The organism is uncultured Bradyrhizobium sp., from assembly GCF_936928535.1.
Classification (GTDB): Bacteria; Pseudomonadota; Alphaproteobacteria; order Rhizobiales; family Xanthobacteraceae; genus Bradyrhizobium.
Genome location: NZ_CAKZHY010000055.1, coordinates 55,874 through 97,538, shown reverse-complemented (window position 1 = coordinate 97,538; position 41,665 = coordinate 55,874). Strand labels below are relative to the sequence as shown.

General features: G+C 64.5%; 39 protein-coding genes (1 of these 39 only partly in view). 22 read left to right on the top strand and 17 right to left on the bottom strand.

Annotated elements, in window-relative coordinates; translation table 11 throughout:
- The first annotated feature begins 259 nt into the window (after positions 1-259).
- The gene (locus tag Q0687_RS07800) at positions 260-1,159 is read left to right on the top strand and encodes an EamA family transporter (protein WP_298874127.1); all 900 of its coding nucleotides are present in this window, start codon (positions 260-262) and stop codon (positions 1,157-1,159) included.
- Between the two features lie 99 nt (positions 1,160-1,258).
- Here the strand turns inward: Q0687_RS07800 and Q0687_RS07795 are convergent, their stop codons facing one another.
- The 4 genes from Q0687_RS07795 to Q0687_RS07780 are packed head-to-tail and all read right to left on the bottom strand — an operon-like array spanning position 1,259 to position 3,733.
- On the bottom strand, positions 1,259-1,741 hold the full coding sequence (locus tag Q0687_RS07795; RefSeq protein ID WP_298874125.1) for a DUF1178 family protein: 483 nt from the start codon (positions 1,739-1,741) through the stop codon (positions 1,259-1,261).
- A complete protein-coding gene (locus Q0687_RS07790; RefSeq protein ID WP_298874123.1) occupies positions 1,738-2,616 on the bottom strand; it encodes a carbon-nitrogen hydrolase family protein in 879 nt (292 codons plus the stop codon). The genes Q0687_RS07795 and Q0687_RS07790 overlap by 4 nt, the downstream gene beginning before the upstream one ends.
- Positions 2,613-2,888 (bottom strand): glutaredoxin 3, encoded by a 276-nt coding sequence (gene grxC / locus Q0687_RS07785; protein ID WP_298874121.1) that lies wholly within the window; start codon positions 2,886-2,888, stop codon positions 2,613-2,615. Before grxC ends, Q0687_RS07790 begins: the two co-directional genes overlap by 4 nt.
- A gap of 47 nt (positions 2,889-2,935) precedes the next feature.
- On the bottom strand, positions 2,936-3,733 hold the full coding sequence (locus Q0687_RS07780) for a ComF family protein (protein ID WP_298874119.1): 798 nt from the start codon (positions 3,731-3,733) through the stop codon (positions 2,936-2,938).
- Positions 3,734-3,798: 65 nt separating this feature from the next.
- Here Q0687_RS07780 and Q0687_RS07775 point away from each other — a divergent pair, with 65 nt between their 5' ends.
- Entirely contained in the window at positions 3,799-4,647 is an 849-nt protein-coding gene (locus Q0687_RS07775) for a methyltransferase domain-containing protein (RefSeq protein WP_298874117.1), read from the top strand.
- 120 nt (positions 4,648-4,767) lie between these two features.
- Here Q0687_RS07775 and Q0687_RS07770 read toward each other — a convergent pair whose 3' ends face one another.
- The 3 genes from Q0687_RS07770 to Q0687_RS07760 all read right to left on the bottom strand — a co-directional run bounded on the left by Q0687_RS07770 (position 4,768) and on the right by Q0687_RS07760 (position 7,522).
- On the bottom strand, positions 4,768-5,178 hold the full coding sequence (locus tag Q0687_RS07770; protein WP_298874115.1) for a (deoxy)nucleoside triphosphate pyrophosphohydrolase: 411 nt from the start codon (positions 5,176-5,178) through the stop codon (positions 4,768-4,770).
- 5 nt (positions 5,179-5,183) lie between these two features.
- Positions 5,184-6,425 carry a bifunctional glutamate N-acetyltransferase/amino-acid acetyltransferase ArgJ gene (argJ, locus tag Q0687_RS07765; RefSeq protein WP_298874113.1) on the bottom strand — a complete coding sequence of 414 codons (1,242 nt, stop codon included), beginning with the start codon at positions 6,423-6,425 and terminating at the stop codon, positions 5,184-5,186.
- Positions 6,426-6,547: 122 nt separating this feature from the next.
- Entirely contained in the window at positions 6,548-7,522 is a 975-nt protein-coding gene (locus Q0687_RS07760; RefSeq protein WP_298874112.1) for a peptidylprolyl isomerase, read from the bottom strand.
- A 352-nt stretch (positions 7,523-7,874) separates the two neighbouring features.
- Here Q0687_RS07760 and secA point away from each other — a divergent pair, with 352 nt between their 5' ends.
- Entirely contained in the window at positions 7,875-10,715 is a 2,841-nt protein-coding gene (gene secA, locus Q0687_RS07755; protein ID WP_298874111.1) for a preprotein translocase subunit SecA, read from the top strand.
- A gap of 378 nt (positions 10,716-11,093) precedes the next feature.
- Positions 11,094-12,584: a hypothetical protein gene (locus Q0687_RS07750; RefSeq protein WP_298874109.1), complete on the top strand. Its 1,491-nt coding sequence runs from the start codon at positions 11,094-11,096 to the stop codon at positions 12,582-12,584.
- 126 nt (positions 12,585-12,710) lie between these two features.
- Here Q0687_RS07750 and Q0687_RS07745 read toward each other — a convergent pair whose 3' ends face one another.
- Positions 12,711-13,145 carry a MarR family transcriptional regulator gene (locus Q0687_RS07745; protein WP_057747431.1) on the bottom strand — a complete coding sequence of 145 codons (435 nt, stop codon included), beginning with the start codon at positions 13,143-13,145 and terminating at the stop codon, positions 12,711-12,713.
- Positions 13,146-13,324: 179 nt separating this feature from the next.
- On the opposite strand from Q0687_RS07745, the gene Q0687_RS07740 reads away from it, so the two are divergent.
- The 7 genes from Q0687_RS07740 to Q0687_RS07710 all read left to right on the top strand — a co-directional run bounded on the left by Q0687_RS07740 (position 13,325) and on the right by Q0687_RS07710 (position 20,899).
- Positions 13,325-14,509, top strand: a complete 1,185-nt coding sequence (locus tag Q0687_RS07740) for a substrate-binding domain-containing protein (protein WP_298874101.1) — start codon at positions 13,325-13,327, stop codon at positions 14,507-14,509.
- Positions 14,510-14,660: 151 nt separating this feature from the next.
- On the top strand, positions 14,661-16,175 hold the full coding sequence (locus Q0687_RS07735) for an amidase (RefSeq protein WP_298874099.1): 1,515 nt from the start codon (positions 14,661-14,663) through the stop codon (positions 16,173-16,175).
- Positions 16,176-16,274: 99 nt separating this feature from the next.
- Positions 16,275-17,132 (top strand): branched-chain amino acid ABC transporter permease, encoded by an 858-nt coding sequence (locus tag Q0687_RS07730; RefSeq protein ID WP_237860124.1) that lies wholly within the window; start codon positions 16,275-16,277, stop codon positions 17,130-17,132.
- A 4-nt stretch (positions 17,133-17,136) separates the two neighbouring features.
- The gene (locus tag Q0687_RS07725; protein WP_298874095.1) at positions 17,137-18,351 is read left to right on the top strand and encodes a substrate-binding protein; all 1,215 of its coding nucleotides are present in this window, start codon (positions 17,137-17,139) and stop codon (positions 18,349-18,351) included.
- Between the two features lie 32 nt (positions 18,352-18,383).
- Entirely contained in the window at positions 18,384-19,490 is a 1,107-nt protein-coding gene (locus tag Q0687_RS07720; protein WP_298874094.1) for a branched-chain amino acid ABC transporter permease, read from the top strand.
- On the top strand, positions 19,477-20,211 hold the full coding sequence (locus tag Q0687_RS07715) for an ABC transporter ATP-binding protein (protein ID WP_298874093.1): 735 nt from the start codon (positions 19,477-19,479) through the stop codon (positions 20,209-20,211). Before Q0687_RS07720 ends, Q0687_RS07715 begins: the two co-directional genes overlap by 14 nt.
- A complete protein-coding gene (locus Q0687_RS07710; RefSeq protein ID WP_298874091.1) occupies positions 20,204-20,899 on the top strand; it encodes an ABC transporter ATP-binding protein in 696 nt (231 codons plus the stop codon). The genes Q0687_RS07715 and Q0687_RS07710 overlap by 8 nt, the downstream gene beginning before the upstream one ends.
- Before the next feature lie 22 nt (positions 20,900-20,921).
- Here Q0687_RS07710 and Q0687_RS07705 read toward each other — a convergent pair whose 3' ends face one another.
- From Q0687_RS07705 to Q0687_RS07690, 4 genes are all read right to left on the bottom strand, one after another.
- On the bottom strand, positions 20,922-22,427 hold the full coding sequence (locus Q0687_RS07705; RefSeq protein ID WP_298874089.1) for a murein L,D-transpeptidase family protein: 1,506 nt from the start codon (positions 22,425-22,427) through the stop codon (positions 20,922-20,924).
- A 428-nt stretch (positions 22,428-22,855) separates the two neighbouring features.
- Complete coding sequence (locus Q0687_RS07700) at positions 22,856-23,818, bottom strand: acetyl-CoA carboxylase carboxyltransferase subunit alpha (protein ID WP_128962357.1); 963 nt, start codon at positions 23,816-23,818, stop codon at positions 22,856-22,858.
- Between the two features lie 323 nt (positions 23,819-24,141).
- Complete coding sequence (gene xerD / locus Q0687_RS07695) at positions 24,142-25,107, bottom strand: site-specific tyrosine recombinase XerD (protein ID WP_298874085.1); 966 nt, start codon at positions 25,105-25,107, stop codon at positions 24,142-24,144.
- 17 nt (positions 25,108-25,124) lie between these two features.
- Positions 25,125-25,271: a hypothetical protein gene (locus Q0687_RS07690; RefSeq protein WP_035669499.1), complete on the bottom strand. Its 147-nt coding sequence runs from the start codon at positions 25,269-25,271 to the stop codon at positions 25,125-25,127.
- A 170-nt stretch (positions 25,272-25,441) separates the two neighbouring features.
- Between Q0687_RS07690 and Q0687_RS07685 the strand changes: the two genes are divergently transcribed.
- Genes Q0687_RS07685 through Q0687_RS07675 form a run of 3 tightly spaced genes read left to right on the top strand, consistent with a single transcriptional unit; the run spans position 25,442 to position 28,529 of the window.
- A complete protein-coding gene (locus Q0687_RS07685) occupies positions 25,442-26,053 on the top strand; it encodes a shikimate kinase (protein WP_298874065.1) in 612 nt (203 codons plus the stop codon).
- Positions 26,050-27,198 (top strand): 3-dehydroquinate synthase, encoded by a 1,149-nt coding sequence (gene aroB, locus Q0687_RS07680; RefSeq protein WP_298874063.1) that lies wholly within the window; start codon positions 26,050-26,052, stop codon positions 27,196-27,198. The genes Q0687_RS07685 and aroB overlap by 4 nt, the downstream gene beginning before the upstream one ends.
- 26 nt (positions 27,199-27,224) lie before the next feature.
- Entirely contained in the window at positions 27,225-28,529 is a 1,305-nt protein-coding gene (locus Q0687_RS07675) for an HlyC/CorC family transporter (RefSeq protein WP_298874060.1), read from the top strand.
- Between the two features lie 149 nt (positions 28,530-28,678).
- On the opposite strand, the gene Q0687_RS07670 is transcribed toward Q0687_RS07675, so the two are convergent.
- Positions 28,679-28,963: a BolA family protein gene (locus tag Q0687_RS07670; RefSeq protein ID WP_298874058.1), complete on the bottom strand. Its 285-nt coding sequence runs from the start codon at positions 28,961-28,963 to the stop codon at positions 28,679-28,681.
- A gap of 96 nt (positions 28,964-29,059) precedes the next feature.
- Between Q0687_RS07670 and Q0687_RS07665 the strand changes: the two genes are divergently transcribed.
- A complete protein-coding gene (locus tag Q0687_RS07665; RefSeq protein ID WP_298874057.1) occupies positions 29,060-29,692 on the top strand; it encodes a DnaJ domain-containing protein in 633 nt (210 codons plus the stop codon).
- A gap of 218 nt (positions 29,693-29,910) precedes the next feature.
- Here Q0687_RS07665 and Q0687_RS07660 read toward each other — a convergent pair whose 3' ends face one another.
- Entirely contained in the window at positions 29,911-31,005 is a 1,095-nt protein-coding gene (locus Q0687_RS07660; protein WP_298874055.1) for a citrate synthase/methylcitrate synthase, read from the bottom strand.
- An 83-nt stretch (positions 31,006-31,088) separates the two neighbouring features.
- On the opposite strand from Q0687_RS07660, the gene Q0687_RS07655 reads away from it, so the two are divergent.
- Positions 31,089-32,303 carry a citrate synthase family protein gene (locus tag Q0687_RS07655; RefSeq protein WP_298874051.1) on the top strand — a complete coding sequence of 405 codons (1,215 nt, stop codon included), beginning with the start codon at positions 31,089-31,091 and terminating at the stop codon, positions 32,301-32,303.
- Between the two features lie 67 nt (positions 32,304-32,370).
- Here Q0687_RS07655 and Q0687_RS07650 read toward each other — a convergent pair whose 3' ends face one another.
- Positions 32,371-33,030: a DedA family protein gene (locus Q0687_RS07650; protein ID WP_298874049.1), complete on the bottom strand. Its 660-nt coding sequence runs from the start codon at positions 33,028-33,030 to the stop codon at positions 32,371-32,373.
- Positions 33,031-33,336: 306 nt separating this feature from the next.
- Between Q0687_RS07650 and cobS the strand changes: the two genes are divergently transcribed.
- The 6 genes from cobS to Q0687_RS07620 all read left to right on the top strand — a co-directional run bounded on the left by cobS (position 33,337) and on the right by Q0687_RS07620 (position 40,293).
- Entirely contained in the window at positions 33,337-34,335 is a 999-nt protein-coding gene (cobS, locus tag Q0687_RS07645; RefSeq protein ID WP_298874047.1) for a cobaltochelatase subunit CobS, read from the top strand.
- Positions 34,336-34,388: 53 nt separating this feature from the next.
- A complete protein-coding gene (gene cobT, locus Q0687_RS07640; RefSeq protein ID WP_298874045.1) occupies positions 34,389-36,293 on the top strand; it encodes a cobaltochelatase subunit CobT in 1,905 nt (634 codons plus the stop codon).
- Complete coding sequence (locus Q0687_RS07635; protein ID WP_298874043.1) at positions 36,290-37,375, top strand: esterase-like activity of phytase family protein; 1,086 nt, start codon at positions 36,290-36,292, stop codon at positions 37,373-37,375. Before cobT ends, Q0687_RS07635 begins: the two co-directional genes overlap by 4 nt.
- A 199-nt stretch (positions 37,376-37,574) precedes the next feature.
- Positions 37,575-38,270, top strand: coding sequence for a hypothetical protein (locus Q0687_RS07630; protein WP_298874042.1), 696 nt, complete (start codon positions 37,575-37,577; stop codon positions 38,268-38,270).
- 161 nt (positions 38,271-38,431) lie between these two features.
- Positions 38,432-39,544 (top strand): NADH:flavin oxidoreductase/NADH oxidase, encoded by a 1,113-nt coding sequence (locus tag Q0687_RS07625; RefSeq protein WP_298874040.1) that lies wholly within the window; start codon positions 38,432-38,434, stop codon positions 39,542-39,544.
- Positions 39,545-39,885: 341 nt separating this feature from the next.
- Complete coding sequence (locus Q0687_RS07620) at positions 39,886-40,293, top strand: hypothetical protein (protein WP_298874038.1); 408 nt, start codon at positions 39,886-39,888, stop codon at positions 40,291-40,293.
- A 182-nt stretch (positions 40,294-40,475) separates the two neighbouring features.
- Here the strand turns inward: Q0687_RS07620 and Q0687_RS07615 are convergent, their stop codons facing one another.
- Entirely contained in the window at positions 40,476-40,772 is a 297-nt protein-coding gene (locus Q0687_RS07615) for a PilZ domain-containing protein (RefSeq protein ID WP_298874035.1), read from the bottom strand.
- 202 nt (positions 40,773-40,974) lie between these two features.
- Positions 40,975-41,665: the 3' end of a DUF2235 domain-containing protein gene (locus Q0687_RS07610; protein WP_298874033.1), read on the bottom strand. 692 nt of this gene lie beyond the right edge of the window; the window shows 691 of its 1,383 coding nt (coding positions 693-1,383); the start codon falls outside the window, past its right edge — the gene reads right to left on this strand; it ends in the stop codon at positions 40,975-40,977.

Below are 41,665 nucleotides of genomic sequence, written 5' to 3'. Positions count from 1 at the left end.
GACAACCTCATTCTGGCACACTGATGCCGTAGGGGGCCGTCCACCCCATCACCGCGGAATTTATCGATGGCGGAAGGTATGAGATGCGCGGGTTGGCAGTCTTCGCAAAACCACTCCCTGGGGTTATGGGTCCCTGCGTTCGCAGGGACGACAGGGAGTTTGTCGCGAGAGCATCGCTCCTATGACATGAGTGTGATTGACCTGCTGTCGTGCGCTCGGCAGTTTGCATCCAGACACTCCTAACGCCTCCGACCCCTCCATGTTCACCGTCACCAGCCTCTGGATTCCCTTCACCGTCATCGCCGCGCTCGGCCAGGTCGCGCGCAATGCGATGCAGCGGTCGCTGACCAAGCCGCTGGGGACCTGGGGCGCGACCAATATCCGCTTCCTGTTCGGCTTCCCGTTCTCGCTGCTGTTCCTGGGCGCCGTGCTGGTTGCGACCGGCGACCATATCGGCATGCCGCCATCGATGTTCTGGCCGTGGTTGCTGCTGGGCGCGCTCAGCCAGATCATCGCGACCGGCCTGATGCTGCTCGCCATGAACGACCGCTCTTTCGTGGTGACGACGGCCTATTTGAAAACCGAGGCGATCCAAACCGCGATCTTCGGTTTTGTCTTCCTGGGCGATCACCTGACCTGGCTGAGGGTGCTGGCGATCGTGATCGCGACCGTTGGCGTCGTTGTCACCGCATTGCGTCCGGGTGGTGAGAAGAGTTTTGCGGAGCTGAAGCCGACCATCACGGGTCTCGTCGCCGCAGCGGCGTTCGCGCTGTCGGCGGTCGGCTTCCGCGGCGCCATCATCACCGTGCCGAACGTGTCCTTCGTGACGGCATCGTCGTTCACGCTGGTGCTCGGCCTGTTCGTGCAGACGCTGATCCTGACGGTTTATCTGCTCTGGCGTGCGCCACAGATACTTCAATCGATCCTGGGATTATGGCGGCCGTCGCTGCTTGCGGGCTTCATGGGCGCCTTCGCCTCGCAGTTCTGGTTCCTGGCGTTCGCGCTGACGGCCGCCGCCAATGTCCGCACGCTCGCCTTGATCGAGGTGCTGTTCGCGCAAGCCGTGGCGTATTACTCGTTCAAGCAGCCGATCGCACCGCGCGAGATTGTTGGGATCGTGCTGATCGTGGTCGGCGTGGCGCTGCTGGTGGGCGTGTAGCTGTTTCGTCGTCATTCCGGGGCGCTCGCAGGGCGAACCCGGAATCTCGAGATCCCGGATCTGGTCCTTCGGACCATCCGGGATGACACGCTTCGCGTGTCAGTTCCGGTCTTCCGGCAGGGTCGGCAGCGGCGAGACGTCGATGCCTTCGTCGATCAGCGACTTCGCTTCGTCAGGCGAGGCCTCGCCGTAGATCGGGCGGTGCTCCTTGTCGCCGTAATGCATGGCGCGGGCTTCGTTCGCAAAGCGCTCGCCGACATTGTCGGCATTCTTGACGATGTGATCGCGCAGCTCTTTCAGCTTGGAGCGCAGCTCGCGCTCCTGCGCCATCATCAGCGAGGTCGGTCCTGACGGCGCAGCCTCGGGCGCGGCTGTCGTCGCCGGCTCCGGCGGCGGCGTGGCAGGGCCACGGCCCTTCTTGCCGACGATACGCGGCGCCATGATCGCCTTGTCGACCTTGGCCGAGCCGCAGATCGGGCAGGTCACGAGCTTGCGCTTGACCTGCTGGTCATAGGCCGACGAGCTTTGGAACCAGCTCTCGAACTCATGGTTGCGGTCGCAATGCAGCGCGTAGCGGATCATGCCGAGCCCCGCACCAGATGCAGATGATCCGGCCCGGCCTTGGGGTCGGCGACACCGAAGCGGCGGCCGTGCTGGAGTGATGGAATCGCCCTGCGCGCGGTCTCGACCTTGGCCGGGTCGATCTTGGCCATGATGATGCCCGGCTCGACATCGCCCTCGGCAAGGATCTCGCCCCAGGGGTCGATGATCAGCGAGTGGCCATAGGTCTCGCGCTTGTTCTCATGGGTACCTGCCTGGGCCGCCGCGAAGATGAAGCAGCCGGTCTCGATCGCGCGCGCGCGCAGCAGGATGTGCCAGTGCGCCTCGCCGGTCTTGCGGGTGAAGGCCGACGGCACGGTGATGAAGGACGCGCCGCTCTCGGCCAGTGCGCGATAGAGCGCGGGGAAGCGCACGTCGTAGCAGATCGTGAGGCCGACGCGGCCCCAGGGGAGGTCGGAGATCACGGCGGTTTCGCCGGGCTGGTAATTGGCGGATTCGCGGTAGCTCTCGCCGTCCGGCAGCTCGATGTCGAACATGTGGATCTTGTCGTAGCTCGCGAGCACATTGCCCTCGGGCCCGATCAGGAAGGAGCGGTTGACCGCCTTTTCGGGCGAGAAGCGCAGCGCCAGCGAGCCGACATGGATGTGAATCTTCAGCTCGGCCGCAAGCGCGCGATAGGCCTTCAGCGAGGCGTCGTCCTCCTCGCTCTGCAGATGTTCGAACAGCGCCTTGCGGTTCAGCTGCATCATGTTGCTGACTTCGGGTGTCTGCACGTAGTCGGCGCCCTTGGCCGCCGCTTCCCGGATCAGTTTCGTCGCCTGTGCGAGGCTCGGCTGCGGCATCAGACCGGTGCGCATCTGCACCATGGCGGCGGTGAAGGTCCTGTCCTCACTCATGAGATTGCCTTCACGCTTTCGAGCAGGCCGTCGAGCTTGCCCTCACGGTCGAGCGCGTAGAGGTCGTCGCAGCCGCCGATATGGGTGCCGCCGATCCAGATCTGCGGGAAGGTCGAGCCCGCGCCGGCGCGGTCGTACATCTCCTCGCGCCAGGACGGGTTCTGGGCGACGTCGAATTCCGTGAAGGCCGCCTTCTTGCGGGTCAGAAGCGACCTCGCGGCGGAACAATAGCCGCATCCCGGCCTAGTGTAGATCTCGACAGCGGCGGTCATGGGATCAAGCGCTCTCATGTCATGAATTTATTGAATTATATGGGGGTTTACCTGGTCTCGACAACCCGGGCAAAGACCAGGACGTCGACCTGGGCGGCCTTGGCGCGCAGCAAAGCGCGGGCGCAGGCGTCCAGGGTCGCACCCGATGTCAGGACATCGTCGACCAGGACGATGCGTCGGCCCTGGACCTCGGACTGACGGTCGGGGGATACCTGGAATGCGCCCTGCACATTAGTGGCGCGCTGGGCCCGCGACAGGCCGATCTGCTGCTCGGTGGCGCGCACCCGGCGCAGCACCTCAGCTCGCACTTTCACCCCGCTCTGCCGAGCGATGATCTGGGCCAGCGCGCCCGACTGGTTGTAGCGGCGGCGCCAGGCCCGCCGCCAATGCAGGGGCACCGGCACCAGCATGTCGGCGCCGTCGAGCAGTTCGCCGCCCGCGCGCGCCATCCAGCGGCCCATGGCGGGCGCGAGATCGGTGCGGTCCTGGTATTTCAGCGCATGCACCAGCGTGCGCGCGACATCGTCATAGCGCACCGCCGCACGGGCGCGCTGATAGGCCGGCGGGCTCGCGATCGCCTCCATCGACAGCATGTCGGGGCCGGGATCGTAGACGAAGGGTATGCCGAGCCGCGGACAATAGGGCCGTTCGATGAACGACAGCCGCGACCAGCACGCAGCGCACACGCCCTCGCCATCGACAGGCTCGCGGCAGGACACGCACAGCGTCGGCAGCGCAATGTCGAGCGCGAGCTTCGCCACATGCGACATTGCGTGGCGGCCAGCCGTCCACGCGGCACGCAAGGGTGCGGCGATGGGGCGGGTGGGGGCGGCGTCGGCGTCCATGAGGGGAAGGCTAGCGCCGCACGCAACGGATTGCCAGAACCGTCGTGATCGGCGTAACCAGCGGCATGGCTCAGACCCCGCAGACCCCGCCCGCCTTGTTCGATCGCGCCTTGCTGCATGCGCGGCAGCGGCGTGCGCAGGCTCAAGGCGAGGTGACGTTCCTGCTCGACCGGGCCGCCGAGGATATGTCCGATCGGCTGGCGGCGGTGATGCGGGAATTTCATGCTCCGGCTGATCTGTGGACACCTGGCGAAGGGATCGCCGTGCTTCGCGCGCGGCTGCCTTCGATCGAACGGATCGCGCTCGATGCGGCCGGCTCGGAAAAATTGCCCGTCGCGCCCGAAAGCCTCGATCTCGTCGTCTCCGCGCTGGCGCTGCAATTCGTGAATGATCTGCCCGGCGTGCTCGCGCAAATCCGCCGCGCGCTGAAGCCGGACGGATTGCTGCTCGCTGCGATGATCGGCGGCGACAGCCTGACCGAGCTGCGGCAGGCCTTCGCCGCGGCGGAGGCCGAATGCGAAGGCGGCGTCTCCCCGCGCGTCGCGCCGTTCGCCGATCTCAGGGACATCGGCGCGCTGTTGCAGCGGGCGGGCTTTGCGCTGCCTGTTACCGACGTCGATCGTGTCGTGGTGCGCTATTCCAACGCGTTCGCGCTGATGCAGGACCTCCGTCGCATGGGCGCGGCCAATGTGCTGATCGAACGGCGGCGCACGCCGAGCCGTCGCGCGACATTGCTCCGCATGGCCGAAATCTATGCCGAGCGCTTTGCCGATGCCGACGGCCGCATTCGCGCGACGTTCGACATCATCTGGCTGTCCGGCTGGGCGCCGCATGCGAGCCAGCAGCAGCCGTTGAAGCCTGGTTCGGCGAAGGCGAGCCTCGCGGAGGCGGTGAAGAAGGCTGGAGAGACGTAGACCTATTAGCGCCGTCATTCCGGGGCGGTCCGCAGGACCGAACGCGGAATCCAGATGTTGTGGCGCGAGATTCCGGGTTCGCGCTATCGCGCGCCCCGGAATGACGATGCAAGAGCATCGTCACATCAGCAAATCGATCAAATGCGGGATCAGCGGAATGTCCGCGGGCGGCATCGGATAGTCGCGCAGCTTGTTGGCGCGGACCCAGGCGAGGTTTTGCCCCTCGCGCGGCGTGACCACACCTTCCCAGCGCCGGCAGATATAGAGCGGCATCAACAAATGAAACGTCTCGTAGCCGTAGCTGGCGAAGGTCAATGGCGCGAGGCACGGCTCGGCAACGGTGATGCCGAGCTCCTCGTGGAGCTCGCGGATCAGGCTCTGCTCCGGACGCTCGCCCGGTTCACACTTGCCGCCGGGAAACTCCCAGAGGCCGGCGAGCGTCTTGCCCTCCGGGCGCTGCGCGATCAGGACGCGCTTGTCGGCGTCGACGAGCGCGCAGGCCACCACCAGTGTCAGCTTCAGCTCGGCCATGACCCTTAAGACCGGTAATCGCCGTTGATCGCGACATATTCCTTGGTGAGGTCGCAGGTCAGCACGCGGTCGCGGCCCTTGCCGAGGCCGAGCGAAACCAGAATCGCGATCTCCGGCGCCTTCATCGCTTCCGACACCTGCGCTTCGTCATAGGAGGGATCGCGCGCGCCGCTCTTGGCGACGCGGATACCGTTGAAGGAGATCGACAGCTTGTCGCGATCGGCCGGCTCGCCGGCCTTGCCGACCGCCATCACCACGCGACCCCAATTGGCGTCCTCGCCCGCGATCGCAGTCTTCACCAGCGGCGAGTTGGCGATCGACATCGCGATTTTGCGCGCGGAGGCCTTGGTCTTGGCTCCCTCGACGGTGATCTCGACCAGTTTTCGCGCGCCTTCGCCGTCGCGGGCGACTTGCTCGGAAAGATTTGCGAGGATCTGGTTGAAGGCTTTCACGAACGCCTTCAGGCGCGGGTCGCTGGCGCGGCTGATTTTTGGTGCGCCGTGCTCGGCCGCAGCGCCCGTCGCGAACGCCAGCAGCGTGTCGGAGGTCGAGGTATCGCCGTCGATCGTGACCGCATTGAACGTGTCCTCGACACCGGCCTTGAGCAGCGCCTGCAGCGCGGCGGGCGCGATCGGCGCGTCGGTGAAGATGAAGGACAGCATCGTCGCCATGTCGGGGGCGATCATGCCGGCGCCCTTGGCCATGCCGTTGATGGTGACCTTGGCCTTGCCGAGCTTCACCGTCGCGGTCGCGACCTTGGGGAACGTGTCGGTGGTCATGATCGCCTTGGCGGCGGCGAGGTAATCGCCGGCTTCCGCTGATGCGGCGAGGTTGCCCAGCACGCCGTCGAACTTGGTCGCGTCCAGCGGCTCGCCGATCACGCCGGTCGAGGCCAGGAAAATCTCGCTCTCGCTGCAGCCGACCGCCTTGGCCGCGATCTTCGCGGTCATCGCGGTGGAGCTGCGGCCCGTCTTGCCGGTGAAAGCATTGGCATTGCCGGAATTGACGACCAGTGCCCGCGCCTTGCCGCCTTTGAGTTTCGCACGGCACCATTCGACCGGCGCGGAGGGGCACTTCGACTTGGTGAAGACGCCGGCGACCGCCGTGCCCTTGTCCATGATCGCCAGCAGCACGTCGGTGCGGTTCTTGTAGCGGATGCCGGCCTCGGCCGTCGCAAGGCGGACGCCCGCGATCACGGGCATATCAGGAACGTTCTTGGGGGCGAGCGGAGAGACGGAGGAGGACATCGCGGGTGCCTTGGCTTGTGCCTTGGTGAGGTCTGGATATGCAGATGCCCGGCCCCTCTGTGCGGGGCCGGGCATCTGGTAGGCTTAGATACTCTTCGCGTCACCGAAGTGACAGCGAATTCTTACTTCTTGGCGGGCGGCGCCATCTTGCTGTCGGCGGGCTTGGCTGCGTCGGCCGGCTTGGCTGCGTCGGTCGGCTTGGCTGCGTCGGCCGGCTTGGCATCCTTGGAGGCGTCCGCCGCCGGCTGGTCCATGCGCTCGACCTTGGCTTCGGCGCGGAGCTTGGCGACGTAATCGGCCTGGGCCTTGCGGGTGACGTACTGCTCGATCTGGGGCTTGACCTGATCGAACTCCGGCGCCTTGCGGTTACGCTTTTCCTCGACCTTGATGACGTGCCAGCCGAACTGCGACTTCACGGGGTCGGAGATCTTGCCCGGCTCGAGCGCGAAGGCCACGGCCGAGAATTCCGGCACCATCTGTTCCTTGGTGAAGAAGCCGAGGTCGCCGCCGTCGGCCGAGCCCGGATCCTTGGACTTCTTTTTGGCGAGCTCGGCGAAATCGGCGCCCTTGTCGAGCTCGGCCTTGACCGCCTTGGCCTCGTCCTCGGTCTCGACCAGGATGTGGCGGGCGCGCACTTCCTGCTCGCCGGTGATCTGCTTGGAGGCCTCCTCATAGACCTTCTTCATGGCGTCGTCGTTGGTCGCCGCCTTGCCTTCCTGGGCCAGCAGGCTGTCCATCAGCAGCCGGTTGCGGGCGAATGCCATACGCCTCTTGAAATCCTCGCCATCGGCGACCTTCTTGTCCTCGGCGGCCTTGGACACGATCTTCATGTCGATCAGGAACGACAGGACGTTCTCGTCCTTGGTCGCCGGATCCATCTGGGCGAGGCTCGGTCCGAGCTCTTCCTCGGCCATGGTGACGTCGCTCTTCTTGATTTCAGCGCCATTGACCTTCGCCAGGACCGGATCATCGGCCGCCCGGAGCGGGCCTGCGAACGCCAGGGTCAGCGCCAAGCAGGCTGCCAGTCCCAGGGAGCCAGCCAGGGCGGACGCATGGCGAAAACGCTGGCCGGTGGTTACCGGGAACGAGGTGGTCATGGAAAATCCTTATGTTGAAGCAGGGTCTGCTCGAGCGGGGCGGACACTCGCCCAATCACGGGGGCTTGGCAACGCGAAAAGTCTGTCAAAATGATGAATTAGCGGCAATGCGCCCGCCGTTGACAAGGCCCTGACCGGGCCATATCTCTGCCCGGTCGCGACCATGGCGATGGCGTTTATTTTGCTGCGTTTTTGGCCGTTGAACCCAGACTAGCCCAATTCCCACCCATATGGCGGATGACCTCCCGCAGTCCGGGCTCTGGCGCCATAAGGCGTCACGGTGAGTTGATAGGCCGGAGGGTGACAACTTCTTGGCTGCAACGCGGTTAAATCGCGAACACAGGAACTAGGCATGATCGGCGCGCTCGCCCGTAAGTTTTTCGGCTCCGCCAACGACCGGCGGGTGAAGGGATATCAGTCCCGCGTCAGCGCGATCAATGCGCTGGAGCCCGAGGTATCAAAACTCTCCGACGAGGCGCTCAAGGCCCGCACCGCCGAGTTCAAGAAGCAGCTTGCCGAGGGCAAGACGCTCGACGACCTGTTGGTGCCCGCCTTCGCCACCGTGCGCGAGGCCGCCAAGCGCACGCTCGGCCAGCGCCATTTCGACGTTCAGCTGATCGGCGGCATGGTGCTGCACGAGGGCGACATCGCCGAGATGAAGACCGGTGAAGGCAAGACGCTGGTCGCGACCCTCGCCGTCTACCTCAACGCGCTCGCCGGCAAGGGCGTCCACGTCGTCACCGTCAACGATTACCTCGCCCGCCGCGACTCCGGCTGGATGGGCCAGATCTACGGCTTCCTCGGTCTGACCACGGGCGTGATCGTCCATGGCCTCGACGATGCCGAGCGCAAGGCCGCCTATGCCTGCGACATCACCTACGGCACCAACAACGAATACGGCTTCGACTACTTACGCGACAACATGAAGTACCGCCTCGAGGACATGGTCCAGCGGCCGCACTTCTTCGCCATCGTCGACGAAGTCGACTCCATCCTGATCGACGAAGCGCGCACGCCGCTGATCATTTCCGGTCCGCTCGACGACCGCTCGGACTTCTACAACACCATCGATTCGTTCCTGCCCAAGCTCGACAAGGCCGACTACGAGGTCGACGAGAAGCAGCGCACGGTGACGCTCACCGAAGGCGGCATGGAGAAGATCGAGGGGTTGCTGCGCGATGCCGGCCAGCTCAAGGGCGAGTCGCTCTACGACGTCGAGAACGTCTCCGTCGTGCACCACATCAACCAGGCGCTGCGCGCCCACACGCTGTTCACGCGCGACAAGGACTACATCGTCCGCGACGACGAGGTGGTGATCATCGACGAGTTCACCGGCCGCATGATGCAGGGCCGCCGCTATTCGGAAGGCCTGCATCAGGCCCTGGAAGCCAAGGAGCACGTTACGGTTCAGCCCGAGAACCAGACGCTGGCCTCGATTACTTTCCAGAACTACTTCCGCATGTACGAGAAGCTCGCCGGCATGACCGGTACGGCGCTGACGGAAGCCGACGAACTGTTCGACATCTACAAGCTCGAGGTCGTGGAAATCCCGACCAATCTGCCGATCGCGCGCCTCGACGAGGACGATGAGGTCTATCGCACCCAGAACGAGAAATACGCCGCGATCCTCGCCGAGATCGAGCGCGCCAATTCGCGGCTGCAGCCGGTGCTGGTCGGCACGGCCTCGATCGAGAAGTCGGAAGTGATCGCCGAATATCTCAAGAAGCACGGCTACCGGCAGATCGACTTCGGCAACGAGAATTCGATGCAGAAGCTGTACGCGGCGGCCCGCGCCAACAAACCGGCAAAGCTGTTCGCGGTGCTGAACGCACGCTTCCACGAGCAGGAAGCCTATATCGTCGCCGAGGCCGGCGTGCCCGGTGCGATCACGATCGCGACCAACATGGCTGGCCGCGGTACCGACATCAAGCTCGGCGGCTCGCTCGACATGCGCATTCAGCAGGAAACGGCCGATATCACCGACGAAGCCGAGAAGGCCAAGAAGATCGAGCAGATCAAGGCCGACATTGAGCATTTCCGCGACATCGTGCTCAAGGCCGAGGAGACCGTCGAGATCGAACCGGCCAAGGGCAGCAAGCCGGCCAAGACCGTGAAGAAGCCTGGCGGCCTCTACATCATCGGCTCCGAGCGGCATGAGTCCCGCCGCATCGACAACCAGCTCCGCGGTCGTTCCGGCCGTCAGGGCGACCCCGGCCGCTCGAAATTCTTCCTGTCGCTGGAAGACGATCTGATGCGCATCTTCGGCTCGGATCGTCTCGACAGCATGCTGCAGCGTCTCGGCCTGCAGGAGGGCGAGGCGATCATCCATCCCTGGATCAACAAGGCGCTGGAGAAGGCGCAGCAGAAGGTCGAGGCCCGCAACTTCGACATCCGCAAGAACCTGCTCAAGTTCGATAACGTCCAGAACGACCAGCGCAAGGTGATCTTCGACCAGCGCGTCGACCTGATGAAGGACGAGAGCGTCGCCGAGACCGTCGCCGACATGCGCCATGCCTTCATTGAGGATCTCGTCGCCAAGCACGTGCCCGAGCATGCCTATGCCGAGCAGTGGGACACAGCCGGCCTGAAGGACGAATTGAAGCGCGTGCTCGATCTCGACCTGCCGGTCCAGGACTGGGCCAAGGAAGAGGGCATCGCCGACGAGGAACTGCTCAACCGCATCGAGACCAAGGCCGATGAGCACATGGCGGCCAAGGTGGGGCAATGGGGTCCCGACGTGATGCGTTACGTCGAGAAGACCATCCTGTTGCAGACGCTCGACCATCTCTGGCGCGAGCACCTGATCATGCTCGACCATTTGCGCCAGGTCATCGGCCTGCGCGGCTACGGCCAGCGCGATCCCTTGCAGGAGTACAAGACCGAGGCCTTCAACCTCTTCCAGGAGATGAGCGCCCACTTGCGCGAGGCCGTCACGGCGCAGCTGATGCGGGTCGAGATCGTGCCGCCGGAGCAGGAAGCCCCCATGCTGCCGCAGATGGAAGCGCACAAGCTCAACCCGGACACCGGCGAAGACGAAATGGCCCTCGCCAGCGTCACGCTGGCCCCGCAGGCCACCGACGCCGCGTTGCGCGATCCCAAGAACCCTGCCAGCTGGGGCAAGGTCGGCCGCAACGAGGATTGCCCCTGCGGCTCAGGCAAGAAGTTCAAGCACTGCCACGGGCGGTACGGTTAGCCAGTAATTCGACGGGTTAAATATTGCGGCCGTTCAGAACTCGGTCGTTTTTATCTAACGCTTGAAAGCGCTTCGTCTCCTTGCTGATCTTCAGGGGCGCCATGAGTGGACGGCGCTCGCTATCGTGAGGATGGCAAAATTACAGTTGAACGCCACGCGCGCGCACCGCTTGGATTTGCGCTTGCGCACTCGGCGGTACGTCCTCGCGGCAACAGCCTGAGTCATTGCGTCAGTCGGACAAGCCGGCCGCTCCGCGCTCAAATCCGAGACGGTTGTTAGGGCATAGGCCTCATCGGGCCGCAATGACCGGCCCCATTAGGAAAGCGTTATTGCCTTCAGGCAATAATTTCTTATCCGGCTAGATGAAGGTAGTTCGACTTGGGGCCGCTCCTGAAGGGTCAATGGGCCATCGCGGCCTGCGTATTCGCTACGGCCTCGATTTTCGCGATGGTCTATTGGGTTGTCGGAGGAGCTGTATTCCCGACGGATGATGCCTTCATCAACTTGCACAATGCGCAGGTTATTCACCAGGGCCACGATGAGAATTATCTCGGAGTTCCCGCCCTCGTTGGGGCCACGAGTGGTGTGCATCTCGCTCTGCTGCTGGCTATCGAGAAAGCCACCCTCTCAGACACTTTCGCATTGTACGTGCTCGGCGCGCTTTGCGGCGTCTCGTATGTGCTCGGCTTATTTTTCAGCTGCATCAACGTTGGATGCACCCGCCGGGAGGCGACGCTCGTCGCTCTCGGCGGCCTGATCTTTGCGGGCACGCTGTTTCAGCTCTTGAACGGAATGGACACCGGGCTCGCGATGGCTGCGGTGGCTTGGAACATCAAGCTGCTCACAGACAAGAGAAGGACGATCTGGCTCTCTCTTCTTTGCGGGATCATGCCCTTTGTTCGGCCGGAGCTTGGTCTTCTGTCTGTCGGATCGATGTTCATCTTGCTTCGGGACAGCGGTCACTCGTCCCGCTTCAAGATCAGCGCATGCGCGACCGCGCTTCTAAGTGCTGTGCCGTTCCTCGTTTGGTACTGGGTCGACACGGGCTCGTTGATTCCCAGCACTGTCGGCGCCAAAACGTACTACTTCGCGGACCGATACGCAGATTGGTCGACCAAATTGCTCTTCGTGTCATTGGCAATGGCTCGAGCTGCGGTGGCCTGCTTCCCTCTTTTTCTGTGCGTTCGTTTCGTACGGCCGCGCTCGGTCGGGATTCTGCTGGCCGTGTTCGCGGCCATTTTCATAGGCTCGTATTTCTGGAAACTCCCTAGCGGCCTCTCCCATAATGGCAGTCGATATCTCTACATATTTGCGCCGATCATACTCTTTGCAGTTGCGTGCGGCCTCACGTCGGCGGCGCGCGCGAAAACGCTTCGATTTATCGGGATTTCGGCTTTCTTTCTGCCATTGGCCTTCGGTTGGCAACTTTCCAACTATTGGACGCACATAACGGGCAATCAGAAAAGCCTTTACGACGCCGTGCAGTGGATCAATGAGAATTTGCCTGATCGACCGACAATACTTGTCCATGACGCTGGCTATGTCGCATATGCCGGACATGTTCCGCTTGTCGACCTCGTGGGACTGAAGACACCGGCCGCGATCGAATTTCACAAGCAGCTGACGTACCCAAGTGTCGGGGCCCTGAGGCCAAAGGCGATCTCCGCCATCGCTCGGTCGTTTGACGCGCAATATCTGTTGGCGCTCCAAGAGTGGAACGAGACGTTCGGACTTGTCGATGGTTTGCGCGAAGAGGGTTGGGCGGTGGAGGAAGTGTACGCCGGAAAAGCCTCCGCAGGCACGCCCGCTTCGGACGTCTACCGCCTCTACAAGCTGGGTAGACCAGCCTCGACTACCGGCCAGAGCTAGCAAATGCCTTCAGTGAATGAAGGTGTAGTTGCCGCATAGGTTGACTGGTTTGGCCCGGCTGTCCGAGGCGCCGCGGCCTCTCAGTTCAATCGCCATCGCGTCGCAACTCTCACGATTAGCCTTCCCTCAATTCGAGCTATCGATCAAGCTCTCCAGCAGCCGCTTCAATTCGCTCGTCGACTTGTCGCCGTAGCTCTCCAGGATGTGCTCCTCCTGGTCCACCGCGAGCGAGTTGAGCTTCTTGCACAGCACCTTGCCGCGGTCGGAGATGAACATCAGGACCTTGCGGCGGTCATTGGGGTCCTGGACGCGATAGACCAGCGTGTCGGAAACCATGCGGTCGATCATCTTGGTCAGCGTCGGATGGTTGAGCAGCACCGCGTCCGCAAGCTCGCCCATCGAATGGCCGTCGCCATCAGACAGCACTTTCAGGATGCGCCATTGCTCGACGGGAACCCCCTCCTTGCTGAGCCGCAGTTCTAACTGCCGGTTGATCTCCCGGTTGGCTTGCGCGAGCAGGTAGGCGAGGTGTTCGGTGATGGGAGCGTTCGATTTTGCCACGGCTAAGACTTCGTCTTGACCCAAATGAGTGAATGTCTTGCAATCAATGCTGCATCTATATGCACTTCAATTGTTGAATATTCAATATTTTCAAAATAGGATCATTGCCCAACAAAAGGGCGGATGCCGCGGCCGCCTGCTCAATGTGCTTTCAGGTCTGGTGCCAGACAGGAGTTGGCGTGCGCGCGACGGTAAACTTCCCGGCTCACGGCGGTCCGGCGTTGCCGCCGTCCTTGCTGTTCAGGAATCTGTCGTCATCGGCGGCTGACGGTTCGTTGTCGCCGAGCGATCACGCCTTCTTCAAGCGGCGCGGCACCAACAGGCTGCGTGTCGGCGGCTTCATCTGCTGCACGGGATCTCCGGGGGTCTGGGGTCCCTGCGCGACCAACTCCGCGCAGCTCGCGGTTGCCGAAATCAACAAGCGTGGCGGCATTCTCGGTCGCGAGGTCGAGTTTTCCGTCTACGACGCCGGCGGTCCGCTGGACGAGGTGCTGAACCGCGCCGAGCAGGCGATCGCCTACGACGAACTCGATCTCATCGTCGGCCTGCACACCAGCGCGGTTCGCGTGGCCTTGCGCGACATCACCACGCGTCATCGCATCCCCTATATCTACACGCCGGTCTATGAAGGCGGCGAGCGCACGCCGGGCGTGATGGCGATCGGCGAGACGCCGCGCTGGCAAAGCCGGCCGTCGATCCACTGGCTCGCGGACGTCAAGAAGGCCAAGCGCTGGTACCTGATCGGCAGCGATTACGTCTGGCCCTGGCAGTCGCACCGCGCGGTGAAGAACTACATCAAGGAAACCGGCGGCCACGTCGTCGGCGAGGAGTTCGTCCCCTTGGGCGAGGACAATCACGAGCCGCACCTGGCGCGCATCCGCGCCGCACGGCCCGACGTGGTGCTGATCTCGCTGATCGGCACTGACAGTAGCGCCTTCAATCGCGCCTTCGGCGAATGCGGCCTGGGGGGCACCACGCTGCGGCTTGCCGGCGCCATGGACGACACCGTCCTGCTCGGTATCGGGGCCGACAACAGCGAGAACATGTTCTGTGCGTCCGGCTATTTCACCGGCACCGGCGCGCGCGCCAATGACGACTTTCAGAGCCGCTATCGCGCGATGTTCGGGCCGAATGCACCGCCGATCGGTTCGGTCGGGCAGTCCGGCTATGAAGGCATGCGCTTTCTCGAAGCGGTCGCCAACAAGGCGGGCTCATTGGCGATGGGGCCGATGCTCGCGGCCGGCCGCAACATCGTCTACAGCGGCGCCCGCGGAACGGTCACCGTTCGCAACGGGCGCGCGCGGATGCCGATGCATCTCGCCGAGGCCGATGGCCTCGACTTCAAGCTGATCAAGCCGATCTGACTCGCACGGGCGATCCGCCGGGCGCATCAGGGGCAAAATAATACTTGAAAAGGAAAATATTTCCGTTTTGAATGTTTCGGCGAGGCCGGTGGTGCGTCGCGCCGGGGCGGCCACGCCCAAGGATCGTTTCAAGAAACTTCAGGAGAGCGCCGTGACAGTTGTCCTTCCCACGCCAGCCCAACTTCGCGATGTCGCCAAGCAGTGCGGCCTTTCGCTGACCGACGATGACGTCGCTTCGTTCCGCGGCCTGATGCAGGGCTCAATCGAGGCCTACAATCTCGTCGCCGCAATGCCCGACGAGGTGCCCGAGGTGAAATACCCGCGCACGCCGGGCTATCGGCCGTCCGCGGAGGAGAACCCTCGCAATGCCTGGTACCGCAAATCGACCGTGAAGGGCGCCGCCAGCGGCAAGCTCAAGGGCAAGACGGTGGCCCTGAAGGACAACATCATGCTGGCCGGCGTTCCCATGACCAATGGTTCGTCGACCCTGGAAGGCTATGTGCCCGATTTCGACGCGACCATCGTCACGCGCATGCTGGACGCCGGCGCCGAGATCAAGGGCAAGGTGCATTGCGAGCATTTCTGCCTGTCCGGCGGCAGCCACACCGGCTCCTATGGGCCGGTGCATAACCCGCACAAGATGGGTTACTCGGCCGGTGGCTCGTCGTCGGGGTCGGGCGTCGTCGTGGCTCTCGGGGAGGTGGACATGGCGATCGGCGGCGACCAGGGCGGCTCGATCCGCATGCCGTCCTCGTTCTGCGGCATCTACGGCATGAAGCCGACCTGGGGTCTGGTGCCGTACACCGGGATCATGCCGATCGAGATCTATGTCGACCATACCGGCCCGATGACGGCGACGGTTGCCGACAACGCGCTGCTGCTCGAAGTGCTCGCCGGCGACGACGGCTACGATCCGCGCATCAAGTCGCCGACGGTCGAGGAGTACACCAAGGCGCTCGGCCAGGGCGTCAAGGGCATGAAGATCGGGATCGTCAAGGAAGGCTTCGAGCAGCCGGGCGCCGAGGCCGCGGTCAATGAAAGCGTTCGCGAGGCGGCGAAGCGCTTCAAGGATCTTGGCGCCAGCGTGGAGACGGTATCGATCCCGATGCACCTGCTGGGCGGCGCGATCTGGACTCCGATCGGCACCGAAGGCCTGACCCAGACCATGATGTTCGGTGATGGTTACGGGCTTTCCCGCGGCGATCTCTATTCGACCTCGCTGATGGATTTTCACCGTGGCTGGCGCCGGCAGGCCGACTCGCTGTCGGAGACCACGAAATTGTTCATGATGCTCGGCACCTACATCAACAATAATTTCGGTCCGCGCTTCTATGGCAAGGCGCTCAACATCTCGCGACGGCTGACCGCGGCCTACGACAAGGCGTTCAGCGACTATGATCTGCTGCTGATGCCGACGACGCCGATGAAGGCGACCAAGCTGCCGGAGCCCCACGCCAGCCGCGAGGAGTATGTCGCCCGCGCGCTGGAGATGATCTCCAACACGGCACCGTTCGACATCACCCACCATCCCGCGATGTCGCTGCCTTGCGGCATGGTCGATGGCTTGCCTGCCGGCCTGATGCTGGTCGGCCGCATGTTCGAGGAATCCACCATCTACCGCGCCGCGCATGCCTTCGAGCAGATCGGCGACTGGAAGAAGATGTGAGCGGGGAATTGATCCTGGCGGGCGGGACAGCAAAGCGTTTTCGAGCGAAGTGGATCCCGGTTCGCGTGAAGAAAACGCGTCAAAACAAGAAATGATCGCATGGCTAACGCGTTCGTCGCGGCGTTCGAAATCCTGAGCTTCGGCGCGATCATCGTGTTGATCGTGCTGGGGCTCGGGATCATCGCCAGCATGATGGGTATCTTTAACTTCGCGCAGGGCGAGTTTGTCCTGCTCGGGGCCTACATCACCTATCTCGCTTATGCCAAGGGCCTGCCGATCTGGGCCGGCATGGTCGCCGCGCCTTTCCTGGTCGGCGCGCTCGGCTTCGTGCTGGAGGCGCTGATTATCAGGCGCTTCTACGCCGCGCCGATCGTCGCCATGCTCGGCACTTACGCGCTCGGCCTGATCATCCGCGAATCCGTGCGCGGGCTGATCGGCGGCTTCTATCTCACCGTGCCCGAGCCGATCGGCGGCTCGATCGATATCGGCACCATGCACATCTCGGCCTGGCGCTTCACCATCATCGTCATCACGCTGCTCGTGATGGTCGGGTGCTATTTGTTGCTATCGCGCACCAGCTTTGGTCTGCGCATGCGCGCCACGCTGGAGAATCCGTCGCTGGCGCGGGCCTCGGGCATTTCCACGCCTCTGATGTACGGCGCCACGTTTGCGTTCGGCTCGGCGCTCGCCGGCCTTGCCGGCGCGCTGATCGTGCCGGTGTTCAGCCTCTATGCCGATCTCGGCATCCGCTTCCTGATCCAGGGCTTTGTCGCCGTCATGGTCGGCGGGGTCGGCTCCTTCATCGGTCCCGTTGCCGGCGCCGGCGTCATCGGCACGCTCAGCGCCGCGCTGCCGTGGATCATGGCGCCTGTCGTCGCCGATGTCCTCGTCTTCGTCCTTGCCATTGCCTTCATCAAATTCCGGCCGCAGGGCCTCATCGCTGGAAAAGGGGTTTAGTCATATGTTTGATCGTCAACTCTCACGCCGCCGCTTCCTGTCCAATTTCGCTTTCGCCTCCGGCGCGGTCGCGACCGGCGTCGGCAGCTGGGTGATCCCGGCGCCCTGGGCCAATGCCGCCGAAGCCCCGATCAAGGTCGGCATCGCGACCGACCTCACCGGCCCGATCGCCTACGCCGGCAACGCCGACGCCAATGTCGCCAAGATGGTGATCAAGGACATCAACGCAGCAGGTGGCCTGCTCGGCCGCCCGCTCGAGCTTTACATCGAGGACACCGCGTCGAACGAATCCGTTGCGGTCGGCAACGTGCGAAAGCTGATCCAGCGCGACAAGGTCGACATGGTGCTGGGCGGCATCACCTCGTCGATGCGCAACGCGATCAAGGATCCGATCGTGGCGCGCGGCAAGACGCTCTACATCTATCCGCAACTCTACGAGGGCAAGGAGTGCACGCCCTATCTGTTCTGCACCGGCCCGACGCCGGCGCAGCAATGCGACGAGTTCATTCCCTGGCTGATCAAGAACGGCGGCAAGAAGTTCGCGCTGCCAAGCGCCAACTATGTCTGGCCGCATACGCTCAACGTCTATGCGCGCAAGGTGATCGAATCCAACGGCGGCGAGGTCGTGTTCGAGGAATACTATCCGCTCGACCAGATCGACTTCTCCGCGACCGTCAACCGCATCATCTCCAACAAGGTCGACGTCGTCTTCAACACCGTCATCCCGCCTGGTGTCGGTCCTTTCTTCAAGCAGCTCTATGAAGCCGGCTTCCTCAAGAACGGCGGGCGTCTCGCCTGCGTCTACTATGACGAGAACACGCTCAACATCAATCAGGCCAACGAGATCGAGGGCCTTGCGAGCTGCCTCGATTATTTCAAGGTGCTGACCAAGGAGAACCCGTTCGACGCCAAGATCCAGGCGGCCTACGAGAAGGATTTTCCGGGCAACTTCCTGTTCGCCGCCGGCAGCGCGGCGACCGGCACCTATCGCGGCCTGAAGCTGTGGGAAGCCGCCGTCAAGGAAGCCGGCAAGATCGACCGTGAATCGGTCGCCGCTGCGCTCGACCACGCCAAGATCGCCGAAGGTCCGGGCGGGCCGGCCGAGATGGTGCCGGGCAAGCGGCACTGCAAGATGAAGATGTACACCGCGGTCGCCAAGGGCGGGAACTACGAGATCGTCGGACGCAGCGACGGTCTGGTCGATCCCAAGGAATGCTGAGACGCAATGCCGAGAGGGAATGCTAAGCTCGCATGTCGAAGTCGATGAGCGCGGTGAAACAGGCGATCCCCGCCGAGATCGGCGGGGGGACGGACGTCGCAATGACTGAAGGCGGTGCGACGGCGCAGGCCGTCGCGGGACGAAAGATCCTGCCGGTCGTGGAGGGCGTGGTGCTGGTCGCCGCGCTCATCGCGCCGCTGGTGCTGCAGGATTACCTGACGGTGTTCGCGACGCGCGTGATCATCCTCGCGCTGTTCGCGCTGTCGTTCGACCTGGTCTGGGGCTATGCCGGCATCATGAGCTTCGGTCAGGCCCTGTTCTTCGGCTCTGCCGGCTATGGCGTGGCATTGCTCGCGCGCGACCTCGACATCACCAACATCTTCCTGGTGCTCCCCGCGGGCACGCTGATCGGCCTGACCTTCGCGCTGCTGCTCGGCGGCTTCCTGCTGCTGGGCCGGCATCCCTCCAGCGTGATCTTCGTGTCGCTGGGCACGCTCACCGGCTCCTATGCCGCCGATCGCCTGGCGCGCGGCTGGTATTATCTCGGTGGCCAGAACGGCATTCCCTCGATCTCATCCATGACGCTTGGGGGCTACGAATTCTCGGAAGGGCCGGCGTTCTATTATCTCGTGCTCGGCATCCTCGTCGTGGTCTATCTGCTCTGCCGCTTCCTGGTGCGCTCTCAGTTCGGCCTTGCGCTCGCGGGCCTGCGTGAGAATGAGCAGCGCATCGCCTTCTTCGGCTACAAGGCGCAGCACCTCAAGGCGATCATCTTCGCGATCGGCGGCGCCATCGCAGGGCTCGCCGGCAGCCTTTACGCCTTCCACGAGGGTTTCGTCTGGCCCAACATGGTTGGCGTCGTCGTCTCGACGCAGGTCGTGCTGTACGTGTTGTTCGGCGGCTCCGGCACGCTGATCGGCGCCGTGATCGGCACCGTCATCGTCGAGGGCGTCAGCTTCTGGCTGTCGGACAATTATCGCGACATCTGGCCGATCATTCTGGGCGTGTTGCTGCTGCTCGTGATCCTGTTCCGGCCGCTCGGCCTGATCAGCTTTGTGCTGGGCGAACGCGAGCGGGTCGGCAGCTTTGGCGCCAGCCGTAAGGAGACCGACAAGGAGAAGCGCCATGCCGCTCCTTGAGGCCGCGGGCATCTCGAAAATATTCGGCAAGCTCACCGCGCTCGACGGCGCCGCGCTCACCGTCGGTGAGAACGAGTTTCACGGCCTGATCGGTCCGAACGGCTCGGGCAAGAGCACCCTGATGAAGTGCATCGCCGGCGCGGAGGTGCCGACGCAAGGCAAGGTGAGCTTCGTCAACACCGACATCACCGCGTTCACGCCGACCGAGCGCGCCCGGGCCGGCATGAGCCTGAAATTCCAGATCACCTCCGTGCTGCCGTCGCTGACGCTGTACGACAACATCCTGCTCGCGCTGCAGGCGCACTCCTCGCTGTTCGACCTCGTATTCTCGCGCACCAGAGGCGCGCTGCACGATCAGGTCATGACCATGCTCAGGCAATTCCGCCTCGCCGACCGCGCGTTCGATGCGGCCGCCGCACTCTCGCACGGCCAGCAGCAATGGCTGGAGATCGCGATGGCGCTCGCGGGCAAGCCCAAGCTTCTTTTGCTCGACGAGCCGACCGGCGGCATGAGTCTCGAGGAGCGCCGCGTCACCGGCGAATTGCTCCAGCCGATCAAGAAGCATTGCTCGCTCGTCATCGTCGAGCACGACCTCGATTTCATCCGCGACATCTGTGATCGTCTGACCGTGCTCGACCAGGGCAGGGTGCTGGCCTCGGGCACCGTGTCGGAGATCCAGGCCAACTCGTCCGTCCAGGAGATCTATCTGCGCCGTGCCTGAATTTTTGGACATCAAGCATCTCGACACGGGTTATGGCCGCAGCCAGGTCCTGTTCGACGTCAACCTCGGCATTCCCTGGCGTGGCGGCGTCGCCGTGCTCGGGCGCAACGGCGCCGGCAAGACCACGCTGATGAAGACCATCGTCGGCGAACTGCCGGCGTGGAACGGCGAGGTCGGCTTCGACGGCCGCGACATCAGCCGCCGCCGGCCCGAGGAGCGCGTCCGCGCCGGCATCGGCTACGTGCCGCAGGAGCATTCGGTGTTCGCGCGCCTCTCGGTGCGCGACAATCTCGCGGTCGGCTCGCTCTTCAACAAGGATGCCACCGCGGTCGACCGCGTGCTGGCGATCTTCCCGAAACTCGGCCAGCGTCTCGATCAGCCCGCCGGCACGCTCTCCGGCGGCGAGCGCAAGATGCTCGCCATCGGCCGCGCCATGCTGGGCGATCCAAAGCTGCTGCTGCTGGACGAGCCGACCGAAGGCGTCTGGATCGGCGTGATCGAGGAGATCACCGAGCGCCTGATCGAGCTCGCCAAGACCATCGCTGTCATCATCGTCGAGCAGCACCTCGACCTCGCATTGCGCGTCGCCGACTACGCCTATGTGCTCGACCGCGGCCGCGTCGCCCTGCAGGGCGCAGCGGGCGAGGTGAGGGGCAATCCGGAGCTGATGCGGTATCTGGCGCCGTAGGAAGCGGCGGGCGAACGCCCGCCTACTTCAGCGCGCCAAAACGGCTGTCGAACGAGTTTGCCGACACGACCGGCGCGGCGCCGGCCATTTGGCCGCTGTCGCCACCGCCATCGGCCGCCGACGGCTTCAGTGCGGGACGTGTTGCAGCGACCCTGGTCTCCGCGGGCTTCGCGGCAACAACGGCCGGCTTGTCCTTCGCGGGTTCGCGATGGACGAGGTGGGTCACCGCGGCCTTCAGCTTGGAGGCCGTGCTCGGCGCGGCCGGAGCTGGGGCCGGTGCCACCGATGCGGTTGCTTGCGGCGGCGGCGTGGTCGCCGTGGTGTCGGCGGTGCCAAAGCCCATCTTGCGACCGAGGCCCGAGAAGAAGCCGGACTTCTCGGCAGGCTGAGCCGAGGCGACGCGGGCGTTGGTCGCGGGCGCGCTGACGGCAACGACCGGCTCTTGCTGCGGCGTGGAGGCGACCGGCTCGAGATTCGGCTTCGGCGGGTTGACGGTGCCGGGGATCGTGCCGGGGGCCTTCGACATCGCCAGCATCTGCAGCGTATTGCCTTCGGCGCCTTCCGACAGGCCCGTCGAGCCTTCCGGAATCTTGGCCGCGAAGATTTTGTTCATGCCACCGTCGATGCCGGTGTTCATCCGCGCGACCGGAATGTTCTTGGCGACGAGCTTGGCGTACTCGGCCTCGTCGCGCTGCTGCTTCTCGCGCACGGCGCTGGCGATGTCCTCGGGGATCACATAGGCCGGGCACTTGGCCGCGGCGTCGAACACGGGATCGTGCTTGGCATCGGGCGCCTTCGCCGCGTCGAACACGTATTTCTTCTCGCAGAAGTCGACCTTCGGCTCCTGCCGCGTCACCTCGAAATGATCATAGCCTTCCTTGATCATCTTCCAGAAGGCCATGTTCGGATTGTTGCGGTGCTTGGCCATGTTCACCGGCGTCATCCGGAATGGATAGGCCTGGAACTGGAACGCCTTCTGGCCGCCGAAGAACGACTCGCGTCCAAGCGAATAGATCTCCGCGATCTGCTCGTCGGTCATGGCGTAGCAGCCGCGCGACGAACAATCGCCATGCACCATCAGCTGCGAGCCGGTGCGACCGAGCGCCTTGTCGAACGCGTTGGGGAAGCCGGTGTTGAACGAGAGGTAATAGGCCGACTGCGGATTCATCTGGCTCGGATTGATCGAGTAGAATCCCTCCGGCGCCTGGCGGTCGCCTTCGCGCACCTTCGGTCCCAAATCGCCGGACCAGCGGCAGATCGGATAGGTCTTGAGCAGCGCGAACTGGCCGTTGCGGGTCTGCTTCCAGATCTCGAGCTCGGCTTCCTGCTTGAACAGGCGGATCAGGATCGGCGAATTCAGATCCATGTCCTTCTCGGCCATCGCGGCGACGAGCTTTGGCGAGACCGGCTGGTTGGCCTTGGCATTGGTCGCCAGCGACACCTGATCGGTATCGCAGCCGGCGAGCAAAATGCTGGCGGCCAGCGCAACCGAAGCCAAGAGCGCGCGAGCAAGCGAACGAGAATTCAAGATGGACCCCACAACGTGCCGGGCGGAAGCGCGAACCCCGATTTCAGAGCTTGGCCTGACCGGACAGCCGGATTTGTTCAGACCAAGCCCCAGCGCTTATGCCCTGAAGCCATTGATTAAAATTCTAACCTCCGCCCCTTGAGGTCGCAACCCGACCGGGGATCACGAGCCCGTTGGCGCGGCGGCGTGGTCAACAGAGACTTAAACTGGGCCGGAACTTGGACTTTGCAGCCAAACCAGTACTGAGATCGCCGATTTGGGCAAAAAAAGGGTTAACGCGGGGTTACCGGGTGCTCCGGGGAGGTGCTGTAGGGTGGGCAAAGGCGCGCTTGCGCCGTGCCCACGAGCTGTTTCGACGGCCCAGGATCCGTGGGCACGCTTCGCTTTGCCCACCCTACGGTACCGAATCCGGTCAAAACCAGCCCGAATCAGCCCAGTTTCCGGCCGATATCGAGGAATTTCTGCCGGCGCTGCTTGCGGATGGCCTCGCCGTCCATGCCGCGGAGCTCGTCGAAAGCCTTGGCGATGGCGTCCCCGGTGGTGGCGATCATGGCGGCGGGGTCGCGGTGGGCGCCGCCGACCGGCTCCTTCAGAATGCTGTCGATCACCCCGAAGCGCAGCATGTCCTGGGCGGTGATCTTCATGTTGTTGGCGGCTTCCTGCGCCTTGGAGCCGTCGCGCCAGAGGATCGAGGAGGCGGCTTCCGGCGAGATCACGCTGTAGATCGCGTGCTCCAGCATCAAGACCTTGTTGGCGGTGGTGATGGCGATGGCCCCGCCCGACATGCCCTCGCCGGTGATGATGGCGACGTTCGGCACGGTCAATGCCATGCAGGCATCGGTCGAGCGCGCGATGGCTTCGGCCTGGCCGCGCTCCTCGGCGCCGATGCCGGGATAGGCGCCGGCGGAATCGGCCAGCGACAGCACCGGCAGGCCGAACCGCTCGGCCATCTCCATCAGCCGCACGCATTTGCGATAACCCTCAGGCCGCGCCATGCCGAAATTGTGCTTGATGCGGCTCTCGGTGGAATCGCCCTTTTCCTGGCCCATCACGCAGATGGCTTCGCCGCGGAAACGGCCGAAGCCCGCAACCAGCGCCTCGTCCTCGCCGAACTTGCGGTCGCCGGCGAGCGGAGTGAACTCGGTGATCAGGCCCTTGATGAAGTCGTTGAAATGCGGCCGCTGCGGATGTCGCGCCACCAGCGTCTTCTGCCACGGCGTCAGGTTGAGATAGAGGTCGGCCAGCGCCTGCGCGGCCTTGTCCTCGATCCGGCCGATCTCCTCGGCAATGTCGGTGCCGGAGGCAGCGAGCGTGCGCAATTCGTCGACCTTGGAGTCGAGCTCGGCGACGGGCTTTTCGAAGTCGAGATAGCTGCGCATCTGGTCTGGCATCGTTTCAATATAGGGGGACAGGACGACGAGGCGAAGCGAGGTTGGCTTCAGATAAAGAAGTGTAGCTTCTTCAAGGGCTTGACCTGTGTGCTCGTGCGAGGGCGCCAAATCAAGAATAAGGCCACGGCTCTTTCTGCGGAGATGTGGCCGAAGTCAAGGCGGTTTCATCGGTCGCCCCGGCTGAGCTCTCGTGTCCCGGACGCGCTGCAGCACTTCTACAGTGCTGCTGCGCAGAGCCGGGACCCAGTAAGCGGCGGCGGAATGGGCCCCGGCTCAGCAGCGCATCACTGCGTGCTGCGCCGCGTCCGGGGCACGAGACCCGTCTACTTCTCCGCCAGCGGGTGCAGGTCGCGCACCAGGCTCTTCAGCCGCTCTTCGACCACATGGGTGTAGATCTGGGTGGTCGAGATGTCGGTGTGGCCGAGCAAGGTTTGCACGATGCGCAAATCGGCGCCGTTGTGCAGGAGATGGCTGGCGAACGCATGCCGCAGCACGTGCGGGGACACCAGCCGCGCCTGCAGCCCCGAGGCGACCGCGAGCTCCTTGAGGTCGCGGGCAAAATGCTGCCTCGTCAAATGCCCGCTCTCGCCGAACGAGGGAAACAGCCATTTCGAGGCGGCGAGGCTGCCCTTCTTCTCGCCCTTCGCAGCTTCGGTTGCGCTGAGATAATCCGCCATCGCCTGCCGCGAGGCTTCGTTGAGCGGCACCAGCCGTTCCTTGTCGCCCTTGCCGCGCACCACGATCATGCGGGCGTCACGCTTGGCAGCCGAGCGCGGCAGCGACACCAGCTCGGAGACGCGCAGTCCCGTGGCGTAGAGCACCTCGAGCAGGCAATAGAGCCGCAAAGCCCGCAGCCGCTGCGAGGGCGAAGCGTCCGCCGCCTCGCTCATTTCCTTGGCGCGGCGGAGCATGCGGTCGACATCCGATATCGACAGCACCTTCGGCAGGCCGCGGCCGCGCTTCGGACCTGACAGGATTGCCGCGGGATCTTCGGTTCGGATGCGCTCGTTCAGCAGGAAGCGGAACAGGTGCCGCATCGCTGACAGCCGCCGCGCGACGCTGGAGGATTTGAAGCCGCGCGTGTCGAGATCGGCAAGATAATCGCGCAGCACTTGCGTCTCGGCGTCCACAAAGCTGTGGCCGACGCGGCTGAGAAACTCGGAGAAATCGGTGAGGTCGCGCCTGTAGGCATCGAGCGTATTCGCCCCGGCGCCTTGTTCCGCCGCAAGCATGTCGAGGAACAGGCCGGTGAGCTTGGCATCAGAGGGCTTGGCGGAGGATTTTCGCATGCCCTTCAGGCTAGCTCCTATTTCTTGAGAAATTTATCCGGCGGGATCGTCACCGTCATTTCGCGCGGCTTCGGATTGACGAAGTTGGCCAGCGCAAACACCACGCCATAGACGATGCCGGCGATCACGGCGACGACCGTCAGGAAGCGGAACAGGCTGGGCATCGGGCAAGGTCTCGGCGAGGGACTTGAACGGGCAAATTAACCAATGAAATCATCCAACATGTTCGCCGTTTCGTGGCAAGAGTCCTCTGGCGAGGGCCCCGAGGGGGTCGTATAGGTGGCCGGGATGCCGCCTTTGGCGGCAGTTTGAGCGAGATCCAATCGAGCGAAATATGTCCGACGCCGTAGTGCCAGCACAAGCGAGCCCCGAGGCCGACATCCTGTCGGCCCTGGGGGCGCGTTCGATCGTGCTGGTCGGCATGATGGGTGTCGGCAAATCGACCATTGGCCGCCGGATGGCTGCCAGGCTGAAGCTGCCCTTTGTCGACGCCGACACCGAAATCGAGGCGGCGGCTGGCATGACCATACCGGAGATCTTCGAGCGCCATGGCGAGCAGCACTTTCGCGATGGTGAGGTGCGGGTGATCGCGCGCCTGCTCGAGGGCGGGCCGGTGGTGCTGGCGACCGGCGGCGGCGCCTTCATGCGCGAGGAGACGCGCAACCGCATCGCTGCGAAGGCGGTCTCGATCTGGCTCAGGGCGGACCATGACGTGATCATGCGCCGCGTGCGCCGTCGCGCGGATCGCCCGTTGCTGCAAACCGCCGACCCCGAGGGAACCGTGACGCGCCTGCTCACCGAGCGCGAGCCTGTTTATGGCAAGGCCAACCTCACCATCGCCTCGCGCGACGTGCCGCATGACAAGATCGTCGAGGAATGCATCGAGACGCTGCACGCGTATCTCTGTAGTCCACCACCAGCCGATGTCGCGAGTGCCGTTCGATGACCGCCCCCTTGAAACATTCCGATCCTGTCAACGTCGACGTCGCGCTCGGTGACCGCGCCTATGACATCGTCATCGGCCGCGGCGTGCTGTCCTCGCTCGGGATGCGGGTTGCCGCGTTGCGCCCCGGTGTGCGCACAGCCATCGTCACCGACCGCACCGTCGCAAAATACTGGCTCGAGCCGACGGAGGCCTCGCTCGCGGCGAGCGGCATTCCGACCTCGCGCGTCATCGTCGAGGAAGGCGAGATTTCAAAGACCTATGCCGGCCTCGAAAAGGTCAGCGAGGCGCTGATCGCGGCCAAGATCGAGCGCAACGATCTCGTCATCGCGCTCGGCGGCGGCGTCGTCGGCGATCTCGCCGGCTTTGCCGCTGCGATCTTGCGCCGCGGCGTCGATTTCGTGCAGGTGCCGACCTCGCTGCTGGCGCAGGTCGATTCCTCCGTCGGCGGCAAGACCGGCATCAACTCGCCGCAGGGCAAGAATCTGCTCGGCGCCTTTCACCAGCCTGTGCTCGTCGTCGCCGATACCGCCGTGCTCGACACGCTGTCGCCGCGGCAATTCCGCGCTGGCTATGCCGAGGTCGCCAAATACGGCGTGCTTGGTGACGAAGCCTTCTTCACCTGGCTTGAGAAGAACCACGCTGACATCTTCAAGGGTGGCTCGGCGCGCGAGCACGCGGTCGCGACCTCGTGCCGAGCCAAGGCCGGCGTGGTGTCGCGCGACGAGCGCGAGACCGGCGAGCGCGCGCTGCTCAATCTCGGCCACACCTTCGGTCACGCGCTGGAAGCCGCGACCGGTTTCTCGGATCGCCTGTTCCACGGCGAGGGCGTCGCGATCGGCATGACGCTGGCGGCGCAATTTTCCGCAAGGCTCGGCATGATCGGCGAGCTCGAGGCGACCCGGGTCGAGCGGCATCTGATCGAGGCCGGCTTGCCGACGCGCTTGCAGGACATCGCCGGTTTCTCGCAGGAAGGTCTCGCCGATGCCGACGCGCTGATGGCGCTGATGGCGCAGGACAAGAAGGTCAAGCGCGGCAAGCTCACTTTCATCCTGCTGGAGGCTGTGGGGCGCGCAGTGATCGCGAAAGATGTCGAGCCCGGCCCGGTGCGCGACTTCCTGCAAGAGAAGCTCGCGCAAGAGGCGTGACCCGCTGAACGTCTGTTGAGTGCTGCATGGATTGGCTCGGCTTCACCATCGTCATCATCTGCCTGCTGGTCTCGGGCTTCTTCGCCGCGAGCGAGACCGCGCTGACCGGCGCCTCCCGCGCCAGCATGCTGCGGCTGTCCAAGCAGGGCAATCGCGACGCCGACGTGGTCTCGCAATTGCTCGACATGCGCGAGCGCCTGATCGGCGCGCTGCTGCTCGGCAATAACATCGCCAATATCACCGCCTCAGCGCTGGCGACCTCCATCTTCACCGCCTGGTTCGGCGATGTCGGCGTGCTCTATGCCACCGGCATGATGACGGCGCTGGTCGTGATCTTCGCGGAAGTGCTGCCCAAGACCATCGCGATCAACGCGCCTGACCGCATGGCGCTCGCGGTCGCGCGCCCGATGCGGTTGACGATGTACGTGCTCGGGCCGCTGCTGCGGGTGGTGGAAGTCATCGTGCGCCTGTTGATGCGCGGCTTCGGCCTTGCCGGCGAGCACCAGGCCATCCTGTCGCCGACCGAACGTCTGCGCGGTGCGGTCGACCTCTTGCATCACGAGGGCAAGGTCGAAAAGCAGGACCGCGACATGCTCGGCGGCCTCCTGGATTTGCGCGAGCTCCAGGTTTCCGACGTCATGATCCATCGCACCGAGATGATGATGATCAACGCCGATCTGCCGCCGGAGGAACTGGTGCGCGAGGTGCTGGCGACCGAATACACCCGCATCCCGCTGTGGCGCGAGAAGCCGGAGAACATCATCGGCGTGCTCCACGCCAAGGATCTCCTGCGGGCGATCCGCGCCTCCGATGGCGACACCTCCCGCATCGACGTCTCCACCATCGCGCTGCCGCCCTGGTTCGTGCCGGAGATGCGGCCCGTCTCCGAGCAGCTCAAGGCGTTCCGACGCCGCAAGACCCATTTCGCGCTCGTGGTCGACGAGTACGGCGAAGTTGAAGGTCTCGTGACGCTGGAAGACATTCTGGAAGAGATTGTCGGCGACATCTCCGACGAGCACGACGTCGTTGTCGCCGGCGTGCGCGCCCAGCCTGACGGCTCAGTCGTGGTCGATGGCTCGGTGCCGATCCGTGACCTCAACCGCGCCATGGACTGGCGCCTGCCTGATGAAGAGGCAACCACCGTCGCCGGCCTCGTGATTCACGAGGCGCGCTCGATCCCCGATCGCGGCCAGAGCTTCACCTTCCACGGCTTCCGCTTCCGCGTGCTCCGCCGCGAACGCAACCGCATCACCGCGCTCCGTATTTCACCGGTCCCGCGTGACGCCGAGATGGAAGAGGCCAAGCCGAGACGGGCGGGGACGTCGTTCTAGCCCCTCATGGTGAGGAGCGCCGCAAGGCGCGTCTCGAACCATGCAGGCCAAGATGCCGCAGCGGGGCCTCGATCCTTCGAGACGCGCGCAAAAGCGCGCTCCTCAGGATGAGGGAAAAATCACCTGATTTGCCGCTCATTTGGCGGAGACTACGTCCCGCCTTCCCCCGGCGCCTGCGCGTGGATGGCCAGGGCATGCACGCTGCCTGAGAGTTCCGCTGATAGCGCCGCATTTATCATGCGGTGACGGTCGACCCGGCTCTTCCCTTTGAAGGCCTGGGACACGATATAAACGCGGAAGTGCGTCTCGCCGCTCGGCCGATGGCCGGCGTGGCCCTCATGCAAATGTGACTCGTCAACGACTTGCAGGCTTTCCGGCGTGAAAGCTTCCTGCAACTTGTTGCTGATAGTGTCTTTCATAACCATGAGCGTCATTAAATCCTGCGATCGCACTCCGTCAACACCCGGGGTTTCAAGCTAATTGCAATGTCAAGACTTGAAGGTTTTTGCATTGCGTAGTCAAAGTCAGCCATGCCGATCGATTCATCAAAGTTCTTCGACTCCATCCGCGTGAAGCCGCGGGGCAAGCAGCCCGAGGTGAAGCCGCGCGACACCATCGTGGCCTGCGAATGGGCCGGATGTCAGAACAAGGGCGCGCACCGCGCGCCGAAGGGACGCGAGAACCAGCGCGAGTACTGGCACTTCTGCCTGGACCACGTCCGAGAGTACAATCAGAACTACAATTTCTTCTCCGGCATGAATGCCGACGCCGTCGCGCGCTATCAGAAGGATGCGCTGACTGGCCACCGCCCGACCTGGAAGATGGGCGCCAATGGCGGCAAGAAGGGTCCGGAAGCCGAGATCGACATGGCGTCCGATCCGTTCAGCATGTTCAGCGAGATCAACGGCCGCGCCAACTGGCGGAAGGGTCCGGAGGCCGAGCCCAAGGCCGAAACGCGCAAGGTGATGAACGCCGAGCGCAAGGCGCTCCAGGTCATGGGCCTCGGCCCGAATTCCACGCTCGCCGACGTCAAGAGCAAGTACAAGGCGCTGGTGAAGCAGCACCACCCCGACGCCAATGGCGGCGACCGCTCCACCGAAGATCGCCTGATCGAGATCATCAAGGCGTATAATTATTTGAAGACCGTGGTGCGGGAGGCGTAAGAGCCTCTTGCCACGGTTGTAGCCAAACTCCCGGTGTCGTCCCGGATAAGCGTAGCGAAGCGGAGCGCAGATCCGGGACCCATACGCCGCAGCAATAGTTTGGCGAAGACAGGCAATGACCATCTCACGCAAAAACGGCTGCTGCGGCGTATGGGTCCCGGCCTTCGCCGGGACGACAGCGGAGCGATAGGCTCCGCCGTCGCGCTTCATTTACGCCCTCACCCCTCCGGCATCGCCCCCACATAGGACGAGCTCGGCCTAATCAACCGCCCATTCCGTTGCTGCTCGCGTGCATGCGCGGTCCAGCCTGCGCTACGCGCCACCGCGAAGATCGGCGTGAAGGCCTGCCGCGGGATCGCCAGCGCATCGAGCAGGATCGCGGTGAAGAACTCCACATTGGTCTCCAGCGGCCGCTCCGGGTTCTTCTTGCGCAAGGCGGCGCGGATATAGGCTTCGACCTCGCCGGCAAACGGCAGATCGGTGCCGTTCGAGGCCAGCGCTTCGACCGCGGTCTTGAGCACGTCCGCGCGCGGATCCCGCACGCGATAGACGCGGTGGCCAAAGCCCATCATCCGCTCGCCGCGCGCCAGTGCCGCATCGACCCAGGGCTGGATGCGCTCGCGCGTGCCGATCGCATCCAGCATTTCCAGCACCGGCTCTGGCGCACCGCCATGCAGCGGGCCGGTCAGGGCGCAATAGCCGGCGGTGACGGCCGCAAACAGATTGGCTTGCGTCGAGGCCACGACGCGCGCGGTGAAGGTCGAGGCGTTCATGCCGTGGTCGCTGGCGGTGACGAGATAGGCATCGAGCGCGGTCACTTCGCGCGCGGCGGGCGTGCGCCCGTGCAGCATGCGCAACGTATCGGCGGCATGGCTCACGGTCGGATCTGGTGCGATAGGGTCCAGCCCCTTTGCGCGCCGGACCAGCGCGCCCGCAATGACAGGAAATGCGCCGACGATGGTCGCCTCATGCTCCAGCCCGTGCTCGGCGCGAAGTCCTGCGACTGCCGCACGGAAGCCGTCGATGATCCCCATGCCGCGCGTTGCCGGCAGCAACTCGTCCAGTCGTCCAAAGGCCCGCTCGCGCGCCGCGCCGAGGCTCGCCCGGACATTGGCTTCCGTGAGGGTGGTCTTGCTCGCGCCGTTCCAAAGCCGGGCGGTGACGCCCTCGAAGCTCGAGACTGCGGCGAGGCGGCCGACATGCTCGCCGGCGATGATCAGTTCGCCGCGTTCGCCGTCGACATGGCTCAGCACGGTTTCGGCTGCGGGAATGCCGTCCAGCCCGATCTGGCTCTTGGTGAGGTGGATGTTCATGGCCCAAATCTCCCATTTTGCACTGCACGGTAAGAAAATCGGGCCACTCGACAGATTGATCAATCTTGATTACATAAATCAATATGAATAATTCCGAAGAGCTCTATCTCTCCGCCCGGGAAGCCGCGGCCGAGCTCGCGATCTCGCCGGCAACCCTCTACGCCTATGTCAGCCGCGGCCTGATCCGCTCCGAGCCGACGCCGGATTCGCGCAAGAACCGCTACCGCGCCGAGGACGTCCGCGCCCTGAAGGAGCGTCGGGTGCCGTCGCCCGAGCCGCGTGGCCTGCGCAGCTTCGACGCGGATCTGCCCGTCATGGACACGGAGATCTCGACCATCACCGAGGAGGGGGCGATCTATCGCGGCGTCAACTGCATCGATCTCGCCGAAAACGACACGTTGGAGCACACCGCAACGCTGCTCTGGGACGTCTCCGATGTCGATCCCTTCGCGCCCGACAATCAGCCGAAGATCTCCGACGAGATGCGCGCGATCGCGGAAGCGGCGCGCCGCGCAGCGCCGATCGATCGCGCCATCGCTGTGCTCGCATTGGCTGCTAGCGCCGATTCCCGCGCTTTCACCCGTGCCCCCGATGGCCGCGCGCTGGTCGGCGCGCGCATCGTCCGGCTTCTGGTTGCCACGATGCTGAATTCCGAGCCGTCATCCGAGCCGCTGCACCAGCAGATCGCGCGCATCTGGGCGGCCGACAACAAGCACGCGCCTGATCTGATCCGCCGCACCCTGGTGCTGCTCGCCGACCACGAATTGAATGCGTCGACCTTCACCGCGCGCTGCGCGGCCTCGACCGGGCTCAATCTCTATGACGCCGTGATCGCGGGCCTCGCCGCGCTGAAAGGCCCAAAGCACGGCGGCGCCGGCGTGCTGGCCTCGCAGCTCGTCAAGACGCTGATCGATCGCGACGTCGAGCCGATGGTGCGCGAGCGCGTTGCGCTCGGCGAGCGTTTTCCGGGCTTCGGCCATGGCGTTTACAAGCGCGGCGATCCCCGCGCGCAATCGCTGTTGAACGCGCTGGCTCGCGCCGGCGCGCCGCGCAAATTCACCAAAGAGGTGCCGGAGCGGATTGCGGAGGCGACCGGCGAGTTCGTCAACATCGACTACGTGCTCGCCGTGCTCGTGCACGCGCTGCGGCTACCTGCCGGCAGCGAACTCGCGCTGTTCGCCATGGCTCGCAGCGTCGGCTGGATCGCGCATGCCAGCGAGCAATTGCAGTTCGGCAAGCTGATCCGGCCGCGGGCGCGGTATGTGGGGCCGGCGCCGGGAAGAAGGGCTGCGAGTTAGAAAACCGGGAGCGCGCCATTTTCTCCGCCGTCGTCCTGGCGAAAGCCAGGACGACGCGGGGAGATGCCTACGCGCGCGGCTTCGCCTCTGCGACGACGCCGTTCTGTCGGCGGCGGTAGTACCAGACGCCGAGGCCGCCGATGATGGCCACCGCGACCACGGTCAAAATCCAGAGATGCTTGCCCGGATGCCCGTCGTGCGACACGCCGAAATATTCGTGGAAGGCGGACACCGCCAGCACGCCCGGCAGCACATGGGCGGGCGCCCAGACCAGGATTGCCGGGATGTTGACCGCGTAGAATTTTGCGGGCGGCATGTCGAGCGCACCCGCAGTGATGGGCACGAAAGCGCGGATCGGCGGCACGAAGCGGGCGAAGAACACGGCCCAAGTGCCGAAGCGGTGGAAGAAGGTCTCGCTCTCCTCGACCACGCGCGGGTAATTGGTCAGCGGCCAGGTGTTGAGGATCTTGCGCTGCTGCCGGTGCCCGAGCCAGTAGGCCGAGCCGTCACCGATCACGGCGCCGCTGGCGGCCGCGAGCAGCACCCATTGCAGCTTCAGATCGCCGCCCGGAACTAGTGCGCTCAGTGCCAGGATGATGGTCGAGCCGGGAATGACCGAGCCCACCACCGGGACTGCTTCGAGCAGTGCGGCCAGGAATAAGGTCAGGTAGGCCAGCCACGCATGGACTGAGACAAACGATATCAGGGGATCAAGGAAGGACGTCACGAGGTCTCTGTAGCGGGCTGGAGCGATTGGGTTCAGAGCCTTACATAAATAGGGCCGGGCACTGAAAGTGCCATTCGCGCTGTTCCTTTGGGCAGGAAGCCTGTCCAGGGCGAAATTTGGGCGGGATTTGCATTGCAGCCTTCCCAAAATCGCGTTCCTTACCTATCTAAATGAAAAGACAACGGAACTTTGATTGCGGGGCGGGCTTCTGCCGGCACGTTGTCTCTGATAGGTTCGCAGTCGCACCCAGCCGCAGCCAACGTGCAAATAACTGGTCTCGGGACCGCCCGGGGCCTCGGAGGATTGATGACGACCGCCGCGATGTCCAAAGTTGAGGAAGTTTCCGGTTTGCCCGACATGAAGGTGTCGGTGCGCCAGGTGTTCGGGATCGACAGCGATCTCGAAGTGCCGGCCTATTCCGAAGTCGATCCTCACGTTCCTGAAGTCGATTCCGACTACCGTTTCGACCGCGCCACCACGCTCGCCATTCTCGCCGGCTTCGCCCGCAACCGCCGCGTGATGGTGACAGGCTATCACGGCACCGGAAAATCCACCCATATCGAGCAGGTCGCCGCCCGCCTGAACTGGCCCTGCGTGCGCGTCAACCTCGACAGCCACATCAGCCGTATCGACCTCGTCGGCAAGGACTCGATCGTGGTCCGCGACGGCAAGCAGGTCACCGAATTCCGTGACGGCATTTTGCCCTGGGCGCTCCAGCACAACATCGCGCTGGTGTTCGACGAATACGACGCCGGCCGCCCGGACGTGATGTTCGTGATCCAGCGCGTGCTGGAAGTCTCCGGCCGCCTGACGCTGCTCGACCAGAACAAAGTGATCAAGCCGCACCCGGCGTTCCGCCTGTTTGCGACCGCCAACACGGTCGGCCTCGGCGACACTTCCGGCCTCTATCACGGCACCCAGCAGATCAACCAGGGCCAGATGGACCGCTGGTCGATCGTCACCACGCTCAATTACCTCAGCCACGACGAGGAAGTGGAGATCGTGCTTGCGAAGGCCAAGCACTATCGCACCCAGGAAGGCCGCGACATCGTCAACAAGATGGTGCGCCTTGCCGACCTCACCCGTAACGCCTTCGCCAATGGCGATCTGTCGACGGTGATGAGCCCGCGCACGGTGATCACCTGGGCCGAGAACGCCGACATCTTCGGCGATATCGGCTTCGCCTTCCGCGTCACCTTCCTCAACAAGTGCGACGAGCTCGAGCGTCCCCTGGTCGCCGAGTTCTATCAGCGCTGCTTCAACGCGGAGCTGCCGGAATCGGCCGTCAACGTGGCGCTCAGCTGATCTCTTCGCGGCATGTCGTCCCGGCCTTCGCCGGGACGATGGATTAAGGCGATATGAGCACACCCTCCAACTCCAAATTTCGCAACACCAAGGAAGCCCCGACCGAGCCGTTCAAGCGCTCGGTGGCCTCCTGCCTGAAGGCGATCGCGAAAGCGCCCGAGCTCGACGTCTCATTCGCCGCCGAGCGCCCGGGACTCGCGCCCGGCAAGGCGCGGCTGCCCGAGCCTGCGCGCAAGATGACCAAGCGCGATGCGGCGATCGTGCGCGGCCATGCTGATTCCATCGCGCTCAAGCTCGCCTGTCACGACGCAAAACTGCATCGCAAGCTGATGCCCGGCAATCCGCAGGCGCGCGGCGTGTTCGAGGCGGTGGAGCAGGCGAGGGTCGAGGCGATCGGCGCGCGCCGCATGGCGGGCGTTGCCAAGAACCTCACCGCGATGCTCGACGACCATTTCCATCGCGGCAAGTTCGACGAGATCACCGACCGTGCCGACGCGCCGCTCGCCGACGCGCTGGCGATGCTGGTGCGCGAACGCCTCACGGGTTTGGCGCCGCCCGCGGCCGCCAAGAAGATGGTCGATCTCTGGCGGCCGATCCTCGAAGACAAGATCGGCAAGCGGCTCGACCGGCTCGACGGCGTGGTCGAGGACCAGACCAAGTTCGGCGATGCCGTGCATGATCTCCTGACCGCGCTCGAGCTCGGCGACGAGCGCAGCGCCGACAGCGAGGACGACGAAGACAACGACGAGAACCAGGACGGCGACAACGACCAGTCCGGTGCCGAGGGCTCGCCCGATTCCGACGCCGCGCAGGAGATGAGCGCCGACCAGGCGCAGGCCTCGTCGGAAGAGATGAGCGAGAGCGCGATGGAAAGCGCGCAGGCCTCGACCTCCGACACCTTCGACGACGGCGAGCTCGGCGACGACGAGACGCCGGGCGAGGCGACGCGTCCGAATTCGCACGGCAAGAACGAGCCGCGCGGGCCGGAATACCACGCCTTCGCGCCCAAGTTCGACGAGGTCATCGCCGCCGAGGATCTCTGCGACCATGACGAGCTGGAGCGCCTGCGCGCCTATCTCGACAAGCAGCTCGCGCATCTGCAAGGCATCGTGGCGCGCCTCGCCAACCGGCTTCAGAGGCGTTTGATGGCGCAGCAGAACCGCGCCTGGGAGTTCGACCTCGAAGAGGGCATCCTCGACCCCGCGCGCCTCTCGCGCGTCGTCACCGATCCCTATCATCCGCTGTCCTTCATGCACGAGAAGGAGGCGACGTTCCGCGATACGGTCGTCACGCTGCTGCTCGACAATTCCGGTTCGATGCGCGGGAGGCCCATCACGGTCGCCGCCACCTGCGCCGACATTCTCGCGCGCACGCTGGAGCGATGCGGCGTCAAGGTCGAGATCCTCGGCTTCACCACGCGCGCCTGGAAGGGCGGGCAATCGCGCGAGGCGTGGCTTGCCGCCGGCAAGCCGGCCAATCCCGGCCGCCTCAACGATCTCCGCCACATCATCTACAAGTCGGCGGATGCCCCGTGGCGTCGCGCGCGGAAAAACCTTGGCTTGATGATGCGCGAGGGTCTCCTCAAGGAGAACATCGACGGCGAGGCGCTGGACTGGGCGCACAAGCGCCTGCTCGGCCGGCCCGAGCAGCGCAAGATCCTGATGATGATCTCGGACGGTGCGCCGGTCGACGATTCCACGCTGTCGGTCAATCCCGGCAATTATCTTGAGCGGCACCTGCGCCACATCATCGAGGAGATCGAGACCCGCTCGCCGGTCGAGCTGATCGCGATCGGCATCGGCCATGACGTGACGCGCTACTATCGCCGCGCGGTGACGATCGTGGACGCCGAAGAGCTCGGCGGCGCCATCACCGAAAAGCTCGCCGAACTCTTCAGCGAGACCAACACGGCGCCCACGCAAGCACCCAATCGCCCGCGACGCAAACTGCATTCGTGAGCAACACCACATCCCGCCGCAGCTTCATCGCCCACGCGGCGGCGGGATTTTCCACCCTCGCACTGCCTCGGCTCGCGCACGCGCAAGGAGCGCCCAAACCGGGGCAGCCCGAGCACACCGTCGATGCGCCCGTCTCGATCGAGGTCAACGCGCGGCCAATTCCGTTCTTCGAGCCGCGCGACCGCTCACGCGTGCGCTTCGGGCGGCTCGCTTATCGCAGCGGGCTGGTCCTGACCTCGCCGCATCGCGGTTTTGGCGGCCTCTCCGGTCTTCGCTTTCTCGACGACAAGGGCGAGCGCTTCCTCGCGCTGTCCGATCAAGGCACCTGGTTCACCGGCGCCATCCGCTATGACGGCAGCAGGATGACCGGGCTCGACGACGTCGAGACGGCGCCGATGCTGAATGCCGAGGGGCGGCCGATCACCGAGAAGCGGCTCTGGTACGACACCGAGTCGCTCGCGCGCGACGGCTCGACCTTTTATGTCGGGCTCGAACGCGTCAACCAGATCATGCGCTTCGACTTCGCCAAGGGCGGCACGCGCGCGCATGGCGAAGTGATCGCCTCGCCTTCTGCGATCCGCAAGCTGCCTTACAACAAGGGCCTGGAGGCGATGGTGTTCGTGCCGAAAGGCAAGGAAAAAGACAAGGACAAGAGCACGCCGCTCGCGGGCACGCTGATCGCGTTCTCCGAGCGCGGGCTCGATGCCGACGGCAATCTCCTCGCCTTCCTGATCGGCGGCGCCTCGCCCGGCCAGTTCGCGGTACGCCGCACCGAAAAGTTCGACATCAGCGACGCCGTGCTGCTCGCCTCCGGCGAGGTTCTGATTCTCGAACGCAAATTCTCCTGGTTCACCGGCATCGACATCCGCATCCGCGCGATCCCGCTGGCGTCGATCGCCCCGGGCGCGCTGGTCGACGGCCCCGAGCTCTTCAGGGCCGATCTCGGCCACGAGGTCGACAACATGGAAGGCATCGATGCCCACGTCACTGCTACAGGCGAGACCGTGCTGACCATGGTGTCGGACGACAATTTCTCCATGCTCCAGCGCACGCTGCTGCTGCAATTCACGCTGGTGGAGTAGCTCTAGCTGTCCCGCCGACCCCCGCCGTCGTCCCGGACAAGCGAAGCGCAGATCCGGGACCCATACGCCGGAGCAAGAGTTTGGCGAAGACAGGCAATGACCATATCGCGCGACAACCACTGCTGCGGCGTATGGGTCCCGGCGTTCGCCGGGACGACGACAAAGTGAACTTGTGCGCTTTCTGCAAGGACACATCCACATGCCCCACCGCCGCGCCATCCTCGCTCTTCTCCTCGCCTTCGCCGCATCGCCGGCGCTGGCGACGGCCGAGCATCAATACGGCAAGAACGAATACGCCATCATCCTCGGCGGCAAGGCGCCGAACGGAAAGCTCTCGGTTGCCGCCCATGGCGGCGGCGAATCCGGCAGTGACGGTTTCCGCATCTACCTGATGGCCGAGCCCGGCCATCGCAAGCTGATGACGCTTGACGATGTCAACGACGACAACATCCTCGACACCGGGCCGGATGCTTTCCATGCCGCGTGGGCGGCGGATTCGCGCAACCTCGCGGTGTCGTTCCGCAGCGAGCGCCACATCGTCACGCTGAACATCTATGCCGTCGACGGTGCACGCGCGAAGCTGCTCGACGGTCCGGATCTGTTCCGCGATGTCACCGGCCTCAGCGTCTCCAGCAACAACGACCTCGACATGCGCACCTCGGTGCCCGCCTTCACCTGGACGGCCCCGCGCCGCTTTCACCTCACCGATTATCGCGTCTTCGTTGCCGATGACGCCAAGCTCGCCGACAAGTTAGGGGTACTCGGCAAGGCGAGCCCGCGCGACGGCGGCGGCAACACGATCCAGTTCTCGGCCGAGGCCGACGGCGAACTTCTGCCCGACGGCAAGATCCGGATGGCCAAGCCGCAGCCGGGCAAGTTCGAGGATTTGCAGTAGGGGGCGTTGTCGCCTTCCGAGCGCGCCTCACCCACCCCCCGCAATGCATCCCCCGCGCGCGGCCATGACGCCTGCGCATCTCGCAATTCGCGCGGCGGCCACTAAACTTCATGCAATTGCTTCCATCCATCCCGATCGCCCTCCATCCCCGGATCCCCCGCATGAGCGCCCTGTTTTCCCCGATCAAGCTGCGCGGCCTCACCTTGAAGAACCGCCTCGTGGTCTCGCCGATGTGCCAGTATTCGGCCGAGGACGGCGTTCCCACCGACTGGCATTTCACTCACATCAACAATCTCGCGCTGTCGGGCGCGGCAATGTTCTGCATCGAGGCCACGCATGTGGAGGCGATCGGCCGCATCACGCCGGGCTGTCTCGGGCTTTACAACGATGCTTCCGAGGCCGCGCTGAAGCAGATCCTCGCCTCGGTCCGCAAGCATTCGCACACCGCGGTCGCGATGCAGCTCGCCCATGCCGGCCGCAAAGCCTCCAGCGCGCGGCCCTGGGACGGCGGCCAGCTGATCCCGCTTGGGCAGGGCGGCTGGCAGACCGTAGCGCCGTCGGCGATCCCGCACAAGGACGGCGAGGCCGCGCCCACGGCGCTCGATGCGAGCGGCCTGAAGCGCATCCGCGAAGCCTTTGTCGATAGCGCGAAGCGCGCCGAGCGCATCGGCATCGACGCGATCGAGCTGCACGGCGCGCACGGCTATCTCATGCACCAGTTCCTGTCGCCGATCTCGAACAAGCGCACCGACGAATATGGCGGCTCGCTCGAGAACCGCATGCGCTTCCCGCTGGAAATCTACGACGCGGTGCGCGCCGTGTTCCCGCACGACAAGCCCGTCGGCATGCGGGTGTCGTCGACCGACTGGGTCGACGGCGGCTGGGATCTCGCGCAGACCATCGAATTCGCAAAGGCCTTGAAGGCGCGCGGCGTCGACTGGATCGATGCCTCCTCCGGCGGCGTCTCCGCCTTGCAGAAGATCACGCTCGGCCCCGGCTATCAGGTGCAGTTCGCTGACGCCATCAGGCGCGAGACCGGCTTGCCCACCATCGCGGTCGGCCTGATCACGGAGCCGAAGCAGGCCGAAGAGATCGTGGCGAGTGGCAAGGCCGACATGGTCGCGCTCGCCCGCGGCATGCTCTACGACCCCCGCTGGGGCTGGCACGCCGCCGCCGAACTCGGCGGCGAAGTCGAAGCCCCGCCGCAATACTGGCGCTCGCAGCCGTCGACGCAAAAGGCGCTGTTCGGGAAGACCACGTTCGGGGCGCGGTGAGGGCAGCTGCACATTGAGTGCGACGGCGGGTGCCCCACCAACGGTGTCGTCCCGGACAAGCGCAAGCGCAGATCCGGGACCCCAGCGCGAGCGCTTGCGCTCGTCGCCATACGCCGCAGCAATAGTTTTGCGAACACTCGGAGTTGCCACTTCGCGCCATAAACTGCTCCCTGGGGTTTGGATCCCGGATCTGCGCTTCGCTTGTCCGGGATGACAGCGGAGAGTGATGCGAGGCCTTCGCTTCCTTCCCTCATCACCCACCTCACGCATCCGTAACTCCCCTTAGCTTTCGCACCGGCCCAAACTGGCCTAACCTCCCGAGATCATCACGGAGGTCCGTCATGCGGTTTCGTGTTCGCAAGACTGCCCATTTATTAGAGCGATTGGGCCTCGCGATGGCGGGGGCTGCGTGCGGGCTGTTCGTCGGCGCCTATGTCGGATCGGCGATCCCTGCGCTCACCACCCAGGGCTTCCTGCTGCTGATGATGCTGCTCGGCGTCGTCGGCTTCTATCTCGGCATCGACACGCCGCAACTGCCGTTCGACGACGCCCACAGCCAGATCGATGCCGCCGAGCTCCTGAGTTCCGCCGGCACGCTCTGCGCCACGCTCACCGCGCTCGCCTCCGTCGCCGTCATCGTGCTCCGCCTCGAACCGCACGACGCGCTGACCTGGCTGGTGCTGCTGGGCTGGATCGGCGGCGTCGCCATGCAGATCATCGCCGGCGCAAAGGCAAGGATGCGGGCGTAGCTCTCTTACCCTCCCCTGGAGGGGGAGGGTCGGCTCAGATTGAGCGCAGCGAAATATGAGACGGGGTGGGGTGACGGTCTCTCCGCGGCCAACAGCGCCCGAGTGGAGAGATCACCCCGCCCCGCTCGCGCTGCGCGCGATCGACCCTCCCCCTCCAGGGGAGGGTAAGCAAGCAGCAGCCCCTAAAACACCACGCCCACCCGCGTGCCGCGCTTCCACGCGATGCGGCAGCGCTTCTTGGTGTTGACGTGCAGCAGCTCGAACCGATCGGGGATCTTCACCTGGCCGCCGAGATCGACGCAGGCGCCGCCGGGCGAATAGTCGATCAGCGTGCACGGGATCACGGGCGCGCGCGGGTCGGTGATGATCTTGGCCTGGCGGGACATCAGGCCCGCGGGCTTCACGCGTGCAAACTTTCGCGGAAATTGTGACACGTGGTCCTCCTGCTCCGCTGTTCTTGCGGAGGTCTCGGGAACCATGATGCCGGCGATGTGATGCGATCACGCTAAAGCGTGTCAGAGAATTTTAATGAAAAGTAGCGGCGATCGGGGAAAGCGGAGGTAGCGGGGTGCTACCCTCCCCTCGAGGGGGAGGGTCGATCGCGCGCCAGCGCGAGCGGGGTGGGGTGATCTCTCCACACGGGCGGTGTCCATCGCGGAGGGACCGTCACCCCACCCCGACTCACGTTTCGCTACGCTCAACGTGAGTCGACCCTCCCCCTCCAGGGGAGGGTGGCAGCGAGCGCTCATCGACCTCCGCCCCCGCCGCGAGGTCCACCCCCGGCGGCACCGGCATCGGCACCGTTTCGTACTGCGCCGGCAGGTTCACCGGCCGGTACGTCGCATCCGCGTCCATCCGCTTGATCACGCTCTCATGCACATGCGCGCCGTCGGGGATGAAGCGCGGTTCGCAATCGGGAATGTAGAATCCCAGCACCACCTTCCGCTCAGGCCATTCCCGGTATTTCGCGCTCTTCGGCAGAACTTCCAGCACGCGCCAGGCCGCGGTCATCGAATCGTGCAAGGCGCCCGACGCGCCGGTGACGGCAGGCGGGACATATTGGAACGGCGAGTTCTTGCGCTGGATGCCCCAGGCGAGCTGGTTCACGGTGCGCTTGTTGAAGTTCAGCCCGGCCTTTTCCGCCTCGTCGATCATCCAGATCAGCGGATATTTCGACTCCGCGCTAACAGCTTCCGGATAGCCGCCGCCGACGTCGCAATGCACGCCTGAAAACCACACCTGCATGATGTCCTGCGCCACCTTCTTCTCGTCGGGCACGTAGCGGTTGCTCCAGAACTCCTGCGGCTCCCAGTATTTGTTGAGGCGGAACATGCGGCGCCGCTCGTCGATCGCGATCGCCTGGCGGAAGATG

Excerpts from the sequence above, each read along its gene's own strand:
- Q0687_RS07655 (WP_298874051.1), top strand. The coding sequence starts at position 31,089 with ATGAATAATTCCGAAGAGCTCTATCTCTCCGCCCGGGAAGCCGCGGCC.
- secA (WP_298874111.1), top strand. The coding sequence starts at position 7,875 with ATGATCGGCGCGCTCGCCCGTAAGTTTTTCGGCTCCGCCAACGACCGG.
- aroB (WP_298874063.1), top strand. The coding sequence starts at position 26,050 with ATGACCGCCCCCTTGAAACATTCCGATCCTGTCAACGTCGACGTCGCG.
- argJ (WP_298874113.1), bottom strand. The coding sequence starts at position 6,425 with ATGTCCTCCTCCGTCTCTCCGCTCGCCCCCAAGAACGTTCCTGATATG.
- Q0687_RS07700 (WP_128962357.1), bottom strand. The coding sequence starts at position 23,818 with ATGCCAGACCAGATGCGCAGCTATCTCGACTTCGAAAAGCCCGTCGCC.
- Q0687_RS07690 (WP_035669499.1), bottom strand. The coding sequence starts at position 25,271 with ATGCCCAGCCTGTTCCGCTTCCTGACGGTCGTCGCCGTGATCGCCGGC.
- Q0687_RS07780 (WP_298874119.1), bottom strand. The coding sequence starts at position 3,733 with ATGGACGCCGACGCCGCCCCCACCCGCCCCATCGCCGCACCCTTGCGT.
- Q0687_RS07795 (WP_298874125.1), bottom strand. The coding sequence starts at position 1,741 with ATGATCCGCTACGCGCTGCATTGCGACCGCAACCATGAGTTCGAGAGC.
- Q0687_RS07725 (WP_298874095.1), top strand. The coding sequence starts at position 17,137 with ATGTTTGATCGTCAACTCTCACGCCGCCGCTTCCTGTCCAATTTCGCT.
- Q0687_RS07630 (WP_298874042.1), top strand. The coding sequence starts at position 37,575 with ATGCCCCACCGCCGCGCCATCCTCGCTCTTCTCCTCGCCTTCGCCGCA.
- Q0687_RS07625 (WP_298874040.1), top strand. The coding sequence starts at position 38,432 with ATGAGCGCCCTGTTTTCCCCGATCAAGCTGCGCGGCCTCACCTTGAAG.
- Q0687_RS07615 (WP_298874035.1), bottom strand. The coding sequence starts at position 40,772 with ATGGTTCCCGAGACCTCCGCAAGAACAGCGGAGCAGGAGGACCACGTG.
- Q0687_RS07720 (WP_298874094.1), top strand. The coding sequence starts at position 18,384 with ATGTCGAAGTCGATGAGCGCGGTGAAACAGGCGATCCCCGCCGAGATC.
- Q0687_RS07675 (WP_298874060.1), top strand. The coding sequence starts at position 27,225 with ATGGATTGGCTCGGCTTCACCATCGTCATCATCTGCCTGCTGGTCTCG.
- Q0687_RS07775 (WP_298874117.1), top strand. The coding sequence starts at position 3,799 with ATGGCTCAGACCCCGCAGACCCCGCCCGCCTTGTTCGATCGCGCCTTG.
- Q0687_RS07800 (WP_298874127.1), top strand. The coding sequence starts at position 260 with ATGTTCACCGTCACCAGCCTCTGGATTCCCTTCACCGTCATCGCCGCG.
- cobS (WP_298874047.1), top strand. The coding sequence starts at position 33,337 with ATGACGACCGCCGCGATGTCCAAAGTTGAGGAAGTTTCCGGTTTGCCC.
- Q0687_RS07685 (WP_298874065.1), top strand. The coding sequence starts at position 25,442 with ATGTCCGACGCCGTAGTGCCAGCACAAGCGAGCCCCGAGGCCGACATC.
- Q0687_RS07790 (WP_298874123.1), bottom strand. The coding sequence starts at position 2,616 with ATGAGTGAGGACAGGACCTTCACCGCCGCCATGGTGCAGATGCGCACC.
- Q0687_RS07730 (WP_237860124.1), top strand. The coding sequence starts at position 16,275 with ATGGCTAACGCGTTCGTCGCGGCGTTCGAAATCCTGAGCTTCGGCGCG.
- Q0687_RS07660 (WP_298874055.1), bottom strand. The coding sequence starts at position 31,005 with ATGAACATCCACCTCACCAAGAGCCAGATCGGGCTGGACGGCATTCCC.
- Q0687_RS07715 (WP_298874093.1), top strand. The coding sequence starts at position 19,477 with ATGCCGCTCCTTGAGGCCGCGGGCATCTCGAAAATATTCGGCAAGCTC.
- cobT (WP_298874045.1), top strand. The coding sequence starts at position 34,389 with ATGAGCACACCCTCCAACTCCAAATTTCGCAACACCAAGGAAGCCCCG.
- Q0687_RS07770 (WP_298874115.1), bottom strand. The coding sequence starts at position 5,178 with ATGGCCGAGCTGAAGCTGACACTGGTGGTGGCCTGCGCGCTCGTCGAC.
- Q0687_RS07620 (WP_298874038.1), top strand. The coding sequence starts at position 39,886 with ATGCGGTTTCGTGTTCGCAAGACTGCCCATTTATTAGAGCGATTGGGC.
- Q0687_RS07665 (WP_298874057.1), top strand. The coding sequence starts at position 29,060 with ATGCCGATCGATTCATCAAAGTTCTTCGACTCCATCCGCGTGAAGCCG.
- Q0687_RS07760 (WP_298874112.1), bottom strand. The coding sequence starts at position 7,522 with ATGACCACCTCGTTCCCGGTAACCACCGGCCAGCGTTTTCGCCATGCG.
- Q0687_RS07670 (WP_298874058.1), bottom strand. The coding sequence starts at position 28,963 with ATGACGCTCATGGTTATGAAAGACACTATCAGCAACAAGTTGCAGGAA.
- xerD (WP_298874085.1), bottom strand. The coding sequence starts at position 25,107 with ATGCGAAAATCCTCCGCCAAGCCCTCTGATGCCAAGCTCACCGGCCTG.
- grxC (WP_298874121.1), bottom strand. The coding sequence starts at position 2,888 with ATGACCGCCGCTGTCGAGATCTACACTAGGCCGGGATGCGGCTATTGT.